52 protein-coding genes (2 of these 52 running past the window's edge) are annotated in these 56,771 nt (G+C 67.1%); 32 read left to right on the top strand and 20 right to left on the bottom strand.

Translation table 11 applies throughout. The features are described 5' to 3' along the window. Positions 1-269, bottom strand: the start of a protein-coding gene (hemB, locus tag PIJ50_RS07150) for a porphobilinogen synthase (protein WP_271973964.1). It extends 736 nt beyond the left edge of the window; the window shows 269 of its 1,005 coding nt (coding positions 1-269); the start codon lies at positions 267-269; the stop codon falls past the left edge of the window. Positions 270-393: 124 nt separating this feature from the next. Between hemB and PIJ50_RS07145 the strand changes: the two genes are divergently transcribed. Then, the gene (locus tag PIJ50_RS07145) at positions 394-906 is read left to right on the top strand and encodes a hypothetical protein (protein WP_271973962.1); all 513 of its coding nucleotides are present in this window, start codon (positions 394-396) and stop codon (positions 904-906) included. A gap of 9 nt (positions 907-915) precedes the next feature. After that, a complete protein-coding gene (mfd, locus tag PIJ50_RS07140; protein WP_271973960.1) occupies positions 916-4,371 on the top strand; it encodes a transcription-repair coupling factor in 3,456 nt (1,151 codons plus the stop codon). Here the strand turns inward: mfd and PIJ50_RS07135 are convergent. From PIJ50_RS07135 to PIJ50_RS07110, 6 genes are all read right to left on the bottom strand, one after another. Beyond that, entirely contained in the window at positions 4,365-5,567 is a 1,203-nt protein-coding gene (locus tag PIJ50_RS07135) for a multidrug effflux MFS transporter (protein WP_271973958.1), read from the bottom strand. The two genes, mfd and PIJ50_RS07135, sit on opposite strands and share 7 nt — an antisense overlap. Further along, complete coding sequence (locus tag PIJ50_RS07130) at positions 5,564-6,217, bottom strand: DsbA family oxidoreductase (protein WP_271973956.1); 654 nt, start codon at positions 6,215-6,217, stop codon at positions 5,564-5,566. The genes PIJ50_RS07135 and PIJ50_RS07130 overlap by 4 nt, the downstream gene beginning before the upstream one ends. A gap of 110 nt (positions 6,218-6,327) precedes the next feature. Continuing rightward, positions 6,328-6,672, bottom strand: a complete 345-nt coding sequence (locus PIJ50_RS07125; RefSeq protein WP_271973954.1) for a CsbD family protein — start codon at positions 6,670-6,672, stop codon at positions 6,328-6,330. 40 nt (positions 6,673-6,712) lie between these two features. Next, positions 6,713-8,425, bottom strand: coding sequence for an extracellular solute-binding protein (locus PIJ50_RS07120; RefSeq protein ID WP_442900713.1), 1,713 nt, complete (start codon positions 8,423-8,425; stop codon positions 6,713-6,715). A 332-nt stretch (positions 8,426-8,757) separates the two neighbouring features. After that, positions 8,758-9,672, bottom strand: a complete 915-nt coding sequence (locus PIJ50_RS07115; RefSeq protein ID WP_271973951.1) for a pseudouridine-5'-phosphate glycosidase — start codon at positions 9,670-9,672, stop codon at positions 8,758-8,760. Beyond that, on the bottom strand, positions 9,669-10,538 hold the full coding sequence (locus PIJ50_RS07110; protein WP_271973950.1) for a PfkB family carbohydrate kinase: 870 nt from the start codon (positions 10,536-10,538) through the stop codon (positions 9,669-9,671). The genes PIJ50_RS07115 and PIJ50_RS07110 overlap by 4 nt, the downstream gene beginning before the upstream one ends. A gap of 177 nt (positions 10,539-10,715) precedes the next feature. Here PIJ50_RS07110 and rpsB point away from each other — a divergent pair, with 177 nt between their 5' ends. The 4 genes from rpsB (at position 10,716) to PIJ50_RS07090 (ending at position 13,694) form a co-directional block, all read left to right on the top strand. Beyond that, a complete protein-coding gene (gene rpsB / locus PIJ50_RS07105; protein ID WP_271973949.1) occupies positions 10,716-11,480 on the top strand; it encodes a 30S ribosomal protein S2 in 765 nt (254 codons plus the stop codon). Positions 11,481-11,553: 73 nt separating this feature from the next. Further along, entirely contained in the window at positions 11,554-12,429 is an 876-nt protein-coding gene (gene tsf / locus PIJ50_RS07100) for a translation elongation factor Ts (protein WP_271973947.1), read from the top strand. Between the two features lie 117 nt (positions 12,430-12,546). After that, a complete protein-coding gene (locus PIJ50_RS07095; RefSeq protein WP_271973945.1) occupies positions 12,547-13,146 on the top strand; it encodes a superoxide dismutase in 600 nt (199 codons plus the stop codon). Positions 13,147-13,241: 95 nt separating this feature from the next. Next, positions 13,242-13,694 carry a host attachment family protein gene (locus PIJ50_RS07090; protein WP_271973943.1) on the top strand — a complete coding sequence of 151 codons (453 nt, stop codon included), beginning with the start codon at positions 13,242-13,244 and terminating at the stop codon, positions 13,692-13,694. On the opposite strand, the gene PIJ50_RS07085 is transcribed toward PIJ50_RS07090, so the two are convergent. Beyond that, positions 13,691-14,230: an LOG family protein gene (locus PIJ50_RS07085; protein WP_271973942.1), complete on the bottom strand. Its 540-nt coding sequence runs from the start codon at positions 14,228-14,230 to the stop codon at positions 13,691-13,693. The two genes, PIJ50_RS07090 and PIJ50_RS07085, sit on opposite strands and share 4 nt — an antisense overlap. 98 nt (positions 14,231-14,328) lie before the next feature. On the opposite strand from PIJ50_RS07085, the gene PIJ50_RS07080 reads away from it, so the two are divergent. The 4 genes from PIJ50_RS07080 to der are packed head-to-tail and all read left to right on the top strand — an operon-like array spanning position 14,329 to position 19,661. Continuing rightward, the gene (locus PIJ50_RS07080) at positions 14,329-16,128 is read left to right on the top strand and encodes an ABCB family ABC transporter ATP-binding protein/permease (RefSeq protein WP_271973940.1); all 1,800 of its coding nucleotides are present in this window, start codon (positions 14,329-14,331) and stop codon (positions 16,126-16,128) included. A 40-nt stretch (positions 16,129-16,168) separates the two neighbouring features. After that, the gene (locus PIJ50_RS07075; RefSeq protein ID WP_271973938.1) at positions 16,169-16,816 is read left to right on the top strand and encodes a tetratricopeptide repeat protein; all 648 of its coding nucleotides are present in this window, start codon (positions 16,169-16,171) and stop codon (positions 16,814-16,816) included. 12 nt (positions 16,817-16,828) lie between these two features. Further along, positions 16,829-18,151, top strand: coding sequence for an outer membrane protein assembly factor BamB family protein (locus tag PIJ50_RS07070; RefSeq protein WP_271973936.1), 1,323 nt, complete (start codon positions 16,829-16,831; stop codon positions 18,149-18,151). A gap of 43 nt (positions 18,152-18,194) precedes the next feature. Beyond that, positions 18,195-19,661: a ribosome biogenesis GTPase Der gene (gene der, locus PIJ50_RS07065; RefSeq protein ID WP_271973934.1), complete on the top strand. Its 1,467-nt coding sequence runs from the start codon at positions 18,195-18,197 to the stop codon at positions 19,659-19,661. Here the strand turns inward: der and PIJ50_RS07060 are convergent. Beyond that, positions 19,658-21,241 carry an ABC transporter substrate-binding protein gene (locus tag PIJ50_RS07060; protein WP_271973932.1) on the bottom strand — a complete coding sequence of 528 codons (1,584 nt, stop codon included), beginning with the start codon at positions 21,239-21,241 and terminating at the stop codon, positions 19,658-19,660. The genes der and PIJ50_RS07060 overlap by 4 nt on opposite strands. A gap of 9 nt (positions 21,242-21,250) precedes the next feature. Next, a complete protein-coding gene (gene miaA, locus PIJ50_RS07055; protein ID WP_271973930.1) occupies positions 21,251-22,120 on the bottom strand; it encodes a tRNA (adenosine(37)-N6)-dimethylallyltransferase MiaA in 870 nt (289 codons plus the stop codon). 67 nt (positions 22,121-22,187) lie between these two features. Between miaA and pyrH the strand changes: the two genes are divergently transcribed. From pyrH to lpxB, 12 genes are all read left to right on the top strand, one after another. Then, positions 22,188-22,919, top strand: coding sequence for a UMP kinase (gene pyrH, locus PIJ50_RS07050; RefSeq protein ID WP_271973929.1), 732 nt, complete (start codon positions 22,188-22,190; stop codon positions 22,917-22,919). A 59-nt stretch (positions 22,920-22,978) separates the two neighbouring features. Beyond that, positions 22,979-23,542, top strand: a complete 564-nt coding sequence (gene frr / locus PIJ50_RS07045; protein ID WP_271973927.1) for a ribosome recycling factor — start codon at positions 22,979-22,981, stop codon at positions 23,540-23,542. A gap of 70 nt (positions 23,543-23,612) precedes the next feature. After that, entirely contained in the window at positions 23,613-24,290 is a 678-nt protein-coding gene (gene uppS, locus PIJ50_RS07040) for a polyprenyl diphosphate synthase (RefSeq protein WP_442900715.1), read from the top strand. Further along, the gene (locus PIJ50_RS07035) at positions 24,287-25,087 is read left to right on the top strand and encodes a phosphatidate cytidylyltransferase (protein ID WP_271973924.1); all 801 of its coding nucleotides are present in this window, start codon (positions 24,287-24,289) and stop codon (positions 25,085-25,087) included. Before uppS ends, PIJ50_RS07035 begins: the two co-directional genes overlap by 4 nt. Beyond that, positions 25,087-26,256 carry a 1-deoxy-D-xylulose-5-phosphate reductoisomerase gene (dxr, locus tag PIJ50_RS07030; protein WP_271973922.1) on the top strand — a complete coding sequence of 390 codons (1,170 nt, stop codon included), beginning with the start codon at positions 25,087-25,089 and terminating at the stop codon, positions 26,254-26,256. Before PIJ50_RS07035 ends, dxr begins: the two co-directional genes overlap by 1 nt. Position 26,257: 1 nt before the next feature. After that, the gene (gene rseP, locus PIJ50_RS07025) at positions 26,258-27,592 is read left to right on the top strand and encodes an RIP metalloprotease RseP (RefSeq protein WP_271973920.1); all 1,335 of its coding nucleotides are present in this window, start codon (positions 26,258-26,260) and stop codon (positions 27,590-27,592) included. A 76-nt stretch (positions 27,593-27,668) separates the two neighbouring features. Then, the gene (bamA, locus tag PIJ50_RS07020; RefSeq protein ID WP_271973918.1) at positions 27,669-30,017 is read left to right on the top strand and encodes an outer membrane protein assembly factor BamA; all 2,349 of its coding nucleotides are present in this window, start codon (positions 27,669-27,671) and stop codon (positions 30,015-30,017) included. After that, entirely contained in the window at positions 30,017-30,571 is a 555-nt protein-coding gene (locus tag PIJ50_RS07015; RefSeq protein WP_271973916.1) for an OmpH/Skp family outer membrane protein, read from the top strand. The genes bamA and PIJ50_RS07015 overlap by 1 nt, the downstream gene beginning before the upstream one ends. Positions 30,572-30,632: 61 nt before the next feature. Next, positions 30,633-31,106, top strand: coding sequence for a 3-hydroxyacyl-ACP dehydratase FabZ (fabZ, locus tag PIJ50_RS07010; protein WP_271973915.1), 474 nt, complete (start codon positions 30,633-30,635; stop codon positions 31,104-31,106). After that, complete coding sequence (lpxA, locus tag PIJ50_RS07005; RefSeq protein ID WP_271973913.1) at positions 31,103-31,879, top strand: acyl-ACP--UDP-N-acetylglucosamine O-acyltransferase; 777 nt, start codon at positions 31,103-31,105, stop codon at positions 31,877-31,879. The genes fabZ and lpxA overlap by 4 nt, the downstream gene beginning before the upstream one ends. After that, on the top strand, positions 31,876-32,664 hold the full coding sequence (locus tag PIJ50_RS07000; protein WP_271973912.1) for an LpxI family protein: 789 nt from the start codon (positions 31,876-31,878) through the stop codon (positions 32,662-32,664). Before lpxA ends, PIJ50_RS07000 begins: the two co-directional genes overlap by 4 nt. Beyond that, positions 32,661-33,794: a lipid-A-disaccharide synthase gene (lpxB, locus tag PIJ50_RS06995; protein WP_271974186.1), complete on the top strand. Its 1,134-nt coding sequence runs from the start codon at positions 32,661-32,663 to the stop codon at positions 33,792-33,794. Before PIJ50_RS07000 ends, lpxB begins: the two co-directional genes overlap by 4 nt. On the opposite strand, the gene mnmA is transcribed toward lpxB, so the two are convergent. Further along, positions 33,791-34,927, bottom strand: coding sequence for a tRNA 2-thiouridine(34) synthase MnmA (gene mnmA / locus PIJ50_RS06990; protein ID WP_271973911.1), 1,137 nt, complete (start codon positions 34,925-34,927; stop codon positions 33,791-33,793). The genes lpxB and mnmA overlap by 4 nt on opposite strands. Before the next feature lie 116 nt (positions 34,928-35,043). Here mnmA and sciP point away from each other — a divergent pair, with 116 nt between their 5' ends. From sciP to recG, 4 genes are all read left to right on the top strand, one after another. Beyond that, the gene (sciP, locus tag PIJ50_RS06985; protein ID WP_271973910.1) at positions 35,044-35,316 is read left to right on the top strand and encodes a CtrA inhibitor SciP; all 273 of its coding nucleotides are present in this window, start codon (positions 35,044-35,046) and stop codon (positions 35,314-35,316) included. 92 nt (positions 35,317-35,408) lie between these two features. Then, positions 35,409-36,110 (top strand): response regulator transcription factor CtrA, encoded by a 702-nt coding sequence (ctrA, locus tag PIJ50_RS06980; protein WP_271973909.1) that lies wholly within the window; start codon positions 35,409-35,411, stop codon positions 36,108-36,110. Between the two features lie 60 nt (positions 36,111-36,170). Next, the gene (gene ligA / locus PIJ50_RS06975) at positions 36,171-38,276 is read left to right on the top strand and encodes an NAD-dependent DNA ligase LigA (protein ID WP_271973908.1); all 2,106 of its coding nucleotides are present in this window, start codon (positions 36,171-36,173) and stop codon (positions 38,274-38,276) included. Beyond that, on the top strand, positions 38,273-40,354 hold the full coding sequence (gene recG, locus PIJ50_RS06970; protein WP_271973907.1) for an ATP-dependent DNA helicase RecG: 2,082 nt from the start codon (positions 38,273-38,275) through the stop codon (positions 40,352-40,354). The genes ligA and recG overlap by 4 nt, the downstream gene beginning before the upstream one ends. A gap of 230 nt (positions 40,355-40,584) precedes the next feature. Here the strand turns inward: recG and PIJ50_RS06965 are convergent, their stop codons facing one another. Continuing rightward, positions 40,585-40,983 (bottom strand): iron-sulfur cluster assembly scaffold protein, encoded by a 399-nt coding sequence (locus PIJ50_RS06965; RefSeq protein WP_271973906.1) that lies wholly within the window; start codon positions 40,981-40,983, stop codon positions 40,585-40,587. 57 nt (positions 40,984-41,040) lie between these two features. Here PIJ50_RS06965 and hisI point away from each other — a divergent pair, with 57 nt between their 5' ends. The 5 genes from hisI (at position 41,041) to PIJ50_RS06940 (ending at position 46,129) form a co-directional block, all read left to right on the top strand. Next, positions 41,041-41,400 (top strand): phosphoribosyl-AMP cyclohydrolase, encoded by a 360-nt coding sequence (hisI, locus tag PIJ50_RS06960; RefSeq protein ID WP_271973905.1) that lies wholly within the window; start codon positions 41,041-41,043, stop codon positions 41,398-41,400. A 1-nt stretch (position 41,401) separates the two neighbouring features. Then, complete coding sequence (locus PIJ50_RS06955) at positions 41,402-43,213, top strand: ABC-F family ATP-binding cassette domain-containing protein (protein WP_271973904.1); 1,812 nt, start codon at positions 41,402-41,404, stop codon at positions 43,211-43,213. A gap of 117 nt (positions 43,214-43,330) precedes the next feature. Beyond that, positions 43,331-43,933, top strand: a complete 603-nt coding sequence (locus PIJ50_RS06950; RefSeq protein WP_271973903.1) for an outer membrane protein — start codon at positions 43,331-43,333, stop codon at positions 43,931-43,933. A 100-nt stretch (positions 43,934-44,033) separates the two neighbouring features. Further along, positions 44,034-45,392 carry a cysteine--tRNA ligase gene (cysS, locus tag PIJ50_RS06945; protein ID WP_271973902.1) on the top strand — a complete coding sequence of 453 codons (1,359 nt, stop codon included), beginning with the start codon at positions 44,034-44,036 and terminating at the stop codon, positions 45,390-45,392. Beyond that, a complete protein-coding gene (locus PIJ50_RS06940) occupies positions 45,389-46,129 on the top strand; it encodes a squalene/phytoene synthase family protein (protein WP_271973901.1) in 741 nt (246 codons plus the stop codon). Before cysS ends, PIJ50_RS06940 begins: the two co-directional genes overlap by 4 nt. A 52-nt stretch (positions 46,130-46,181) precedes the next feature. On the opposite strand, the gene PIJ50_RS06935 is transcribed toward PIJ50_RS06940, so the two are convergent. From PIJ50_RS06935 to cyoE, 6 genes are all read right to left on the bottom strand, one after another. Next, positions 46,182-47,606, bottom strand: a complete 1,425-nt coding sequence (locus PIJ50_RS06935; protein WP_271973900.1) for an FAD-binding oxidoreductase — start codon at positions 47,604-47,606, stop codon at positions 46,182-46,184. After that, positions 47,606-48,196, bottom strand: a complete 591-nt coding sequence (locus PIJ50_RS06930; RefSeq protein WP_271973899.1) for a GNAT family N-acetyltransferase — start codon at positions 48,194-48,196, stop codon at positions 47,606-47,608. Before PIJ50_RS06930 ends, PIJ50_RS06935 begins: the two co-directional genes overlap by 1 nt. Beyond that, the gene (locus tag PIJ50_RS06925) at positions 48,196-49,455 is read right to left on the bottom strand and encodes a M16 family metallopeptidase (protein ID WP_271973898.1); all 1,260 of its coding nucleotides are present in this window, start codon (positions 49,453-49,455) and stop codon (positions 48,196-48,198) included. Before PIJ50_RS06925 ends, PIJ50_RS06930 begins: the two co-directional genes overlap by 1 nt. Beyond that, complete coding sequence (gene thrC / locus PIJ50_RS06920; RefSeq protein WP_271973897.1) at positions 49,452-50,837, bottom strand: threonine synthase; 1,386 nt, start codon at positions 50,835-50,837, stop codon at positions 49,452-49,454. Before thrC ends, PIJ50_RS06925 begins: the two co-directional genes overlap by 4 nt. Further along, the gene (locus tag PIJ50_RS06915) at positions 50,834-51,493 is read right to left on the bottom strand and encodes an SURF1 family cytochrome oxidase biogenesis protein (RefSeq protein WP_271973896.1); all 660 of its coding nucleotides are present in this window, start codon (positions 51,491-51,493) and stop codon (positions 50,834-50,836) included. Before PIJ50_RS06915 ends, thrC begins: the two co-directional genes overlap by 4 nt. A 112-nt stretch (positions 51,494-51,605) precedes the next feature. Continuing rightward, the gene (gene cyoE, locus PIJ50_RS06910) at positions 51,606-52,532 is read right to left on the bottom strand and encodes a heme o synthase (RefSeq protein ID WP_271973895.1); all 927 of its coding nucleotides are present in this window, start codon (positions 52,530-52,532) and stop codon (positions 51,606-51,608) included. 138 nt (positions 52,533-52,670) lie between these two features. On the opposite strand from cyoE, the gene tldD reads away from it, so the two are divergent. Beyond that, positions 52,671-54,092: a metalloprotease TldD gene (gene tldD, locus PIJ50_RS06905; protein WP_271974184.1), complete on the top strand. Its 1,422-nt coding sequence runs from the start codon at positions 52,671-52,673 to the stop codon at positions 54,090-54,092. A 452-nt stretch (positions 54,093-54,544) separates the two neighbouring features. Here tldD and PIJ50_RS06900 read toward each other — a convergent pair whose 3' ends face one another. Together PIJ50_RS06900 and PIJ50_RS06895 are read right to left on the bottom strand one after the other, a co-directional pair. Further along, complete coding sequence (locus PIJ50_RS06900; RefSeq protein ID WP_271973894.1) at positions 54,545-56,302, bottom strand: acyl-CoA synthetase; 1,758 nt, start codon at positions 56,300-56,302, stop codon at positions 54,545-54,547. A gap of 18 nt (positions 56,303-56,320) precedes the next feature. Then, positions 56,321-56,771: the final stretch of an ABC transporter transmembrane domain-containing protein gene (locus tag PIJ50_RS06895; RefSeq protein WP_271973893.1), read on the bottom strand. The gene runs 1,322 nt beyond the window's last position; 451 of the gene's 1,773 nt are visible here — the last part of the coding sequence; the start codon falls outside the window, past its right edge; the stop codon is at positions 56,321-56,323.

Here is a 56,771-nt window from a genome sequence, read left to right as displayed (position 1 = left end):
GAGGGGTCGGTGTAGGGGAACAGGCAGACGGCGGGGATGCCCATCTCGGCGGCCTCGGCCACGGCGCGGACCAGCCCGTCGACCGACCGGCGGAAGACGCCGGGCATGGAGGCCACTTCCGTTTCCTGCCCCGTGCCGTCCTGGATGAAGACGGGCCAGATCAGGTCGTTCACCGTCAGGACATTTTCCTGTGTCAACCGGCGGAGCGCGTCGGAACTGCGGTTGCGGCGGAAGCGGGTGGCGGGATATGTGGCCTGGATCGGGCGCATGGCGGTCCTTTCGGGGGCAAAAGCCGGCCAGCCGAAGCGGTCGGAACGGTTTTTTCTTGTCCTGCCATGGAAAAGCCGCCCTCTCAAGGCTAGGACCGGAACAAAGGTTGGGGAACACGCCAAGTTGCAGTGGTACGAACTCGTTTTTTCCGCGATCAGCCTGCGATCGTTTTCGGTGCTGTGGTTCTGGATCGCGCTGGCGGGATTCTGGACGGTGGTGACGCGGCAGGTCATGGGCGTGCCGCAGGATCTGATCCTGAACGCCCGTCACGATCCCCGCGCGGCCGAGGACATGCTGTGGCTGGCCCGCTTTCACGTCCGGCGCAGGCTGGCCATGCCGTCCGCGCTGCGGGTGGCGCTTGTGGCGCTGGTGGCCTTCGCGCTGTCGGGCCTTCTGGCGCTGGCGCTGGCGGGTCTGGATTCGGCGCAGGCGCTGTTCCTGATGGGCGCCCCTTGGGCCGCGATCGAGGGGTTGCGCCTGCGGCTCGCCCATCGCCTTGCCGCCGAGGCGCCGGACGCCGAGACACTTGCCAGCCGGCTGACTTGGCACAGGATCGCCGTGCAAGCCATTGCGACGGCGGCCGTTTTCGTAACACTGATCTGGGGCGTGTGGCGCGTTCTCAGCCTGTCGATCTAGGGGAAGACCATGGCGGACCGTATCATCCTGGGCGGAGCGCCCGAAGGTTTCGACGCCCGCCTTCTGGCAAAGGAGGCGACGCGCGGGGTGCCCGTCATCCACGTGGCGCGCGACGACAAGCGGCTGGAGGCGATGCGGACCGCGCTGTCCGTCCTGGCCCCGGATCTGCCGGTGCTGGAGTTTCCGGCCTGGGATTGCCTGCCCTATGACCGCGTGTCGCCGAACCCGCTGATCGCCGCGCGGCGGATGGCCACGCTGGCGGCGCTGGCGCAGGGGCTGCCGGGGACGTTCGTGCTGCTGACCACGCTGAACGCCGCCACCCAGAAGGTGCCGACGCGCGCGACGCTGGTCGGGGCCAGCTTCTCGGCCCGTGTGGGGGACCGGATCAACGAGGCGCGTTTGCGCGAATATCTCGGCCGCATGGGCTATTCCCCCGTGACCACGGTGGCGGAACCGGGCGACTTCGCAATTCGCGGCGGCATCATCGACATCTATCCGCCGGAAAGCGAACCGGTGCGGCTGGACCTGTTCGGCGACACGCTGGACGGTTTGCGGCATTTCGACCCCGAAACCCAGCGGTCGACGGAAAAGCTGTCGGTGCTGGATCTGGCCCCCGTGTCCGAGGTGATGCTGGACGAAAGCGCGATCACCCGCTTCCGCCAGAACTACCGGGTGGAGTTCGGGGCGGGCGGTGCCAACGACCCTCTGTACGAGGCGGTCAGCGCAGGCCGCAAGCATCAGGGGATGGAGCATTGGCTGCCCTTCTTCCACGACCGGCTGGAAACGCTGTTCGACTACATCCCCACGGCGGCCGTGATGCTGGACGACCAGATCACCGCCGCGCGCCTGTCCCGCTGGGAAGGCATCGCCGACCAGTATGATGCGCGTCGCGAGGCGCTGAACCAGAAGAACCGCGTCGACACCGTCTACAAGCCCGTCGCGCCGGACGCCCTCTATCTGGACGACGCGGCGTGGGAGGGGGCGCTGTCCACCCACCGCGTGGTGCAGCTGTCGCCGCTGGCGCAGGCCCCGGGGCCGGGCGTTCTGGACGCAGGCGGGCGTATTGGCCGCACCTTCGCGCCGGAACGGCAACAGGAAAACATCAGCCTGTTCGCGGCCCTAGCCGATCACATCGAGACCCTGCGCAAGGACCATCAGGTGGTGGTCGCCAGCTGGTCGGAAGGCGCGCGCGAACGACTGAAGGGGTTGCTAGAAGATCAGGACGCAACCGCCGCCAACATAACGGATTTCCGGCAGGTGAAGGAGGGAAAGGGTGGCCTTTTCCTGATGGTCTGGCCGCTGGAGGCGGGCTTCGTGGCCCCGGGTCTTGCCGTCCTCTCGGAACAGGACGTGTTGGGCGACCGGCTGGTTGGCAAGCCGCGCAAGAAGCGGAAAGCCGACAACTTCCTGCGCGAGGTGGACACCCTGTCGCCGGGCGATCTGGTGGTGCATGTGGAACACGGCGTCGGCCGCTACATGGGGCTGGAGACGCTGCGCGTGCCCCAGCCGCCGCGCAATCAGCCGGGCCCGCCGCACGACTACCTCCACCTCGTCTATGCCGAGGATGCGAAGCTTTACCTGCCGGTGGAGAACATCGAGCTTCTGTCCCGCTACGGGCATGAGGAAGGCCTTCTGGACAAGCTGGGCGGCGGCGCGTGGCAGGCGAAGAAAGCTCGCCTGAAGGAACGCATCCGCGAGATCGCGGACCGCCTGATGCGGATCGCGGCCGAACGCCACCTCCGCCACGCCCCGATCCTGGAAGCCCCGCATCAGATGTGGGAAGCCTTTTCGGCCCGCTTCCCGTATCAGGAAACCGACGACCAGCTGGCGGCCATTGCCGACGTGGTGTCGGATCTTGAGGCGGGCCGCCCGATGGACCGGCTGGTGGTGGGCGACGTGGGCTTCGGCAAGACCGAGGTCGCGATGCGCGCGGCCTTTGTCGCCGCCATGGCCGGGATGCAGGTCGCGGTGATCTGCCCGACGACGCTGCTGGCCCGCCAGCACTTCCGCAGCTTTGCCGAACGCTTCCGCGGTTTCCCGTTCAAGGTGCGCCAGCTGTCCCGTTTTGTCCCTGCGAAGGAGGCGTCGGAAACGCGTGTGGGGCTGGCCGACGGCACGGTGGACATCTGCATCGGCACCCACGCGCTTCTGGCCAAGGGGGTGCGGATCAAGAACCTCGGCCTTCTGGTCATTGACGAGGAGCAGCATTTCGGCGTGTCCCACAAGGAGCGGCTGAAGGAGATGCGGTCCGAGGTGCACGTCCTGACGCTGACCGCGACCCCGATCCCGCGCACGCTGCAACTGTCGCTGACAGGGGTGCGCGACCTGTCGATCATCGCGACCCCGCCGGTGGACCGTCTGGCCATCCGCACCTACGTGTCCGAATTCGATACCGTGACGGTGCGCGAGGCGCTGCTGCGCGAACGCTATCGCGGGGGGCAGAGCTTCTTCGTCGTGCCCCGCATCTCCGACCTGCCGGAGATCGAGGAGTTCCTGCGCGAGCATGTGCCCGAGGTCACCTTTATCGTCGCGAACGGCCAGCTGGCCGCCGGCGACCTGGACGAGCGGATGAACAACTTCTACGACGGCAAGTACGATGTGCTGCTGGCCACCACGATTGTGGAGTCCGGTCTGGACATCCCCACGGCCAACACGATGATCGTGCACCGCGCGGACATGTTCGGCCTGTCGCAGTTGTATCAGATCCGCGGGCGGGTGGGCCGGTCAAAGACGCGGGCCTATTGCTACCTGATGACAAAGCCGCGCAGCCCGCTGACGCCGCAGGCGCAGAAACGGCTGCGGCTTCTCGGCAGCCTCGACAACCTCGGCGCGGGCTTCAACCTCGCTTCGCACGATCTGGACCTGCGCGGGGCGGGCAACCTTCTGGGCGACGAGCAGTCGGGCCACATCAAGGAGGTCGGCTACGAGCTGTACCAGAACATGCTGGAGGAGACGATCCAGAAGATCCGTTCGGGCGAGATCGGCGGATTGACCGAGATGGACGACCAGTGGGCGCCGCAGATCAACATCGGCGTTCCGGTGCTGATCCCCGAGGACTACATCCCCGACCTTGACATCCGCCTTGGCCTTTATCGTCGCCTGTCCGGCCTGACGACGAAGGTGGAGATGGAGGGCTTCGCGGCCGAGCTGATCGACCGGTTCGGGGAACTGCCGCGTGAGGTGAACACGCTGATGCTCGTCGTGCGGATCAAGGCGATGTGCAAGCGGGCCGGGATTTCCCGTCTGGATGCCGGGCCGCGCGGGGCGACGATCCAGTTCCACAACGACAAGTTCGCCAACCCGGCGGGCCTTGTAGACTTCGTGAAGGCGCAGCCGGAAGCGAAGGTCGTGGGCAACAAGATCGCCGTGGCCGCCGAGTGGAAGACCGAGGGCGACCGGATCCGGGGCGCCTTTGGCCTTGCCCGGGATCTGGCCGAGAAGGTGGTGAAACCGAAGCGTCAGTGACGCTTCGGCAAGCTCAGCATCAGAAGAAGCGACGCGGAGGAGTAGATCGCAATGCCGGTGGCCAGCGGCACGTTGGTGCCGTCGAACGCCTGACCGACCGGCGTGGCCAACGCGACGCCCATGACGGTGGACAAACAGCCGATCACCGACGCACCAAGCCCCGCCAGATGGCCCAGCGGTTCCAGCGCCAGCGCGTTCAGGTTCCCCATGCTGAGGCCGAGCATCCCGAACATCGTCATCGTCCACAGGATCTGGGCCGGGAAGGCCAGCGCCTCGGGCATGAGGCCGGTGCCGTTCAGCACCGCCATCAGGGTGGAAAACACGACCTGCGCGCCGATCACCGTGGTGATCAGCGTCCGCATCCCCACCGTCATCACCAGCCGCGCGTTCACGAAGCTGGATACGCCCGCCACCAGCGCGATCGCGGCGAACCACATCGGGAAGGTGTCGGCCGCGTCGAACCGCGTTTCGAAGATCGGCTGGATCGAGGAGATCGTGGCGAACATGCAGCCCACGATAAATCCCTGCACGATCACCGAGGTGAGGACGAGGCGGTTGCTCAGGATCTCTCTCATCCCCTTTGTCAGGGTCCCGACGCGCAGGGGGCGGCGGCGTTCGACAGGAAGCGTTTCGGGCTGGCGCAGATACATCCAGCCGCCCGACAGGATGGCGAAGATCACGAAGGCGATGAACAGGGCGCGCCAGTCGAACAGCGCGATGATGCCGCTGCCGACCATGGGGGCCACCGCTGGCACCAGGGTGAAGACCATCATGATGAAGCTGACGACGCGCGCCATCTCGCGCCCGACATGCAGGTCGCGCACCATCGCGATGGACACCACCCGCGGCCCGGCGGCGCCCAGGCCTTGGATGACCCGGCCCACCAGCATCCATTCCAGCGACTGGGCCTGCCAGCAGATCAGCGCGCCAAGGCAGTAGACGCCCCCGCAGGCCGCCATCACGGGAATGCGGCCGAAGGCGTCCGACAGCGGCCCCACGATCAGCGTGCCAAAGCCCATGCCCAGCACGAACATCGTCACGATCAGCTGGACGTGGTTCGGGGCGTCCGGCGTCAGCGCCTCGGTCATGATGGGGAAGGCGGGCAGCATGGAGTCGATGGAGAAGGCGATCGTGGCCATCATCGCCGCGATCAGCGCGATGAATTCAAGGGGCCCGGTGGAGCGAACGCGGCTCATGTCGTTTCCAATTGTCTGAGGATGTCGTCGATGATCTGCTGCCACGTGTCCGTGGACTGCGCGCCCGCCAGAACGAACTGGCGGTCGACCAGGAAGGTCGGCACGGCCGTGACGCCCTTTTCCCGGGCGTCCAGATCGCGGGCCATCAGGTCGTCCCGGTCGGCGTCGGTGGACAGAAGCCGCCCCACCAGCGCGCCGTCCATCCCGCAGGCGGCGGCGATGTCGGATAGAACGCTCGCCTGACCTATATCGGCGCCGTCCTGGAAATAGGCGCGGAACAGGGCGTCGACGACACGGTTCTGCGCGCCTTCGATCCCCGCCCAGTGGATCAGCCGATGGGCGTCCAGCGTGTCGGGGATGCGGTTGGCGCGGCCGAGATCCATCCGGACGCCGGCCTTGTCGGCCACCTCCTGGATGCGGGCCATCGCCTCGGCGACGCTGCGGCGGTCGCCGAACTTCGCCTCAAGATAAGGGGCGCGTTCCACTCCTTCGGGCGGCAGGTCGGTGTTCAAGCGGAAGGGATGCCAATCCACGCGGAAGGGGTGAAGCGGACGGCTTTCCAAGGCGCGATCCAGAAAAGTCTTGCCGATGAAGCACCACGGGCAGACCGGATCGGAAAACACGTCCAGCGGGATGGTTGCCGGAGTCATGGGGGTTCCTGATGTGGAAGCACGTCCCGTCGAAAATGACACGGACGCGACACCTTTATGCGCCGCGTCCCGCCGATTGGCCAGAGGCCCGCCATGAATTTTTGACGACGTCAGCCGCCGCGGACCGGATCGTCCGTCACGTTGTCATCGCCGAACTTGCGGTCGTCGTCCGACGCGTCCTCGCCCGGAGATACGTAGAGCTCGCTGTCGCGGATGGATTCGTTGTCGTGCTGTTCGTCCATGTGCACGTCCGATGGGACAGCGCCTTCCAGCCATTCCTCGATCTGCTGGGCCACGTCGTCCGGCTCCTCGCCCGTCAGTTCGACAAGGCGGTCCTGAAAGGTCTGGCGGTCGCCCTCGACGTCGATCAGGTCGTCCTCGGTCAGCGCCGGCCAAGTGTCCAGAAGCGATTCATGAAAGGCTTCCCAGTTCTGTTCCACAGTGCGCCAGCGCATCCGACATTCCTTCCGTTCTGCGATCCGGTGGAAAACGCCGTCAGTGCGACGCGGTTCCGTCATCCCACCACCACGCGTCCGGCTGGAAGCCGGGCCAGTCGCCGTAAAGAGGCAGGCGAGCCGGATGATGGAAGCCGCGGCGATAGGCGACGCGCGACACCTTGGCGTACCAGAACGGGATGACGTAGCGCCCGGTCATCAGCAGGCGGTCCAGCGCGCGGGTGGCGTTGCGGAAATCCCCCGGTGTTTCCGACCGAACCAGCGCCGTCACCATTGCGTCGATGGCGGGCGAATCCGCCCCCATCAGGTTGCGCGATCCGGGCTGCATTGCCCCAGCCGACCCCCAATACAGCATCTGCTCGTTCCCTGGCGAGAGCGAGAAGCTGCGCAGGAGGCTGGTCATGTCGAAGTCGAAATTCGTCACGCGTTCGTTGTATTGCGCCGGATCGGCCGTGGTGACGCGGGCCTGAATGCCAAGGCTGCGCAGCGACTGGACGTAGATGTCGGCCACGGTCGCGGTTTCCCCGGCGCCCTGTGGCAAAAGGATCTCGAACCGGAAGGGCTGGCCGCCGCGCATCAGGGTGCCGTTCTCCACCTGCCAGCCCGCTTGGTTCAGCAGGTCCATCGCGCGGCGCAGCCGGTCGCGGCGGGGCGTTCCGGAAGCGGGCAGGGCATAGGCGTCCAGCGCATCGGGCGGAATGCTGTCGGCATAAGGGGCCAGCAGGTTCGCGACGGGGCCGGGGGCGGGGCCATGTTCCATCCCCAGTTCGGAGTTGTCGAAATAGCTGCCAATCCGCGGCTCCACCCCGCCGGTGACGATGCGGTTGATCTTGTCGAAGTCGAAGGCGAGGATCATCGCCTCGCGCACATGCAGGTTGTCGAAGATCGGCCCGCGCGTGTTCATCACCAGCCCGTTCATCCCCGAAGGGCGGCGATGGGGGATCTCCTCCAGCACCACGTCGCCGGAGAGGACCGCGGGGAAGTTGAAGTTCGTCAGCCAGCGCGCGGGGTTCGGCTCGCGCCAGATCGACAGGCCGCCCGCCTTGAACGTCTCGAACACGACGCCAGTGTCGGCATAAAATTCCGTCCGCAGCCGGTCGAAGTTGTAAAGACCGCGGTTGAAGGGCAGGTCCTTGCCCCACCAGTCGGGGTTCCGGCTGTAGGCGACAAAGCGGTTGGGGCTGAAGCTTTCCACGACATACGGCCCCGAACCGATTGGCGCGTCGGACGATTCGGCAAAGTCCTTGCCGACATACTGCGCCTTTTCCAGAACCGGGCGCAGACCCAGGATCAGCGGCATCTCGCGGTCCGGTTCGGTGAAGGTGAAACGCACCGATCGGGGGCCCGTCTGCACCGCCGACTGCACCTTGTGCCACGCTCCGATGTACCGCGGCTGACCCTTTTCGGCGAGCGTCTGGAAGGACCAGATCACGTCATCCACTGTGACCGGATTGCCATCCGAAAACCGCGCTTCGGGCCGCAAGGTGAACTCCACCCATGTGCGCTCCGGGTCGGTCTCGACGCTCTCGGCCAAGAGGCCGTAGAGCGTGAACGGCTCGTCGATGGAACGGGCCATCAACGTCTCCACCGTCCACGCCCCCAAGGAAAATGGCGCACGGCCCTTCAGGATATAGGGGTTGAGCGAATCGAACCCGCCCGATTCCCCCATGACCATCGTGCCGCCCTTGGGGGCCTCGGGGTCAGCGTAGGGCAGATGAGAAAAGTCGGCGGGCAGTGCGGGTTTACCATACATCGCAATGCCATGTGACTTTTCGGCCACAACCTGTGTCGGCAGAAAAGCGAGGGCCGCTAGCAGCAAAACCTTAACAAACTGTTGTTTCATGCCCCGTCTGCCCGATCAGCGTTTGCGGATGGCCGCCACCTTAGGTGCTGGTTGTGCCATTTCAAACTTTTAACTTGGCCAAGTGAGTGCAGGGGGGTATAAAGACCTCACTGCTCGATAGGTTTCTTGCCTGTATGAAACCTGCCTCACCTGAACGCCGGCCCTTGTGCCGGCGTCTTTTTTTGCCGTTGCGCCGGGCAGTAGAGAATTGGGCGAAGCGGGGCAACCCCGCTTCTGGCCCTTCAGCGCAGGCGGGCGATTTCCCCCGCGATTTCCGCAGCAAGCCGCGCATTGTTCAGAACAAGCTCGATATTCGACCGGAGGGAGCGGCCTTCGGTCAGGGTGAAGATGCGGTCCAGAAGGAACGGCGTGACCTCTTTGGCCGCGATGCCCTGGTCCTCGGCGTCGCGCAGGGCGGCCTCGATGGCGGGACCGATCTCGGTCTGCGCAATCTCGTGCTCCTCGGGGATCGGGTTCGCGACCAGCTGGCCGCCGGGCAGGCCCAGCAGGCCGCGCATCACGTGGGCGTTGGCGATCTGGGCCGCCGTGTCCATCCGCAGCGGCGCCTTCAGGCCGGACTGGCGCGACCAGAAGGCCGGAAGCTCGTCCTGGCCATAGGCGATGACGGGGACGCCCATGGTTTCCAGCACCTCGAACGTCTTGGGCAGATCGAGGATGGCCTTGGCACCCGCCGCGACCACGGTCACCGCCGTCTGCCCCAGTTCGGGGAGGTCGGCCGAGATGTCGAAGCTGGTTTCCGCCCCGCGGTGCACGCCGCCGATGCCGCCCGTGGCGAAGACGTCGATGCCCGCCAGCTGGGCGCAGATCATGGTGGCGGCCACGGTGGTGGCGCCCACGCGGCCGCTGGTGATGCCCACGGCCAGATCGGCGCGCGACAGCTTCATGGCATCGGGGGTCTGGCCCAGGATCTCCAGATCCTCGTCATCCAAGCCGATGTGGATGGCACCGTTCATGATGGCGATGGTGGCGGGCACGGCGCCGCCGGCGCGGATCGTGTCCTCCACGGCGCGCGCCATCTCCACGTTTTGGGGATAGGGCATGCCATGGGTGATGATGGTGCTTTCCAGCGCGACCACGGGCGTGCCGTTGGCCAGCGCTTCCTCGACCGAGGCTTGGAGGATGAGGGGCAGGGTCATGCGATGTCTCCGGAAACATGATCGGCGGCGGCGCGAAGGGCCGCGCGCAGGGCGTTCGGACGGCTGGCGCCGCCGCGTTCGGCCACAAGATGCGCGGCCATGAAGGTATCGCCCGCACCTGTCACCCGCGTGACAAGAACGGGCGGCGGAAGATCGGTGATGACGCCGGCCCCGGCGCGCCCTTCGGCGCAGGCCCGTCCGCCATCGGTCACCAGCACGCGGGCCGCACCCCGGGCCAGCAGCGCCGCGGCCGCGTCGGCGGCGGTGGCGGACGCGGCCTTGGACAGGATGTTCGCCTCCTCCAGGTTCACATAGATCGTGGCGTTGGGGCAGCGCAGCAGCGGCAGCAGCCGCTCGGCCTTGCCGGGGCTGGCGGGGGCCACGCGCAGGTCGGCCTTGGCAAACAAGGGCGAGGATGCGATCTCGGCCAGCAGCTGTTCCGTCAGGTTGCCGTCCAGCGCAATGGGTCCGTCCCAGCCCGACAGCGCGCCCGTCAGGGGCCGCAGGATCTTGTCGCCCGCCGCTTCCAGCGAATGGGCGTCGGCGATGGCCGCAATCAGGCCGTTCGCCCCCTCCACTGCCATGTAGCGGTCCGTCGGCAGATCGTCCGAGCGGTAGATGTGGTCCGTCACCATCCCCAGCCGCGCGCAGTCGGCGACCAGCTCGTCCCCCTCGGCGTCGCGGCCCACGGCGGTCAGGAGAGCGGGCGTCAGGCCGAAGCGGCGCAGGGTGATGGCGATGTTCATCGCGACCCCGCCGGGGATGCGCGTGATCCGGCCCGGCACGTCGGAGCCGAGCCGCATGGCCGAAGGCGAACGCCCGATGATGTCCCACAGGACGGAGCCGATGCAAAGAATGTCTGTCATGTCCTGCTTTTCGTCCAGCGGCACGCGCCGCGCAAGGGGTTGCGGACCGCCCGGGGCCGGGTTATACGCGCGGCACTTCACAGACGAAGCTTGGGCCGATCGGAAAGACATCCCGAAAGGTCCGCCGGTTGGGAGAGATCCCTCAAGGCTTCGTCGAGGCGCAAACCGGAAAAGGACATGGACATGGCGCTCCCCGATTTCTCGATGCGTCAGCTGCTTGAAGCTGGCGTTCACTATGGTCACCAGACTGCCCGTTGGAACCCCAAGATGGGCGAGTTCATCTACGGCGACCGCAACGGCATCCACATCATCGACCTGACGCAGACCGTCCCGATGCTGGACAAGGCGCTGCAAGTCGTCCGCGACACCGTTGCCAAGGGCGGCCGCGTGCTGTTCGTGGGCACGAAGCGCCAGGCGCAGAAGCCCGTCGCCGACGCGGCCGAGCGTTGCGCGCAGCACTACATGAACCACCGCTGGCTGGGCGGCACGCTCACCAACTGGAAAACCGTGTCGAACTCCATCCAGCGCCTGAAGCAGCTGGACGAGCTGATGGCGAACGGCGCCGAGGGCCTCACCAAGAAAGAGCGCCTGAACATGGAGCGCGAGCAGTCCAAGCTGCAAGCCTCGCTGGGCGGCATCCGCGACATGGGCGGCGTTCCGGACCTGCTGTTCGTGATCGACGTGAACAAGGAAGACCTCGCCATCCTGGAAGCCAAGAAACTGGGCATCCCGGTTGTCGCGATCGTCGACACCAACGCGTCCCCCAAGGGCGTGGACTACGTCATCCCGGGCAACGATGACGCGGCCCGCGCGATCGGCCTCTATTGCGATCTGGTCGCCCGTGCGGCGCTGGACGGCATGACCGCCCAGATGGGCGCAGCCGGCATCGACCTGGGCGAGCTGGAAACCGCTCCCGAGGAAGAGGCCGTCGAAGAGGCGTAAGCCTGTCGTCTGACCGTTACCCGGCGGGATTACACCCGTCGGGATTTCCAATCGAATATCGAGGAGAGCCACGATGGCAATCACCGCACAGATGGTGAAGGAACTGCGCGAGTCCACCGGCGCAGGCATGATGGACGCCAAGAAGGCGCTGACGGAAAACAACGGCGACATGGAAGCCTCCGTTGACTGGCTGCGCACCAAGGGTCTGGCCAAGGCTGCCAAGAAATCCGGTCGCGTGGCGGCCGAAGGTCTGGTGGGCGTCGCCGTGTCCGGCGGCAAGGGCGTCGCGGTCGAGGTGAACTCCGAAACCGACTTCGTGGCCAAGAACGCCGACTTCCAGAAGCTGGTGTCGGGCATCACCGCCACCGCGCTGTCCGTGTCCGACGTGGACGCGCTGAAATCGGCCGACCTGAACGGCAAGCCGGTTGAAACGGTGCTGAACGAAGCCATCGCCGTGATCGGCGAGAACATGACCCTGCGCCGGATGGCCGTCGTGGAAGGTGACACCGTCGCTTCCTACGTCCACACCGCCGCCGCCGACGGCATGGGCCGCATCGGCGTGCTGGTGGCCGTGAAGGGCGCTGACAACGGGATCGCCAAGCAGATCGCGATGCACATCGCCGCGACCAACCCGGCCTCGCTGTCCGAAGCGGACCTGGACCCCGCGCTGGTGGAGCGTGAGAAGAACGTCCTGACCGAGCAGGCGCGCGAGTCGGGCAAGCCCGAAGCCGTGATCGAGAAGATGATCGTCGGCCGCATGGCGAAATACTTCGAGGAAGTCACGCTGCTGGGCCAGAAGTTCGTGCTGAACCCCGACATCACCGTGGCCCAGGCCGCAAAGGATGCGGGCGTCGAGGTCGTGGCCTTTGTGCGCATGGCCGTCGGTGAAGGCATCGAAAAGGAAAAAGAAGATTTCGCCGCCGAAGTCGCCAAGACGCTGGCCGGCTGATTTCTTCCGTAAACCTCGTGAAACGCCGCCCCCCGGGCGGCGTTTTGCTTTGGCGCGCCCCTTGACCTTCCCGGCCCGTGGTCTCTTATTGACGCGAACCGACTGAAGGAGGCCAAGATGGCATTCACGCTCCCCGATCTTCCCTATGCCCACGACGCGCTTGCCGATCTGGGCATGTCAAAGGAAACGCTCGAATTCCACCACGACATCCACCACAAGGCCTATGTCGACAACGGCAACAAGCTGATCGCCGGCACCGAGTGGGAGAACGCGTCGCTGGAGGATGTCGTACGCGGCACCTACAAGCCGGACGCCGTGGCGCAGTCGGGCATCTTCAACAACGCCTCGCAGCACTGGAACCACAACCTGTTCTGGGAGATCATGGGCCCGGGCCAGAAGGCGATCCCGTCCGAGCTGGAAAAGGCCCTGACCGAAAGCTTCGGTTCGGTCGAGAAGTTCAAGGAAGAGTTCGCCGCCGCCGGCGCCGGCCAGTTCGGCTCGGGCTGGGCCTGGCTCGTGAAGGACGCTTCGGGCGCGCTGAAGGTCACGAAGACCGAGAATGGTGTGAACCCGCTCTGCTTCAACCAGACGGCGCTTCTGGGCTGCGACGTGTGGGAGCACAGCTACTACATCGACTTCCGTAACAAGCGTCCGGCCTACATCACCAACTTCCTGGAGAAGCTGGTAAATTGGGACGCCGTGGCGGCCCGCCTCTAAGCGTCAAATGGCCCGCGGATCCCGCGGGCCATTTCCATTTGGAACATGCGTTCCGCGCCTTCGTTGCATTCCTGAACGGCAACAAGGAGAGTGAGATGCAACGGCTGACCAACGGCACCTGGGTTGTGGTGGCAGATGGCGAAAAGGCCCTGTTCCTGGAAAATGAGGGTGACGCCCAGTACCCGATCCTGCGTGTGCGCGTGGTGGAAACCCATGACAACCCGCCCGACCGCGAACAGGGCACCGACAAGCCCGGCCAGTTGGGCAACCGCGCCAGCGGCACCGGGTCCGCGATCGAGGAGACGGACTTCCACCGTCTGGAGCGTGACCGCTTCGCACAGGATCTGGCCGGGCGTCTTCTGAAGATGTCGCAGCAGGGCCGCTTCGACCGCCTCGTGATCGTGGCCGCACCCCAGACACTGGGCGCGCTTCGGCCCGAACTTCACAAGGACGTTCAGGCCAAGATCGTGCAGGAGATCCCGAAATCTCTGACCTCCATGCCGATCGACAAGATCGAGCAGGCGGTCCTGGCCGAGATGCAGGCCTAGCCCTTCAGGGCCTCCTCCAGCTCCGGAACCGAGCCAGCCAGACGAACGAAGTCAAGCAAGCCGGGTTCCGCAAACCCTTCACGAACCGTGTGGTTCAGAACCTGCATGAGCGGATCCCAGTAACCTTCGGTGTTCAGAAGGAAAATCGGCTTGCTGTGCAGGCCGATCTGCCGCCAGGTCAGCACCTCGAAGAACTCGTCCAGCGATCCCGCGCCCCCCGGCAGCACCACGATCTTGTCAGAGTTCATGTACATCACCGTCTTGCGGACGTGCATGTTGTCCGTGACCACGAAATGCGTCACATCCCGGCGGCCCTGTTCGCGCGCCATCAGATGCTCGGGGATGACGCCCAGCGTTTCGCCCGAGGCGGCACCGCGCGCGACCTCTCCCATCAGGCCCACGTCGCCCGCGCCGTAGACCAGCCGCCAGCCGTTGCGGGCGATCATCTGGCCGGTTTCGGACGCGGCGGTCATGTAGGCGGGGCGGTTGCCGGGGCGCGATCCGCAGAACACGCAGACAGACATCGAATAGCTCATGCTTCACCTTCTTTTTGGATGACAACCTACATCCGACGGGCCAGTGACGGCAAGGTGACCATCTGGCCATTTCCCCGCGCCAGTCTTATGAGAGGGGCATGAGCACCGAGACCCCAAGCACCGGCTGGCAGACCATCGCCCGCGTTCTTCCCTATCTGTGGCCCAAGGATCAGCCCTGGGTGCGCCGCCGCGTGGTGGGCGCCTTGCTGCTGCTGGTTCTGGCCAAGGTCATCTCCGTCTCCACCCCCGCCGTTTACAAGGCGGCCGTGGACGCCCTAGGGGGCGAGGCGTCACCCATGGTCCTTGGCGCGGTCGGCCTGACGCTGGCCTATGGTCTGGCGCGCTTCGGGGCGCAGGCCTTTGGCGAGTTGCGCGATCTTGTCTTCGTGCGGGTCGGGCAGCGCGCCCTGCGGGCCCTGGCGCTGGAGACGTTCACCCATCTCCACCGCCTCAGCCTGCGCTATCACATCATGCGCCGCACCGGCACCCTGTCGCGGGTGATGGAGCGGGGGGTGAAGGGCGTCGACTTCCTGCTGCGCTTCCTCCTCTTCTCCATCGGGCCGCTGATTCTGGAACTGGCGCTGGTGGCGATCATCTTCTGGGTCGTGTTCGGATTCGCCTACATGGCGGTCGTGATCCTGACGGTCGGCCTCTACATCGCCTTCACGCTGAAGGTGACGGAAATCCGCGTCCGCATCCGGCAGGAGATGAACGATTCCGACAACGACGCGAACCAGAAGGCGGTGGACAGCCTCCTGAACTTCGAGACGGTGAAGTATTTCGGCGCCGAAAGCCGCGAGGCCGGCCGCTACGACACCGCCATGTCGGGCTATGAACGGGCCGCGATCCGCACGGGGCAAAGCCTGTCGCTGCTGAACATGGGGCAGGGCGCGATCATCACGGCGGGTCTTGTGGCCGTCATGGTCATGGCCGCGAGGGGGGTGACGGCGGGGACGCTCACCGTGGGCGATTTCGTCATGGTCAACGCCTACATGATCCAGATCACCATGCCGCTTGGCTTCCTTGGCACCGTGTACCGCGAGATCCGGCAGGCGCTGGTGGACATGGGCCAGATGTTCGGCCTTCTGGGCCAACCGGCCGAGATCGAGGATCGCCCCAACGCCCACCTGCTGAAGGTGACCGGCGGCGCGGTGGAGTTCGACGGGGTCGAGTTCGGCTACGACCCCGCGCGTCCCATCCTGCAGGGCCTGTCCTTCCGGGCCGAACCGGGGCAGACGATCGCGCTGGTCGGGCCCTCGGGCGCGGGCAAGTCGACGGTGGGGCGCCTTCTGTTTCGCTTCTATGACGTGACGGGCGGGGCCGTGCGGATCGACGGGCAGGACCTGCGTGACGTGACGCAGGACAGCCTGCACGACCAGATCGGCGTGGTGCCGCAGGACACCGTCCTCTTCAACGACACCATCCGCTACAACATCGCCTATGGCCGTCCGGACGCCGGAGAGGAGGCGATCTTCGCCGCCGCCCGCGCCGCCAAGATCCACGACTTCATCCTGTCCCTGCCGGACGGCTACGAGACGACGGTGGGCGAACGCGGGTTGAAGCTGTCGGGTGGGGAAAAGCAGCGCGTGGGCATCGCCCGCACGATCCTGAAGAACCCGCCGATCCTGCTTCTGGACGAGGCGACCTCGGCCCTGGACACCCAGACGGAACGCGACATCCAGGACAGCCTGCGCGAGATGTCGCAGGGCCGCACCGTGGTCACGATCGCGCACCGGCTGTCGACCATCGCCGACGCCGACCGTATCCTCGTGATGGACGCGGGGCGCGTGGCCGAACAGGGTCGGCACGAAGAGCTTCTGGCCCTTGGCGGCCGCTACGCGCGCCTTTGGGCGCACCAGTCCGCGGAAGAGGCGGACGCTCTTGGCAATCCGCGTTGAAACTGTGTAAGACGATGACAAAGGCAAGGGAGCGGTTTTCGTGAGCAACTCCGACAACTTCATGAGCGAGGTCGCCGACGAGTTGCGTCGCGACCGGCTGTTCGGCGCGCTGAAGCGCTATGGCTGGGTGGCCGGCGTTGTCGTGCTGGCGATCGCGGGGGGCGTGGCGTGGACCGGATGGCAGCGCCAGGCCGACCAGACCTCCTCGCGCGCGCTTGGCGATGCGTTGCTGGCGGCGCTGCAGGCCGACACGCCCGAAGCGCGTCGCATGGCGCTGGACGGCGTGACCGCCGAAGGCCCGCGCGAGGCGCTGGTCGGGCTGATCAAGGCCTCGGACCCCGATCAGGATCGGGCCGCCACCGTGGCCGCACTGGATACCGTGATCGCGGACATGACGCTTCCGGCCGCGTTCCACGATCTGGCCGTCCTGCGCAAGGCCGTGGTGGCGGGCGAAAGCCTGGCGGTGGACGACCGCCGCGCCCTGCTGCAACCGCTGACCGGGCCGGGCCAGCCCTATCGCCCGCTGGCGCGCGAACAGCTGGCCTATCTGGACATCGAGGCGGGCGACAAACAGGCCGCCATCGACAAGCTGCAGGCGCTGCTGACCGATCAGCAGAGCCCGGCCGGTCTTCGCCAGCGCGCGTCGCAGGTCATCACCGCCCTGGGCGGTTCCATCGCCGCCGGCTAGGAGGGTTTCCCCATGATGAAGACAACCACGGCCCTTGTCACCCTGGCCGCACTGGCCGTGGCGGGTTGCCAGCGGGAAGCCACCTTGCCCGGCCAACGCTATGACGTGCGCGCGCCGCTGGAGGCGAGCCTGTCCGGCGCGCCCGACACCACGGGCCTGACGGCGAACCGCGCGGCGCCCATCGCGCTGCCGCCGCAGCGCGCGGGAAGCTGGACGCATCGCGGCGGCAACGCCCAGCATCTGGCCGGCAACGGCGCCCTGTCGCCCACGCCGACCGAGGTGTGGTCCGTGCGCTTCGGCGACGGCAACTCGAAGCGTCAGCGCATCGCGGCCGCGCCCGTCGTGGCGGGCAATCAGGTCTTCGCCATGGACGCGGACACGCGCGTGGCCTCGGTTTCCACGTCCGGCCAGCTGCAATGGACGACTCAGCTGCGTCCGTCCGGCGAACGCTCCCAGATCTCGGGCGGCGGGCTGGCTTTCGGGGACGGGCGCTTGTTCGCGACCACGGGCTATGGCGAACTGGTGGCGCTTGATCCGTCGACCGGGGCGGTGCTTTGGCGTCAGGATCTGGGTGCGGCCGCCATCGGCGCGCCGACGGTGGAAGGCGGCACGGTCTATGCCGTGGCCCGCGACGGCACCGCTTGGGCCGTGGACGCGGGCACGGGCCGGGTGGACTGGACGGTTCTAGGCACCTCGGAAATCGGCGGGATGCTGGGCACCGGATCCCCGGCGGTCGCGGGGGGCGAGGTGATCCTTCCCTTCGCCACGGGCGAGGTGGTGGCCGTCCTGCGCCAGTCCGGATCGCGCAGCTGGACGACCGCTGTGGCCGGGCAGCGCCGTGGGCGCACCTATGCCCTGATCTCGGACATCACGGGGGATCCGGTCGTGGACGGTCAGCGCGTCTATGTCGGGAACCAGGGCGGGCAGACCGTGGCCGTGGAACGCGGCACGGGGGAGCGTATCTGGGCGGCGAAGGAAGGGGCCTACGGCCCCGTCGCCGTGGGCGGGAACTCGGTCTTCCTCGTCTCGGACGAGGCGCATCTGGTTCGTCTGGACGCCGCCACCGGTCAGACCATCTGGTCCGTGCCCATGCCCTACTACCAGGCGAAGAAGATCCGCAAGCGCGCCGCGATCGTGGCGCATTACGGCCCGGTCATCGCGGGCGGGCGCGTCATCGTCGCGTCGGCCGACGGGCTGTTGCGGATGTTCGATCCCACCAACGGCAACCTTGTCGGCACGGTCGAACTGGACGGCGGGGCGGCGGCGCAGCCGGCGGTCGCGGGCGGTGCGGTCTATGTGGTATCGACGGACGGTCGGATTCACGCTTTCCGCTGACGCAAGGACAGTGTAAGCGTCCGACCTTCGTAAGGAGAGCGGCATGAGTTTCACCCTCGCCATCGTCGGGCGGCCCAACGTGGGCAAATCGACCCTGTTCAACCGGCTGGTCGGCAAGCGGCTGGCGCTGGTCGACGACCAGCCTGGCGTCACGCGCGACCTGCGCGAGGGCGATGCCAAGCTGATCGACCTCCGCTTCACCGTGATCGACACGGCAGGGCTGGAGGAGGTGACCGATGACAGCCTTCAGGGCCGCATGCGCCGCCTGACCGAACGCGCGGTGGACATGGCCGATGTCTGCCTGTTCCTGATTGACGGTCGCGTGGGCGTGACCCCGTCGGACGAGGTCTTCGCCGACATCCTGCGCCGCAAGAACGCCAACGTCATCCTAGGCGTGAACAAGGCTGAGGGCAAGGCGGGCGACAGCGGCGCGATCGAGGCGTGGAGCCTTGGTCTGGGCGAGCCGATCCGCCTGTCGGCCGAACATGGCGAGGGGATGGACGACCTTTACCGCATCCTCGTGCCCATCGCCGACGGCTTTGCCGAACGGGCCGAGCAGGACGCCCCCATCGTGGACGTGGACGTTCCCGAGGATTCGGAGGACGAGGCCGATCCCGAGGCCCACAAGCCCACCGACAAGCATCCCCTGCAGATCGCGGTCATCGGGCGCCCAAACGCCGGCAAATCCACGCTGATCAACAAGATCCTGGGCCACGACCGTCTTCTGACGGGGCCGGAGGCGGGGATCACGCGCGACGCCATCTCCATCCGGACGGACTGGAACGGCACGCCGATCCGGATCTTCGACACCGCAGGAATGCGCAAGAAGGCCAAGATCACGGACAAGGTCGAAAAGCTGTCGGTGTCCGACGGCCTGCGCGCCGTCCGCTTCGCCGAGGTGGTGGTGGTGCTTCTGGACGTGGAGATCCCGTTCGAGCAGCAGGACCTTCGCATCGCCGACTATGCCGAGACGGAGGGGCGCGCCGTCGTCATCGCCGTCAACAAGTGGGATCTGGAAGACGACAAGCAGGACAAGCTAGCCGAGGTGAAGGAGATGTTCGACCGTCTTCTGCCGCAGCTGCGCGGCGCGCCCCTGATCACCGTGTCGGCCAAGACCGGCCGTGGGCTGGAGCGTCTGCGCGACGCCATCCTGCGCGCCCATGACACCTGGAACCAGCGCATCCCCACCGCGCGCCTGAACTCGTGGCTGGGCGCCATGACCGAGGCGCACCCGCCGCCGGCACCCGGCGGCCGCCGGATCAAGATGCGCTACATGACGCAGGTGAAGACCCGTCCGCCGGGATTCATCGTGATGTGCAGCCATCAGGACATGGTGCCTGACAGCTACAAACGCTATCTTGTCAACGGCTTGCGCGATCACTTTGACATGCCGGGCACGCCGATCCGACTGACGTTGCGCGGGCAGGGCGACAAGAACCCCTACAAGGACAAGAAGAACTTCGGCACGCCGTCGCGTCTTCGCAAGCACATGGACAAGAAGAAGCCCTAAGGCGCCAGCCACCATTCGTGGTGGCGGTGCGCCAGCGTGGGCAGGATCGCCGCGCCCCGCAGCCGGGGCGTGGCGTGGCGCGTCAGCGTCCGCCAGAAGGGCTGGATCAGGACGGCCTCCTCGCGCAAGATCGTTTCCAGCTCCTGCATCGCGGCCTGACGTTCGGTCGCGTCGGCGATGCCCAAGGCCCGATCCAGCGTCGTGTCGAAGGCGGGGTTGAAAAATCCCGTCTCGTTCCACTCCGACCCGCTGCGATAGGCCAGCCGCAGCACCTGCACCCCAAGGGGGCGCATGTTCCAGTAGGTGCCGGAAAACGGATAGGTCCGCCAATTCGCCCAATACTCCGCGCCCGGCAGGATCTGACGCTGCGTGGGAATGCCTGCATCGTTCAATTGCGCCGCCACAGCATCGCAGCTGAGCGCTTGCCACGCGTCGTCCAGCGAGGTGAGGGTGAAGGTGTGGCCCGTGAGCCCTGCCTCGGCCAGAAGCGCCTGCGCGGCGGGGATGTCGGTGATGGGGGGATCCACCCGCGCATAGTCGGGATGCAGCGGGCAGACGTGGTGGTTTTCCCCGCGCATGCCCAGCCCGTTCACCCCGATGTCCAGCACCACGGCGTTTTCCACGGCCAGTTGCAGCGCCCGGCGGACGCGCGGGTCAACAAAGGTCCGGTCCTTTTGCTGGAAGCGCACGGCCAGCGTCGCCGCCGAGTCGGTTTGTGAAGAGATCCAGCCAAGGTCTTGGAATCCGCGGATGTTGTCGGCGATCGTCTGGTCCACGGCGTCGATCTGACCGGCCCGCGCCGCCTCCAGCGCGCGCATGGGGGCGGTGCCAAGATCGACGTAGTCGATCCGGTCCAGCCATGGCCCGCCGAAGACTGGCGTACCCCACCAAGACACCTTTTCCAAGGACTGCATCTTGCCGACTTCGTTGAGGATAGGTAGGTAAGGACCTGAACCTAAAGGAGAAACGGACGGATCGGCGCCATCATAGGACGGATGCACGATCAGGGCGTTGTAGTCGGACATGGAGGCGATCAGGGTCGCGTCGGCAAAACCCAGTGTTACGTCCAAGGTCAGGTCGTCCACCACCTTTACCTCGCCTCGGGCGACGGCGTCCATGACGGCGGCAAGGCCGTTGCGCGGCGTGGGTTCGCACCAGCGGCGCAGGTTGTGGGCGACGTGTTCGGCCACCATCGCCTCGCCGTTCTGCCACCGGATGCCGGGGCGCAGGTGAAGGCGCAGGTTCAGGCCGTCCTCGGACGTCTCCCACCGCTCCAGCAGGTGGCCGGTGAAGGTGCCGTCGGCGTGATAGGTCACAAGGGGTTCAAGCCAGCCGCGCAGCATGTTCCCGATCTCGGGCCAGTCGGCCAGCCGCGGATCGCACAGCGCGAGGGTCGGCATCTGCATCCGCAGGATGCCGCCCGCCACCGGCTGGGCCTGCGCAGCCACCGTGCCGGTGCCCAGCATGCCATAGGCTAACGGCGCCGCCACGCCCAGCGCCGTGACGCGCGTCAGGAACTCCCGCCGGGACAGGCGGCCGTTCTGGTGGTCCCGAAGATGGCGGCGCGCGATGCTGTGCATGACGGGGATCTAGCCCGTGTTTTCCGGCGTCAATTCCGTCCAGTCGCGCATGCGGTTGCGGAACCATGTCCGTTGCCGCTTTGCGTATTGGCGGGTCGCGAGCTTGCCAGCGGCCACCGCGTCCTTCAGCGTCATTTCGCCGCGCAGGTGGGCGATCAGTTCCGGCGCCCCGATCGCGCGGGAGGAGGGGCGCGTTGGTTGCCAGTGGGGCAGTTCGGTTCGCGCCTCCTCCAGTGCGCCTTCGGCCATCATCAGGTCGAAGCGGCGGTCGATGCGGGCGTCGAGCCAGGCAGTGCTGGGCCGCAGGACCAGCGCCTCCACATCCCCAAGCGGCAGCAGCGGGGGCGGCGTGTCCGCCTGCCAGGAGGCCAGCCCTTGCCCAGTGGCGCGCAGCACCTCCCATGCGCGCTGAACGCGGGCGCGGTTGTTCAGGTCGATTCCCCGCGCCGTGTCCACATCCAGTTCGTGGATCAGGTCGGGCAGGGCCAGACCATCCCCTTCGGCCCGGATCTGCGGCGGGGTGGCGGGGATCGGGGCCAGACCTTCCGTCAGCGCGGTGAAGTAAAGGCCGGTGCCGCCGACGATGACAGGTCGCAGGGGGCCGTTCAGAATTCCCGTTACCCCGCGCAGCCAGTGACCGACCGAATATTCGGCATCACGGGCCACATGGCCGTAAAGCGCGTGGGGAAGCGCCTGTTCCTCGGGCACGGAAGGGCGCGCCGTCAGGATCCGCCAGTTGGCATAGACCTGTAAGGCATCGGCGTTCACCACGATGCCCCCGCCGTCGCGGACGATGCGCGCCGCCAGCGCCGACTTGCCGCTTGCGGTCGGGCCAGCGATCAGGACGGGCCGGTCGGGCGGAATGTCGATCATGCGCATGGCTCCGGTTGAAATCGGTGCCGTTTTCGGACATTTTCGCGCGAAGGAAAACCGACGAAAGCGCCCCATGAACACGATCGCCCCCACACCCGTTGCCTACAAGCGCGTCATGCTGAAGATTTCGGGGGAGGCGTTGATGGGTGACCAAGGCTACGGCCTGCATCCCCCGACCGTCGACCGCATCGCGCGCGAGGTCAAATCCGTGCACGATCTGGGGGTGGAGATTTGCATGGTCATCGGCGGCGGCAACATCTTCCGCGGGCTGCAAGGTTCCGCGCAGGGGATGGAACGCACGACAGCCGACTACATGGGGATGCTGGCCACCGTCATGAACGCGCTGGCCATGCAGGCCGCGCTGGAGGCGCTGCAGATCCACACCCGCGTGATCTCCGCCATTCCGATGGATCAGGTGTGCGAGCCCTACATCCGCCGCCGCGCGGTGCGCCATCTGGAAAAGAAGCGCGTCTGCATCTTCGCCGCCGGCACGGGCAACCCGTATTTCACCACCGACACCGCCGCGACCCTGCGCGCGAACGAGATGGCGTGCCAGGCGATCTTCAAGGGCACCAAGGTGGACGGCGTCTATGACAAGGACCCCGCCAAGCACGCCGACGCCAAGCGCTACGAAGACGTGAGCTATGACGAGGTGCTGGCCAAGCATCTGGGCGTCATGGACGCCTCGGCCATCGCGCTGGCGCGGGACAACGACCTGCCGATCATCGTCTTCTCGCTGGACGAGCCCGGCGGTTTCCGCGGCATCCTGCGCGGCGAAGGCACCTATACGCGGGTGCGCGGCTAAGGCTATACCCCCGCGCGACAGGCTGTTATGAAGCGCGGAACTATCAGGAAGGAAAACCGATGTCTGACGATCTGGAGATCGATCTCGACGCGATCGAGCGTCGCATGGACGGCGCGATCGCGGCCTTGCGGGTGGAATTCGGCTCTCTGCGGACGGGGCGCGCCTCGGGCGCAATCCTGGATCCGATTCAGGTGGAGGCCTATGGTTCCATGACCCCGATCAACCAGCTGGGTACCGTCAACGTGCCGGAGCCGCGGATGGTCGTGATCAACGTCTGGGACAAGGGCATGATCTCCAAGGTGGAGAAGGCGATCCGCGAGAGCGGCATCGGCATCAACCCTGTCGTCGACGGCCCGCTGATCCGCCTGCCGATCCCCGAACTGAACGAGGAACGCCGCCGCGAGCTGACCAAGGTCGCCGCCGGCTATGCCGAGAACACCCGCGTGGCGATCCGCAACGTGCGCCGCGACGGCATGGACCAGATCAAGAAAGCCAAGGCCGCTGGCATGGCCGAGGACGACCAGAAGATGTGGTCGGACGAGGTTCAGGCCCTGACGGACAAGGCCATCGCCAACGTGGACAAGACGCTGGAGACGAAACAGCAGGAGATCATGCAGGTCTGAGCCTGCATGATCGGAGGAACCCCCCGTGTCCGGCATCAAACAGGACGGCGCGCGTCACGTGGCCATCATCATGGATGGCAACGGCCGCTGGGCCACGAATCGAAGCTGGCCACGGCTGGTCGGCCACCGCAAGGGGGCCGAAAGGGTGAAGCAGATCGTACGCTGCGCCCCCGATCTGGGGATTGAGTGGCTGACGATCTACGCCTTTTCCACCGAGAACTGGAAACGCTCCACCGAGGAGGTTCTGGGCCTGATGGGCATCTTCGCCCGCTATATCGAGCGGGAGGCCGACCGGCTGGCGATCGAAGGCGTCCGGATGCGCTTCATCGGCGACCGGACGCGGCTGGACGCCAAGCTTCAGGCTCTGATGGCGGGGATCGAGGCGCGGACCGCGCATCTGACGCGCCTGAACCTGACGGTGGCCATCAACTACGGCGGCCGTGACGAGCTGACGCGGACACTGCGCAAGATGGCGGTCGAAGTGGCGGCTGGCCGGCTGGCGCCGGAGGCGATCACCTCGGACACCATCTCGCAGGCGCTGGACACGGGCGACCTGCCGGATCCGGACCTTGTGATCCGCACCTCGGGCGAGACGCGGACCTCCAACTTCCTGCCGTGGCAGGCGTCTTACGCGGAATATGAATTCACGCCGACGCTGTGGCCCGACTTTTCGCCCGACGAACTGGCGCGGATCGTGGCGCGCTTTGGCAACCGCGACCGGCGTTTCGGCGGCGTCCGCCAGGCATGAGGGCGGGGCGCAAGCAGGGCCGCTGGGGGGATCTGCCCAAGCGCATGGCCTCGGCCGCGATCATGCTGGGTGTCGGAGTGGTGGAGATCTGGCTGGGCGGGACCACATTCTCGTTGCTGGTGGTGCTTCTGACGGGGCTGATGACGTGGGAACTGGCGCGGATGCAGAACCCGCGCGCCCTGTGGGTGCCGATCGGGTTGGGGGTCATGGCCTCCGCCTGCCTTCTGGCGATCCTGTATGCGCCGGCGCTGTGGCGTCCCGTGCTGATGGCCCTTCCGCCGCTGGCCTGCCTTGCCAGCCTGCATCACCGTAAGGTGGCGGCGGTCTACGCGCTGGCGATCATGCTGACGGGCTACACCCTGATCGACCTTCGCAACATGGAGGGAACGCTTGTCATCGTCTGGCTGATCACCATCGTGGTGGCGTCGGACGTGATGGGCTATTTCGTCGGGCGCAGCCTGGGCGGGCCGAAGTTCTGGCCGCGCGTCAGCCCGAACAAGACGTGGTCGGGCACCATCGCGGGCTGGGTGGGCGCCGCCATGGTCGGCCTGGCCACCGTGATCCTTGCGGATGAGCCTTGGCAGGTCATCCTGCTGTCGCCGGTCGTTGCCTTCGCGGGCCAGCTGGGCGACATCGCCGAAAGCTGGATCAAGCGACGGGCCGGGATCAAGGACAGTTCCAGCCTGATCCCCGGGCATGGCGGCCTGCTGGACCGGTTCGACGCCGTCATCGGGGCCGTGGTCGCGATCATGCTGCTGAGCCTTCTGTTTCCCCTTCCCGTACCGGACAGCATCTGATGCGCAGCCTTTCCATTTTCGGTGCCACCGGTTCCATCGGTGAAAGCACTTACGACCTTGTTCGCCGGGCCGAGGAAGGCGCCTACCGCACGGTGGCCCTGACTGGCGGCCGCAACATCGACCGGCTGGCCGAGATGGCGCGCGCGCTGCGGGCCGAATTGGCCGTCACCGCCTACGAAGACTGCCTGCCTGCGCTGCGTGAGGCCTTGGCCGGAAGCGGGGTCGAGGTGGCCGCCGGGGCGCAGGCCATCGCCGAGGCGGCGGACCGTCCGGCGGACTGGACCATGTCGGCCATCGTCGGCGCGGCCGGCCTCGTGCCCGGACTGCGGGCGTTGCAGAACGGCGCGACGCTGGCGTTGGCCAACAAGGAAAGCCTTGTCACCGCCGGCCCGCTTCTGATGGGCACGGCGCGCGCGAACAGTGCCACGGTATTGCCCGTGGACAGCGAACATTCCGCCATCTTCCAGGCCCTGACCGGCGAGGATCCGTCCTGCGTGGAGCGGATCATCATCACGGCCTCGGGCGGGCCCTTCCGCGACTGGAGCGTGGAGCGCATGGCCGGGGCCACGCTGGCCGAGGCGGTGGCGCATCCGAACTGGGCCATGGGGCAGCGCATCTCCATCGACAGCGCGTCCATGTTCAACAAGGCGCTGGAAATCATCGAAACGCGCGAGTTCTTTGACATCGACCCTTCGCGGATCGAGGTGCTGGTCCATCCGCAATCCATCGTGCACGCACTGGTCGGCTTCTGCGACGGCGGCATCATGGCGCATCTTGGCCCGGCCGACATGCGCCACGCCATCGGCTATGCCTTGCACTGGCCGGATCGCGGCGCCGTGCCGGTGGAACGTCTGGACCTAGCCAAGATCTCGACCTTGTCCTTCCAGGCCCCGGACGAGGAGCGCTTTCCCGCCCTGCGTCTCGCGCGGGAGGTGATGGAGGCCCGCGGGATGCACGGCGCAGCCTTCAACGCCGCGAAGGAGATCGCGCTGGACCATTTCATCGACGGGCGCATCCCGTTCCCCCGCATGGCCGCGCTGGTGGAGGAGACGTTGACCCGGATGTCCGCGCGCCCGGACATGGCGCGCGCGCCGTCCTCCCTCGACCATGTGCTGGAGGTGGACGCCGAGGCGCGCCGTCTGGCCGCCGCCATTGCCGAAGGGGCCTGACATGGACATCGCGCAGCTGATCCCGCAATTCGGCGGCCTGATCTGGACGTTGCTGGCCTTCGTGGTCGCGCTGTCCGTCATCGTCACGATCCACGAATACGGCCATTACATCGTCGGACGCTGGTCCGGTATTCATGCCGAAGTGTTCTCGCTGGGCTTCGGCCCCGTGATTTTCGCGCGCACCGACCGGCGGGGCACGCGCTGGCAGTTGGCGCTGCTGCCGCTGGGCGGCTATGTGCGGTTCAAGGGCGACGCCGACGCGGCGTCGGCCCAGGCCGACGCCTCCATCGCCCATCTGCCGCCCGAAGAGCGTCGCCGCACGCTGCCCGGCGCCCCGCTGTGGGCGCGGGCGGCGACCGTGGCGGCGGGGCCGGCCTTCAACTTCCTGTTCGCCATCCTCGTCTTCGCGGGCGTGACCTTCACGACCGGCATCGCGGTGGAGGACGCCGTAGTGGGGCAGGTGCGGGCGACGCCGGGGCAGGTGGACCCCCTGCGGCCGGGCGACCGGATCCTGTCGATGGACGGCCGCCCCGTGAACACGCTGGGCGACGCCTTCACCATCGCCGCGGACCTGCCGCCGTCGGATACGACGCGCTACGAGGTCGAACGCGACGGCCAGCGGCTGACGCTGCAGGGGCCGTTCCCGTTCCCGCCCATCGCCTCTTCGGTCGCGCCCACCTCGGCCGCGCAGGAGGCGGGGCTGCAGATCGGCGACGTCATCACCGCGGTGAACGGCCAGCCCGTCCGCAGCTTCACCGAGCTGCGGGAGCGGATCGGCGCCACGGACGGCCAGCCCGTGACCCTGTCCGTCTGGAACGGCACGTCGCGCGAGGTGTCGCTGACGCCCAAGCGTCAGGACATTCCCACGGCCGATGGCGGGTTCGAGACGCGGTGGCTGATCGGCGTCACCGGCGGGCTGATCTTTGATCCCGAAACCCGCCGCGCCGGACCGCTGGAGGCGCTGGAACTGGGGGCGCGCCAAAGCTGGACCATCGTCACGACCAGCCTGTCGGGCATGTGGCACATGGTGACGGGGGCCATCTCCACCTGCAACCTGCAGGGGCCGATCGGCATCGCCGAAACCTCGGGCGCCGCGGCATCGGGCGGGGCGCAAAGCTTCGTGTGGTTCCTTGCGGTGCTGTCGGTGGCGGTGGGGCTGATGAACCTCTTTCCCATTCCCGTGCTGGATGGCGGCCACCTTGTCTTCTATGCCGCCGAGGCCGTGCTGCGCCGCCCGCCGAACCCGCGTGTCGTGCAGGCTTTCATGACGGTGGGGCTGGCGCTGATCCTCGGCCTCATGGTCTTCGCGCTGAGCAACGATATTCTGTGCCCGTGAGGTTTCAGGCTTTTGACAAGCCCCGGCATTGCGGCTAGTCAGGTCGCAACAAAGTTCAAAGAACGGGGCAGTGAAAATGGCACGCATGAAGGGTCGCTCAGCGAAGGTCGGGCTGCGACCCGCTGTCGTATCGGTTTTCCTCGGCTCGGCGGTGATCGGCGGCGCGGTGATCCCGGCGCTGGCGCAAAGCTACAGCTTCTCCAACGTGGTGGTCCGCGGGAACGAACGCGTGGACGTCCCGACCGTCCTGTCCTTTGCCGGCATCTCCCCCGGGCAGTCGCTGTCGGCGGGTGAACTGAACTCAGCCTATCAGCGCATCTCGGACACCGGGCTGTTCCAGACCGTGTCGCTGCAGCCGCAGGGCAGCACGCTTGTGATCGAGGTGCAGGAATATCCCGTGATCGCCCAGATCGCGTTCGAGGGGAACTCCATCCTCAAGGACGAGAACCTGGCCACGATCGTGAAGTCGCAGGTGCTGCGCGCCTATTCGCCCTCGCAGGCCGAGGCGGACGCCGCCGCGATCACGCTGGCCTATTCGCAAAGCGGCCGCACGGCCGTGACCGTGACGCCGCAGATCATCCGCCGTTCCGAAAACCGCGTCGACCTGGTGTTCGCCATCACCGAAGGCCGGATCACGGAAGTGGAACGCATCGCCTTTGCCGGCAACCGCACCTTCTCGGACCGCCGTCTGCGGCAGGTTCTGGAAACCCGTCAGGCGGGCCTTCTGCGCCGCCTGATCTCGGCCGACACGTTCATTCCGGAACGCGTGCAGGTGGACCGCCAGCTGCTGCTGGACTTCTACCGTTCGCGCGGCTTCGCCGACGTCCAGATCGCGGAGCCTTCGGCCGAACTGACGCGGGACCGCAAGTCGTATTTCCTGACCTTCAACATCCGTGAAGGCCAGCGCTATCGCATGGGGAACGTGACCCTCGCGTCCGAGGTGCCGGGGATCGACCTTGCGCCGTTCCAGGACCAGCTGTGGATCAAGTCGGGCAGCTACTACTCGCCGGCCTCGATCGACAACGTGACCACGCGGATGGAGAATGTGGGCGTTCAGGAAGGCCTGAACTTCGTCCGGGTGGAGCCGCGCATTACCCGGAACGAGGCGGCGGGCACGCTGAACGTGGCCTTCACGCTGGTGCGCGGCCCGCGCATCTTCGTCGAACGCATCGACATCGAGGGCAACACGACCACGCAGGACAAGGTGATCCGTCGCCAGTTCCGCACGGTCGAAGGCGACCCCTTCAACCCGCGCGAGATCCGTCAGGCCGCCGAGCGCATCCGCGCCCTGGGCTTCTTCTCGGACGCGCAGGTGGAAAGCCAGCAGGGATCCAGCCCCGACCAGGTCGTCGTGAACGTGGACGTGGACGAACAGCCGACGGGCTCGCTGTCCTTCGGCGTGGCCTATGGCGCCGTGTCGGGCGTGGGCTTCAACGTCGGCTTCTCGGAATCGAACTTCCTGGGCCGCGGCCAGTATCTGGGCATCGACATCGGAACGGGCAGCGACAGCGTGAACTCCACGCTGACCTTCGCCGAGCCGGGCTTCCTGGGCCGCGACTTGCGGTTCGCGTTCAGCGCAAACTACACCGAGACGGACAACGAGAACGCGGATTACAACACCAAGCGCATCGGCCTTGGCCCGTCGCTGACCTTCCCGGTCAGCGAGAACGGCCGGCTGGAACTGCGCTACCGCGTCTCGCAGGACGAGATTTCGGGCGTGGAGCAGGGTGAGGGCACGGCGGACGACAACGGCTCCTCCGTCATCCTGCAGCGGGAAGAGGATCTGGGCGCGCTGATCACCAGTTCCGTCGGATACACCTACAGCTATGACACCCGCACCAGCGGCATCAACCCGCTGGGCGGCGTGCTGCTGCGCTTCGGGCAGGACTTCGCGGGCGTGGGCGGCGATGTGAACTACATCAAGACCAGCGTCACCGCGCTGGCCGAACGTCGGGTCTGGAACGAGGAACTGACGCTGCGGACCGTGTTCGAAGGCGGCGCCCTGACGATGCTGGACGACCAGGTGTCGACCGTGCCGAACCGTTACTTCGGTAACTCTATCCGCGGTTTCGATCCGAACGGGATCGGCCCGCGCGACCTGCAGGCCTCGAACGAGGATGCGCTTGGCGGCAACTACTTTGCCGTGGCGCGTCTGGAAAGCGAGTTCCCGCTGGGCCTGCCGGCCGAATACGGCATCACGGGCGGTCTGTTCGCCGATGCGGGTTCGGTTTGGGGGCTGGACGACAACATCGGGACCAACGACGTGGCCGTGGACGATGATTTCAACCTGCGATCGTCGGTCGGCTTCTCGATCTTCTGGACCACGCCGATCGGGCCGCTGCGCCTGAACTTTACCAAGGCGCTGACCAAGGAAGATTATGATGAGGAGCGCAACTTCGACCTGACCATCAACACGCGCTTCTGATGCTGCGGGCGCTGCTTCTGGTTCTGGCGCTGCTGCCCGTGGCGGCGCCGGCACAGACGCCCGAAGCGGCGGCCGAAAGCCCCATCCTGACCGTTGTGCCGGACCGCCTGTTCGACGAGTCGAAGGCCGGCAAGGCGGCGCAGACCCGTCTGGACGACGCCACCCGCGCCCTGATGGTGGAAAACCGCCGGATGGAGGCGGAGCTGGAGGCCGAGGAGCGCGACCTCACGGCCAAGCGCGACACAATGCCCCCGGCCGACTTCCGCAAGCTGGCCGACGCCTTCGACGCCAAGGCTGAACGCACCCGGACCGAACAGGACGCGAAGTCACGCCGCCTTGTCCGTCAGCGCGAGGAGGACCGACAGGCCTTCTTCAAGGCGGCGCTTCCGGTGCTGGCGCAGCTGATGCAAGACGAAGGCGCGCTGGCCATTCTGGATCGCGGCAGCGTCTTCGTGTCCTTCGACCTGATCGACGTGACGAGCCAGGCCATCGAGAGGCTGGACACGGCTTTGGGCGACGGGGCCGACCTCTTCAAGGAACAGCCGGCGCCGTGACGCCTTGTCGTGGCAGGCCGGCCTTGTTAACTGGTTCGGCGAAGCACATGCAGGAGCTGGAATGACCGACGCCACGACCATCCCCCAAGAGGCCGACATCCAGATGATCCAGCGGATTATCCCGCATCGGTATCCGTTCCTTCTGGTTGACAAGGTGCGCGACATCGTTCCGATGAAATCGGCCGTCGGCATCAAGAACGTCACCTTCAACGAACCGCAGTTCATGGGCCACTTCCCCGGCGCGCCGATCTTCCCCGGCGTGCAGATCGTGGAAGCGATGGCGCAGACGGCAGCGGTGATGGTGGGCGTGTCCATGGGCCTCGCCGACAAGAACATGCTGGTCTATTTCATGGGGATCGAGGGCTGCAAGTTCCGCCGCAAGGTGGTGCCGGGCGACCAGCTGGTCATGACCGTCACCACGAAGCGGGGCGGCGGAAAGGTCTGGAAGTTTTCCGCACGGGCCGAGGTGGACGGTGAACTGGCCGCCGAGGCCGAGTTTAGCGCGATGATGGACTTCCGGAAGGACGCGTCATGATCCATCCCAGCGCCGTCGTCGATCCGGCCGCGACCATCGGCCGGGATTGCGAGATCGGACCCTTCTGCGTCATCGGGCCCGAGGTCACGCTGGGCGACCGTGTGGTGGTGAAAAGCCACGCCGTCATCACCGGCTGGACCGAAGTGGGCGACGAGACGGTCATCTTCCCCTTTGCCGTGGTGGGCGAGGTCCCGCAGGACCTGAAGTTCCGCGGCGAGCGGACACGCCTGATCATCGGCAAGCGCAACCGCATCCGCGAAGGGGCCACGATGAACGTCGGCACCGAAGGCGGTGGCGGAGAGACGCGGGTGGGCGACGATGGTCTTTTCATGACCGGAAGCCATGTCGGGCATGACGCGATCATCGGCGACCGCGTGATCCTCGCAAACCAGGCGGCGGTGGCGGGCCATTGCGTGCTGGGCGACGACGTCATCGTGGGCGGGTTGTCGGGCATCCACCAATGGGTGCGCGTGGGCCGGGGCGCGATCATCGGCGCTGTGACCATGGTGACGAACGACGTTCTGCCGCATGGCCTGGTTCAGGGCCCGCGTGGAGAGCTGGACGGACTGAACCTTGTCGGGCTGAAGCGGCGCGGTGTCGAACGGTCCGAGATCACGGCCCTGCGCGCCGGATACCAGATGCTGGCGCAGGGCGAGGGCACGTTCCTGGACCGCGCGCGCCGGCTGCACGACGAAACCGACAGCGCCCATGTGCGCGAGATGACGGCCTTCATTCTGGCGGCGACCGACCGGTCGTTCCTGACCCCGAAATGAGCCGGATCGCCATCATCGCGGGCAGTGGCGCGCTTCCGGCCGCGCTGGCGGCCGCCGTGGCCGATCCGGTGGTGGCGGCCATGGACGGCTTTTTGCCGGACGGGCTGACCCCCGACCTCGTGTTCCGGCTGGAACGGCTGGCGCCGCTGCTGGCGGAACTGGCGGCGTGCGACGTCGAACGCGTGATCTTTGCGGGGGCCGTGCGGCGTCCGTCACTGGATCCCGCGCTGTTCGATCCGCGCACGGCCGCGATGGTGCCGCGCATCCTCGCCGCCATGCAGAGCGGGGATGACGGGCTTTTGCGCGCCGTGGTTGCGGTGTTCGAGGAGGCGGGCTTTACGGTCATCGGCGTGTCCGACATCGCGCCGCATCTGGTACCGCCCGAAGGCGTGCTCGCTGGCGCGGTGACGGAGCAGGACCGGCGGGACACGGAACGTGCGGTCCAGATCGTCGGCGCGCTTGGCGGTGTGGATGTGGGGCAGGGCACGGTCGTGGCCGAAGGGCAGTGCCTGGCCGTGGAGACGCTTCCCGGCACGGACGCGATGCTGGACTGGGTCGCGGCAACGCGGCAGGGCACGGGCGGTGTGTTCTTCAAGGCGCCGAAGCCCGAACAGGACCGTCGTATCGATCTGCCGACGCTTGGCGTGGCCACCATCCGGCGCGCGGCAGCCGCGGGCCTGTCCTGCGTCGCGTGGGAAGCGAACGGCGTGATCCTTCTGGACCGCGAGGCGTTGGTGGCCGAGGCGGCTGAAAAGGGCATCACCCTGTGGGCCCGCGCCTCATGAAGCTGTTCCTGATCGCCGGAGAGCCTTCGGGCGATCGCCTGGGCGCGGCCTTGATGGCCGGCCTGAAGACGCTTGCGCCGGAGGTGCGGTTTTCCGGCGTGGGCGGCCCGCTGATGCAGGCGCAGGGCCTGCAAAGCCTGTTCCCGATGGAGGAGCTGTCCGTCATGGGCATCGCGGAGGTGCTTCCGCGCTACGCCGCGCTGAAGCGCCGGATCCGCGAATGCGCCACCGCCGTGATCGAGGAGGAGCCGGCGGCCGTCATTACCATTGATTCGCCGGACTTCAACCTGCGCGTGGCGCAGCTGGTTCGCATGCAGCGGCCGGGGCAGAAAACGGTGCATTACGTGGCCCCCTCCGTCTGGGCTTGGCGGCCGAAGCGGGCCGAGAAGATGGCGAAGTGGATCGACCATGTTCTGGCGCTGCTGCCGTTCGAACCGCCTTACATGACGGCTGTGGGCATGACCTGCGATTTCGTGGGCCATCCGGTGGTGACGGAGCCGGTGGCCTCGGACGCCGAGGCCTGGACCTACCGCGAGGGGCTGGGTAAGGCTCCGGTTCTTCTCGCCCTGCCCGGATCCCGGCGCAGCGAAGTGACCCGTCTGGCCCCCGTCATCGGCGAAGTCATGGCCCGCATCCGGCAGGTGCATCCCGACGCGGGCGTGCTGCTGCCGACCATTCCGGCGATCGAGGGGTTGGTGCGGGATCTGACGGCTGGATGGCCAGTGGCGCCTCGCATCATCCTCGACCCCGAAGAAAAACGCGTCGCGTTCAAGGCAGCGGACGTGGCCATCGCGGCCTCGGGCACCGTGTCGCTGGAACTGGCGGCCAACCGGGTGCCGATGGTCATCGCCTATGACATGGCCAAGGTCAGCATGTGGATGATGCGCCGCATGGCGCTAATCGACACGGTGACGCTGGTGAACCTTGTGTCCGACACCCGGCACGTGCCGGAGTTTCTGGGAAAGGACTGCCGCGCCGACCGGATCGCCCCCACCGTGCTGTCTCTGCTGGCCGGCGAGGGCAACGCCATCCACCAGCGTCAGGCGATGGAGATCACGATGCAGCGGTTGGGCGAGGGAGGTGAGCCGCCCGGTCTGCGGGCGGCGCGTTCGGTCCTCGACTTCCTTTAGTAGCCGCGCCAGATCCAGCCGCCGCCGAAGATGCGGCTGCCTTCGCCGGCGTAGAACACGCAGGCCTGTCCCACAGAAACGCCATCCTCGGGCGACAGCAACTCCACCTCGGCCGTGGTGGCCGACAGGGGGCGCAGGATTGCCGGACGCGGTGCGCGGGTGGACCGGACCTTCACGTTCACATGCCATTCCGGCTGCGAATCAAAGGGCGAGTCGCCCAGCCAGTTGATCTCGCGCACCGGGATCACGCGGGTGGACAGCGCCTCTTTCGGGCCGACGATCACGTGGCGCGCGTCGGGGTCCAGGCGCACGACATACAAGGGCTCGCCCAGACCGCCGATGCCAAGGCCGCGGCGCTGGCCCACGGTGTAGTGGATGACGCCGCGATGCTGGCCCAGCACGCGCCCGTCCATGTCCACGATGTCGCCGGGATCGGCGGCGCCCGGGCGAAGCTTCTCGATGACCGAGGCGTAATCGCCGTTCGGCACGAAGCAGATGTCCTGGCTGTCGGGCTTGTCGGCCACCGACAGGCCGTAACGCGCGGCAAGGGCACGTGTTTCCGCCTTTGAAGCCAGATGCCCCAAGGGGAAGCGCAGGTAGTCCAGTTGCTCGGCCGTGGTGGAGAACAGGAAATAGCTTTGATCGCGGTTGGCGTCGGTGGCGCTGTGCAGTTCCGCGCCCGCGTCGCCCATCTTGCGCTGGATGTAGTGGCCGGTGGCCATGCAGTCCGCGTCCAAGTCGCGCGCCGTCTGTAGCAGGTCCTTGAACTTCACCCGTTCGTTGCAGCGGATGCAGGGCACGGGCGTGGCGCCCGCCAGATAGGCGTCGGCGAATTCGTCGATCACCGCCTCGCGGAACGTGTTCTCGTAATCGAGGACGTAATGGGGAAAGCCCATCGCCTCGGCCACGCGGCGGGCGTCGTGGATGTCGCGGCCGGCGCAGCAGGCGCCCTTCTTGGCCAGCGCTGCCCCGTGATCATACAGCTGAAGGGTGACGCCGACGACGTCGTAGCCTTCTTCCTTCAGCTGGGCCGCGACCACCGAACTGTCCACGCCGCCGGACATGGCGACGACCACGCGCGTGGCGGCGGGGGGCTTGGCGAAGCCAAGGGAGTTGAGCGGATGGTCCAGCATGGCAGCCTCATCAGGAAGGCCGCCAAGATAAGGAAAATCCTAGGCAATCTCAAGGGTCATGCTTACACTTGCTTAAGCCTCATCGGCGCAATGTCCCCCGACAGGAGGGCAAGATCATGTATTTGAAGAAAGTTTCGGGGCCGCGCCAGGTGACACTGCCGGATGGCACGATCCTGACGCGCGCCGATCTGCCGCCCAGCGACACGCGGCGGTGGGTGGCCAGCCGGAAGGCGATCGTGGTCCGCGCCGTGATGCACGACCTGATCACGGAAAGCGAGGCGTTGAGTCGCTACGACCTGTCCGAGGAGGAGTTCGCGTTGTGGCGGATGGCGGTGGAACGGCACGGGGAGAATGCCCTGAAAGTCACAGCCCTGCAGAAATATCGCTGAGGGTATGTCTTTAACCAGATTCACGTGAAAGTAACTGGTCATTAACCATTTGATTCCATGGTGTCTCCAGAACTGGTCACGGAATTTTCCTCATGCGTATCTTACTGGTCGAAGACGATCCCGCCACGTCGCGCAGCATCGAGCTGATGCTGACGCATGCAAACCTGAACGTGTACTGCACCGACATGGGCGAAGACGGCATCGATCTTGCCAAGGTCTACGACTATGACCTGATCCTTCTGGATCTGAACCTTCCGGACATGAGCGGGCATGACGTGCTTCGCCAGCTGCGGCTGGCGCGCATCAACACGCCCATCCTGATCCTGTCGGGGTCCGACGACACGGACAGCAAGATCAAGGGCTTCGGCTTCGGTGCCGACGACTACATGACGAAGCCCTTCCACCGGGACGAACTGATCGCGCGCATTCACGCGATCATCCGGCGGTCCAAGGGCCACGCGCAGTCCCTGATCCGGACAGGGGCCGTGACGGTCAACCTCGACGCCAAGACGGTGGAGGCGGAGGGCCGCATCGTCAACCTGACGGCCAAGGAATACCAGATCTTCGAACTCCTCAGCCTGCGCAAGGGCACGACGCTGACGAAGGAGATGTTCCTGAACCACCTGTATGGCGGCATGGACGAGCCGGAACTGAAGATCATCGACGTCTTCATCTGCAAGCTGCGCAAAAAACTTGCCCAGGCGACAGAGGGCGACAACTATATCGAGACGGTCTGGGGCCGCGGTTACGTCCTGCGCGATCCGCAGGAAAATCAGAAGGTCGGCGCGGCCTGACGCTGGACTGTTCCCCGGCGTCTTTCTAGACAGCACCGGGAAACGGAACCGGAGGATGACGTGAAGGCGGTCGACGATCTGACACTGGACGAGGCGCAGGCCGAACTGTCGCGGCTGGCCGGGGAGATCGCAGCCGCGAACACGGCCTATCACCGCGACGACGCGCCTCTGATGGACGACGCCGCGTTCGACGCGCTGAAGGCCCGCAATCTGGCGCTGGAGGTGCGGTTCCCCGAGTTGAAGCGGGCCGACAGCCCGACCGAGACCGTAGGCGCGACGCCTTCGGACGCGTTTGGCAAGGTGCGCCACAGCGTCCGGATGCTGAGCCTCGGCAACGCCTTTGCCAACGAGGACATCACCGAGTTCGAGGCGCGCATCCGCAAGTATCTGGGGCATGCCGGCGATCTGGCCTTCACGGCCGAGCCCAAGATCGACGGGCTGTCGCTGTCCTTGCGCTATGAGAACGGCGAGCTGGTCCGTGCCGCGACCCGCGGCGACGGGGAGGTGGGCGAGGACGTGACCGCCAACGCCCGCACCATCGGGGACATTCCCCACCGGCTGCCCGACGCCCCTGACGTGCTGGAGGTGCGGGGCGAGGTCTACATGTCCCATGCCGACTTCGAGGCGCTGAACGCGCGGCAGGCCGAACAGCGCGGCAAGACCTTTGCCAACCCCCGCAACGCGGCCGCCGGAAGCCTGCGCCAGCTGGACGCCACCATCACGGCCAGCCGCCCCTTGCGCTTCTTCGCCTATGCGTGGGGGGAGGTGTCGGTGCCGCTGGCGGACACCCAGTCGGGCGTGATGGAGCGGTTCCGCGCCATGGGCTTCCAGGTGAACCCCTTCACGGTGCTATGCCGCAGCGTCGAGGAGATGATCGCCCAGTATCGCACCATCGAGCAGCAACGCGCGACGCTCGGCTATGACATCGACGGCGTCGTCTACAAGGTGGACGATCTGGCGCTTCAGCGCCGTCTGGGCTTCCGTGCCGCGACGCCCCGCTGGGCCATCGCGCACAAGTTTCCCGCGCAGTTGGCCTGGACACGGCTGGAGGGGATCGACATCCAGGTGGGCCGGACGGGCGCCTTGTCGCCCGTCGCGCGGCTGCATCCGGTGACGGTGGGCGGCGTGGTCGTGCAAAACGCCACCCTTCACAACGAGGATTACATCGCCGGCCGTGATTCCAAGGGCGGCGTCATCCGCGGCGGCAAGGACATCCGCGTGGGCGATTGGGTGCAGGTCTACCGGGCCGGCGACGTGATCCCGAAGATCGCGGACGTGGATCTGTCGAAGCGGCCGGAGGGCGCCGAACCCTTCCGTTTCCCCGACCATTGCCCGCAATGCGGATCGCCCGCCCTGCGGGAAGAGGGCGACGCCGTGCGCCGCTGTTCGGGCGGGCTGATCTGCCCGGCGCAGGCGGTGGAGCGATTGAAGCATTTCGTCGCCCGCGACGCCTTTGACATTGAGGGTCTGGGCGCCAAGCAGGTGGAGGCGTTCTATTCCGACGGCTGGATCGTGCATCCCGCCGACATTTTCGAGTTGCCGAAGCGCTATGGCTCGGGCCTGCAGCAGGTGAAGAACCGCGAAGGCTGGGGCGCGAAATCGGCCGAAAAACTGTTCGCCGCGATCGAGGCGCGCCGAACGATTGAGCTGAACCGGCTGATCTTCGCGCTTGGCATCCGGCATGTGGGCGAAACCTCGGCCCAGCTTCTGGCCCGCCATTACGGCACGTGGGCTGCGTTCGAGCGGGCGATGACGGCGGCGGAGATCGGCAGCGGTCCCGAATGGTCCGAACTGACGGCCATCGACGGGGTGGGCGACGTTCTGGCCGCCTCGGTCGTGGCGACCTTCGCGAACGAGGCGGAGCGCCGGGCCATCGACGCCCTGGCCGCCCATCTGGACGTGCAGGAGGTGCGCCCGCGCGCCGCCGTGGACAGCCCCGTGGCGGGCAAGACGGTCGTCTTCACCGGCACGCTGGAAAAGATGTCGCGGGCCGAGGCCAAGGCGCGGGCGGAATCGCTGGGGGCCAAGGTGGCGGGATCGGTCTCCGCCAAGACGGATCTGGTGATCGCCGGGCCGGGCGCCGGCAGCAAGGCCAAGCAGGCCGAGGCGCTTGGCGTCGAGATGATCGACGAGGATGGCTGGCTTGCCCTGATCGGCGACGCATGAGTCGTTCCGACCGGTTGAACCCCATGTTCGCGGGGCTGGAAACGCTGGAAGGTGTCGGCCCCAAGACGGCGAAGATCATGGAAAGCGCCGGGCTGCGACGCCCGGCCGACCTTCTGTTCCTGCTGCCCCACAGCGCCATCGACCGCACCCGCCGCGCCAGCGTCCGCGATGTCGTGCCCCCCGCCGTCGCCACGGTGGAGGTGGCGGTCGGTCAGCACCACCCCCCCCGCAACAAGGGCGGCCGTTACCGTGTCGACCTGTTCGACGGGACGGAGGACGTGCAGGCCGTGTGGTTCCACGCCCGGGGCGACTACCTGACGCGGCTGATGCCGCAGGGGTCGCGGCGGCTTGTCTCGGGGAAGGTGGAGCTGTTCGACGGCCTCTACCAGATGGTGCATCCCGACTACGTCCTGCTGCCGGACGAGGCGGACAGCCTGCCGCTGTGCGAGCCCGTCTATCCGTTGGTGGCGGGGCTGACGCAGAAGGGCATGGCCAAGGCGGTCCGCTGCACGCTGGACCGCGCGCCGCAGGTGGTGGAGTGGATCGAGCCGTCGGTCGTCAGCCGCGAGGATTGGCCCGACTGGGCCACCGCGTTGCATCTTCTGCACCATCCCGCGACGCCCGAGGCGCTGGCGCCCTTCAGCCCGGCGCGTCAGCGTCTGGCCTATGACGAGCTGTTCGCCCATCAGCTGACGCTGGCCTTGGCCCGTGCAGACCGGCGCCGCGTGGCGGGGCAGGCGACGGTGGGCACGGGGCGGCTGGTGCGGCGCGTGCTCGATTCACTGCCCTACCAGCCCACCGGGGCGCAGACCCGCGCCGTGGCCGAGATTTCGGCCGACATGGCGGAACCGCACCGGATGAACCGCCTGCTTCAGGGCGACGTGGGGGCGGGCAAGACCCTGGTCGGGTTCCTTGCGCTGCTGACGGCGGTGGAGGCGGGCGGGCAGGGCGTCCTGATGACCCCGACCGAGATCCTGGCGCGCCAGCATCTGGAAAGCCTCGCCCCCTTGGCCGAGGCGGCGGGCGTGCGGATCGAGGTGCTGACGGGGCGCGACAAGGGCGGCGACCGGCGCGCCAAGCTGGCGGCGCTGGCCGACGGGTCCTTGCACCTTCTGGTCGGCACCCACGCCGTGTTCCAGCCGGACGTGATCTTCCACGACCTGCGTCTGGCCATCGTGGACGAACAGCACCGTTTCGGCGTCGCCCAGCGCATGCAGCTGGCCGCGAAGGGGGTGGCGGATGTTCTGGTGATGACCGCGACGCCGATCCCGCGCAGCCTGTCGCTGGCAAGCTATGGCGACATGGACGTGTCGGTGCTGGACGAAAAGCCGCCGGGCCGGAAGCCGATCACCACGGCCCTGATGGCGACGGAACGGCTGGAGGAGGTGATCGCCACCCTGGCCGCGCGCGTGGCCGAAGGGCGGCAGGCCTATTGGGTCTGCCCGCTGGTGGAGGACAGCGAGGTCGTCGACTACGCCTCGGCCGAAAGCCGGTTCGCGTCGTTGCGCGCGGTGATGGGGGACGACGTGGGACTGGTCCACGCCCGGATGCCGCCGGCCGAAAAGGACGCGGTGATGGCGCGCTTCGCCTCGGGCGCGGTGCGGGTGCTCGTAGCGACGACGGTGATCGAGGTGGGGGTGAACGTGCCCAACGCCTCCATCATGGTGATCGAGCGGGCGGAAAGTTTCGGGCTGGCCCAGCTGCACCAGCTGCGCGGCCGCGTGGGGCGGGGGGCGGAACAGTCGACCTGCCTTCTGCTGTATCAGGCGCCCTTGTCCGAAACCGCGAAGCGCCGCCTTATGATCCTGCGCGAGACGGAGGACGGCTTCCGCATCGCCGAGGAGGATCTCTCCATACGGGGGGCAGGCGACCTGATCGGAACGGCGCAGTCCGGCCTGCCGCGATTCCGCATCGCGGATCTGGAACGGCAGGCGGGGCTGATGGCGCTGGCGCAGTCCGACGCGCGGACCTTGCTGACGCGCGATCCGGACCTGACCAGCCCGCGGGGGCAGGCGGCGCGGGACCTGTTGTGGCTTCTGGGCCGCGACGAGGCGATCAAGCTGTTAAGAGTTGGCTAAAGGTTCTTAAAAAGTTCTTTACGCGTTCCGGATTATATGAGAACAATCGGGCAACACCAAAGGAGGTTGCCAGATGCTGAACCAGACGCGCCACATGCTGAACCATCCCAACGCCACCTTGGTCGCCGACGCCGTGGGCGTCGTCGCCTTGTTCGCGGGCCTTTTCGTCGGCCTGCACATCGTTTCCTGAACAGCGCGGTCCTGCCTGACGCGCCACCTGCCGCCGGCCCTCAGCGCTGGCGGCTTTTTTCCATTGCGGCGATGGCCGTGTCGAGGGGGAGGAGGATCGCCGCATGGCGGGCCGGAACCTCCCGCGCCGGGGCAAGGGCCTCGTATCCCGGAACGATCGCGCCGCCGGCCAGCATCGCGGCCACGGCGTCGCGCAGGGCAACCAGATCCTCGTGGTGCCGCTCGCCCATCAACGCGGCCGAGGCCTGACCCATCAGGCAGGCGTTCACCTGCTGGGCAAAGGCCGTCACGCGCCCGTCCGTCATCCGCACATCCACCGTCACCGTGGACCCGCAGACCGGGGAACGGAGCGTGGCGCTGCCGTCCGCCTCCTCCAGCCGGCCCGCATGGGGGATGTTGGCGGCCAGCGCCAGAAGTTCGGTGGAATAAAGCGCGGACATCGTTTCCTTCCTGCGTGCCATCCCATAGATAGGCGGCACTCCCCATTAGGAAAAGCCATGTCTTTCGATCCAAGCACGCTGACATACGACGCGAACGGACTGATTCCGGTGATCGCGCAGGACCACGCCTCGGGCGAGGTGCTGATGATGGCGTGGATGAACCACGACGCGCTGGTGCGCACGATGGACAGCGGGCGGATGACCTACTGGTCCCGGTCGCGCCAAAGCTTCTGGGCCAAGGGCGAAAGCTCGGGCCACGTGCAGCGACTGGTGGAGATGCGGGTGGATTGCGACCGCGACTGCCTTCTGGCGCTGGTGGAACAGACGGGTCCCGCCTGCCATACCAACCGCCGGTCCTGCTTCTACACCGCGATCCGAGACGGGAACCAAGTGACGATCATGGAGCCGGAGGCATAAGATGGCGCGCACACCGCTTCTGCAACTGAATGAAATTTCGCTGACCTGGGGCGGCGATCCGATCTTCGACGGGCTGTCGCTGGTCGTGCAGCCGGGCGACCGCGTGGCGCTGGTGGGCCGCAACGGGTCCGGCAAGTCCACGCTGATGAAGGTCATGGCCGGGCTGGTGGAGGTCGACAAGGGCGAGCGCACGCTCGCCCCCGGCGTGACCACCGGCTACATGGAACAGGACCCCGACCTGTCGGGCTACGAGACGCTGGGTGATTTCGCCGCCGCCGGCCTGCCGGAGGGCGAGGAATACCGCGTCGCCATGGTGGCCGAGGGGTTGAAGCTGAACCCCGAGACGCGCATCGACGCCGCTTCGGGCGGGGAAAAGCGGCGTGCGGCGCTGGCCCGGCTGCTGGCGGCCGAGCCGGAGCTGATGCTGCTGGACGAACCGACCAACCACCTGGACATCCAGGCGATCGAGTGGCTGGAGGACCATCTGAAGTCCACACGCGCCGGCTACATCCTGATCAGCCACGACCGTGCCTTCCTGAAGGCGCTGACAAAGGCGACCCTGTGGATCGACCGGGGCGCCGTGCGGCGGAGGGAGCAGGGCTTTGACGGCTTCGAGGAGTGGCGCGAGGCCACCTGGGCCGAGGAGGACGAGGCCCGTCACAAGCTGGACCGCAAGATCAAGGCCGAAGCCCGCTGGGCCGTGGAGGGCATCAGCGCCCGCCGCAAGCGCAACCAGGGCCGTCTGCGAGCGCTGGCCGACATGAAGGCCGACCGCGCCAGCCAGATCCGCCGCCAGGGCACGGCGGCGCTGGAACTGGAGAGTGGCCCCACATCGGGCAAGCGGGTGATCGAGGCGAAGGAGATCACCAAGACCTTCGGTCACCGCGTGATCCTGCAGCCCTTTGACATCCGTGTGCAGCGGGGCGACCGCGTGGCCTTTGTCGGCCCCAACGGGGCGGGAAAGACGACCCTGCTGAAGATGCTGACCGGAGAGATCGCGCCCGACAGCGGCACCGTCACCCTGGGGTCGAACCTGCAGATGGCGGTGTTCGACCAGACCCGCGCCCAGTTGGACGGCAACGCTACCCTGTGGGAAAACCTGACGGGCGATCCGCTTCTGGGCGTGTCGGGCCGGGCCGATCAGGTCATGGTGCGGGGCACACCGCGCCATGTGGTCGGCTATCTGAAGGACTTCCTGTTCGACGACGCGCAGATGCGCGCGCCCGTCCGGTCGCTGTCGGGCGGGGAGAAGGCACGTCTTCTTCTGGCCCGGATCATGGCGCGCGAGTCCAATCTGCTGGTTCTGGACGAACCGACCAACGATCTGGACGTCGAAACGCTGGACCTTCTGCAGGACGTTCTGGGCGAATATGATGGGACAGTGTTGCTTGTAAGCCACGATCGGGACTTCATCGACCGGGTCGCAAACACCACGATCGCGCTGGAAGGTGAAGGGAAAGCCACCGCCTATGCCGGCGGGTGGAGCGATTATCAGGCCCAGAAGCAGGCGGTCGAGACCCCCGCCGAACTGGCCTCCGCGACTCGATCTTCCGCCTCTGCGAAGCCCGCGGCGAAGGCCGCCGCGAACGGCCTGACCTTCACCGAACGCAAGCGTCTGGAGGCCTTGCCGGCCTTGATTTTAAAGCTGGAGGGCGAGATTGGTAAACTGGAAGAGCTGCTGGCCACGCCCGACATGTTCAGCCGCGAACCCGTCAAATTCGGCAAGGCCAGCGACATGCTGAAGGAGCGTCAGACGGCCTTGGCGGCCGCCGAGGAGGAATGGCTTGCGCTGGAAGACAAGGCGTCCGCCTGACACGGCTGTGTAAAAAATTCGTGACGCCGAACGCTCTGGCGTTTGGCGTCAGAAAGCACAATTTCCGTCCTGTCCCGACCGGCCATGCCCGTCGGACGGAAGAAACGGAGAATAAGAATGAAACGTATCGCAGCACTCGCCCTTGGCACCGCAGCCGTCCTTGCAGCCCCGACCGCCTTCGCTGGTGGCCCGGTTGTTCCGGTTGCTGAGCCTGTTGTCGCCGCTCCCGCTCCTGTTGCTGTCGTGGCCCCGGCCACGGGTGACTGGAACGGCGGCTACCTGGGTGCGCAACTCGGCTACGCCGATGGTGGCGACGTTGACGGCGACGGCGCCCTCGGCGGCATCCACGGCGGCTACCGCTGGGATCTGGGCCGCACGGTCCTCGGCGTCGAAGGCGCCTACAACTCGGCCGACGTGTCGAGCGATGACGACGCCATCAAGCTGGACAACCTGGCCACGCTGACGGGCCAAGTCGGCTACGACTTGGGCCGCACGCTGGTCTACGCCAAAGGCGGCGTGGCTTACGGCGACGGCGACTTCCTGGGCCAGGACAGCGCTTCGGACTACGGCTACACCGCCGGTCTGGGCGTCGACTACCAGCTGAACCAGAACTGGACCGTTGGTGGTGAAGTCTCGACCTATGTCTTCGACGATTTCGACGACACCGGTGTCAGCTACAACCCGACGGCTGTTCAGCTGAAAGCGGCCTACAACTTCTAAGATCCTCCGGATCGGAAGTGCGGGGCGTGGAGGGAAACCTCCGCGCCCTTTTTCATTCGGACGTCGCGTGCTATCTGCGCGGGACAGCCGGAGGGATGCCATGAAGCTTTACAACACCCGCACCCGCGTGAAGGAGAATTTCACGCCGATCGACCCGTCGAACGTGCGGATGTATGTGTGTGGCCCCACCGTCTATGATCGTGCCCATCTGGGCAATGCGCGCCCCGTGGTGGTGTTCGACACGCTGTTCCGGCTGCTGCGGCACCTTTACCCGACGGTCACCTATGTCCGCAACTTCACGGACGTGGACGACAAGATCAACGATCGCGCCGCCGCCACCGGCCGCGACATCCGCGACATCACGGACGAGACGATCGGCTGGTATCACGCCGACACGGACGCCCTAGGCGCCCTGCGCCCGACGCAGGAGCCGCGGGCCACGGACTACATCGCGCAGATGATCTCGATGATCGGCACGCTGGTAGACCGCGGCCACGCCTATGCGGCCGAGGGGAATGTCCTGTTCGACGTGCGAAGCTACCCCGACTACGGCACGCTGTCGGGCCGCTCGGTGGACGACATGATCGCCGGCGCGCGGGTGGAGGTGGCGCCCTTCAAGCGCGATCCGATGGATTTCGTGCTGTGGAAGCCCTCCGACGCCACTCAACCCGGCTGGGACAGCCCGTGGGGCAGGGGGCGGCCGGGCTGGCACATTGAATGCTCCGCCATGGCGTTCGACCTGCTGGGCGCGACGTTCGACATCCACGCCGGCGGCATCGACCTGCAGTTCCCGCATCATGAGAACGAGATCGCGCAAAGCTGCTGCGCCCATCCCGAAGGCGGCTTCGCCCGGTTCTGGCTGCACAACGAGATGCTGCTGGTCGAAGGGCGGAAGATGTCCAAGTCGCTGGGCAACTTCTTCACCGTGCGTGACTTGCTGGATCAAGGCGTCCCGGGCGAGGTGATCCGCTTCGTTTTGCTGTCCACGCACTACGCCCGCCCAATGGACTGGACCGAGGAAAAGGCCCGGCAGGCGGAGACGACCCTGCGCAAGTGGCACGATCTGGTGGAGGGAGTGGCGCCGACCGCGCCCGAAGATGCCGTGGTCGCGGCCCTGTCGGACGACCTGAACACGGCGGGGGCCATTGCCGAACTGCACTGTCTGGCGAATGCAGGGCAGGCGGCGGCCTTGCTCGGTTCAGCGCAACTGCTGGGGTTGCTGTTGCCCGGCATGGGGCAGTGGCGGCAGGTGGCCGGCCCCGGGGACGATGTGGCGGATCTGGTGGAACGGTTGCTGCAGATCCGGGCCGAGGCCCGCAAAGCCCGGGACTTCGCGCGCGCCGATGCGTTGCGCGACGGTTTCGTAGCGGCGGGCGTGGTGGTCAAGGACACTGCCGGCGGCGCGGAATGGACATTGGCCCCGGGCTTCGATGCCAGCCGCCTGAGGGAACTGCTGTGAGCCTTGACGCCTGCGCCGCTCTGGTCGCCAAGGGCGATCCCGACCGGTTCGCCGCGCTGATGGCGGCACCGGTGGCGGCGCGCGCACGGCTTCTGCCGCTGTATGCCTTCAACCTCGAAGTGGCGCGCGCGCCTTGGGCCTCGGCCGAGCCGATGATCGCCGAGATGCGCCTTCAATGGTGGGCGGATGTGGTGGAGGAGATCGCCGCCGGCGTCGCACCCGCGCATGAGGTGGCGGCCCCTCTGGCCACGCTGGTGCGGGAACAGGGCCTGCCGACCGGTCTTCTGGCCGAGATGGTGGAGGCCCGGCGCGCCGACATCTACGACGACCGTCCGGATGACGCCACATTTGCCGCCTATATCGACCAGACCGCCGGTCACCTGATGTGGCTGTCCGCCTTGGCGTTTGGCACGGATCCCAAGGCGGAGGGGGCCATACGCAACGTGGCTTGGGCCCAAGGTCTGGCGACGATGCTGCAGGCCTATCCACAGCTTGCGGCGCGTGGCCGACAACCTTTGCCCACGGACGACCTGAAAACCCTCGTCGGCACAGGGCTGAAGAAGCTGAAGATCGGACGTTCCGCCGCGAAGGGAGCCGCCGTTCTGCCTGCATGGCAGACGAAGGCCTTGCTGCAACTGGCCCAGGAGCATCCGGAATACGTGCCTCAAGGTCGGCTGAAGCTGAGCGAGATCCGGAAGCGTGGGCTGCTTCTGTGGCACGCGTTCCGTTACGCCTAGCAAGGATAAGGTTACATAATACCGATTATATTCATTTCGTACGGGGGCGATTTCATCCTCCCGTTTGGGCCCGATCCCGCAACACTGCACCCGGGTTCAGGATGCCTTCCGGGTCCATGACGCGCTTGATGCCGCGCATCGTGTCCAGCGCGACCGGATCAGCATAGCGCTCCAGGTCCTGCACCTTCAGGCGCCCCACGCCATGTTCCGCGCTGAAGCTGCCGTCATGTTCCGCCACGAGGTCGTGGACCAGCACCGTCATCTCCGCCGCCTCGGCCGCGTATTCCGCGCGTGTCCGGCCTTCCGCCGGGAACAGGTTGAAATGCAGGTTCCCGTCGCCCAAGTGCCCGAAACAATTGATGCGGATGTCGAAGGAATGCAGAAGGATCTTCGCATCCTCGATGAACGCCGGAATGGCCGAGATCGGAAGCGCCACGTCGTGGCTGGCGATGGCCCCGACCCGGCGGTTCCCTTCCGGAATGCTTTCCCGCAAGGTCCAGAAGGCCTGCCGCTGGGCGACCGACTGCGCGATCAGCCCGTCCCAGACCTGCGCGTTGTCGGCCCCTTCGGTGAAGATCGCCTCCAGCGTCCGGTCGGGGTCCATGTCGGGTGGCAGCCCCAGTTCGATCAGCACCATCCACTCCGCATCCTCCACGGGAAGGCGAAGTTCCGGCATCGTGGCGGCCAGAAAGCGCAGGCCCTGCCCCGAGATCAGCTCGAACGCGTCCACCATTCCGGGCGCGCGGCCCTGGGCGATCTGCAGAAGATTCACCGCCGCCTGCGGATCGGCGACGGTGAACAGTCCCGTGGCATACTGCGCCGGCCGCGGGAACAGCTTCAGGCTGGCCGCGGTGATGATGCCCAGCGTGCCTTCCGACCCGATCAGCAGGTGGCGCAGGTCATAGCCCGTGTTGTTCTTGCGCAACCGGCGCAGCCCGTGCAGCACGGCCCCGTCGGCGCGCACCGCCTCCACCCCCAGGCACAGGTCGCGGGCGGTGCCATAGCGCAGGACGTTCAGCCCGCCCGCATTGGTGGCCAGAAGCCCCCCGATCCGCGCCGTCCCTTCGGAGGCGAGGGCCAGCGGAAACAGTCGCCCTGCCCCTTCGGCCGCTGCCTGCACATCGGCAAGGATGGCGCCCGCCTCGGCCACGATCACGTTCTCCGTCGCGTGCACCGCGCGGATCGCCGACATGCGTTCCATCGACAGCAGCAAGGGCATGGGGCCCGTGGTCATCACCTGACCGCTGACCAACCCGGTTCCGCCCCCGATCGGCACCACGCCCACGCGGGCGGCATGGCAGGCGGCAAGGATCATCGACACGTCGTCCACCGTGCGCGGCAGCGCCACGGCGGTGCCGATGCCGGGAAAACGGCCGCGCGGTTCGCTCAGATGGCGCGGCTCGGCTGGGCGCAGCGTGTCGCGGGGAAGCCGCGCCTCCAGATCCGCCAGAAAAGGCGCATCGACCGCGTTCAGCATCAGCCCGCCCCTGCCCCTGTCCGCCCGCGCCGGTCATGGCGCAGCGCCGCATAGAGGACGTGGTTCCGCCAGCGCCCGGCAATCTGCAGATAACTTTGCGCCACGCCCTCATACTTGAACCCGCAGCGTTCCAGCACCCCGCGCGAGGCGGCGTTCTCTGGCAGGCAAGCGGCCTCAAGGCGGCTCAGGTCCAGGTTGTTGAAGGCGAAGTGCGTCAGCCCCAGAAGGCCTTCGCGCATGTAGCCCTGCCGGGCGAAGGGCTGCCCCATCCAGTAGCCCAAGGTTCCGGACTGCGCCGGCCCGCGCCGGATGTTGTCCAGCGTGATAGCGCCCACCAGCGTCTCGTCCTCGCGCCGGATCAGCACCATGGGCATGGCGGACCCGTCCGCGATGGACCGCGCTGACCACGTCACGCGGTTGGAAAAGGCGCGGCGGGTCAGGTGATCGGGCGACCAGATCGGATCCCAGGGCTGAAGGAACTCGGCGCTGCGGGCGCGCAGGCTGGCCCAGGCGGTGTAATCGCTGTGCTGCGGCAGGCGAAGCGTCAGGCGCTCCGTCTCGATCCGGGGGGAACGCCGCAGCCCCAGCATCAGGCGGCCAGCCTTTGGCGGATCGCGTCCAGATCCGGAGCCTTGCCCACCTGCCCGTACAGCGCAAGCGCCGCGGGCGAGGTCAGCAGCTTCGCCCCATACTCGCGAACGTCCGCGGTCGACACGGCGTCGATGCGCTCCACCGCGTCCTCCACCGCCGGCACGTGGCCCCAGATCGCCAGAAGCCGCGCGATCCGTTCGCAACGCGAGGACGGGTTTTCCAGCCCCATCAGCATTCCGGCCTTCATCTGGGCGCGGGCGCGGTTCACCTCGGCGTCCGTCATGTCCTCGGCGGCGCGCTTCAGCTCGTCGATGGTCAGCCCCGTCAGATCGCCCAGATCCGCGGCCGAGGTGCCGGAGTAGATGGTCATCTGCCCCGTATCCTCATACGCCCCCGCCTGCGCGAAGATGGTGTAGCAGAGGCCCCGCTCCTCCCGGATCTTCTGGAACAGGCGCGAGGACATGCCCCCGCCCATCGCCATCGCATAGACCTGCGCGGCATAGACGTCGGGGTCACGATACGCGGGCGCGGCGAAGGACAGGGCGAAATGGGCCTGTTCCAGCGTCTTCACCTCGCGGCGTTCCCCGCCGGTGAAATCGGCGCGGGCCAGCGCGGATTGGTTCAGGCGCGTCATGCCCCCGAACTGTTCGGTCGCCTGCGCCACGATCGCGTCATGGTCCACGGCGCCGGCGGCGGCCAGGATCATCTGGTCGGGGCCGTAATGCTCGGATACGAAGCGGCGCAGGTCCTCGCTCGTGAAGGACGACACCCGCTCCTCGGGGCCCAGGATGGTGCGGCCGAAGGGCTGGTCGGGATAGGACGCCTCGTGCAGCCAGTCGAAGATGATGTCGTCGGGCGTGTCGAGGGACTGGCCGATCTCCTGCAGGATCACGCCCCGCTCCACCTCGATCTCGCGCGTGTCGAAGACCGGGTTCAGAAGGATGTCGCCGATCACGTCCAGCGCCAGCGGCACGTCGTTTTCCAGAACGCGGGCGTAATAGGCCGTCATCTCGCGGCTGGTATAGGCGTTGATGTAGCCGCCCACATCCTCGATCTCCTCGGCGATCTGCAGGGCGCTGCGGCGCTTCGTGCCCTTGAAGGCCATATGCTCAAGAAAATGGGCGATGCCGTTCTGTTCGGCCCGTTCGTGCCGCCCCCCGGCCGTGACCCAGATCCCCGCCGAGGCGGATTTCAGCCCCGGCATGTGTTCGGTGACGATGCGGAAGCCGTTGGGAAGTGTGGTCAGGCGGACGCTCAACGGCCGGTCCTTTCAAGGATGAGGGCTTGCAGCGCCGCAAGATCGTTCGTCACCCGCGTCACCTGTTCGGCGCGGGTGAACAGGTCGGCCATGTGCGGCGGCAGTTCGGGGCGCGCGGCGCCTGCGGCTTCGACGGCGTCGGGGAACTTCGCAGGGTGCGCGGTCGCCAGCGTGATCATGGGCGTGGCGCCCAGATGCTGCTTCGCCACCGCGACGGCCACGGCCGAATGCGGGCACAGAAGCTCTCCGGTTTCGGCCAGAACCTCGCGGATCGTGGCGGTCGTCTCCTCTTCCGACACGCGACCCGAGGCGAAGGTGCCCGACAGCGCCTGAAGCGCGCCCTGGCTGATCGTGAAGCCGCCGGCCTTCAACTCGTCCATCAGCTGGCGCACGGCCGCCCCGTCGCCGTCATAGGCGTAGAAAAGCGCGCGTTCGAAGTTCGACGACACCTGGATGTCCATCGACGGGCTGATCGAGGGCACGACGCCGTCGGGCTTGTATTCGCCCGTGCTCAGCGCGCGGTGCAGGATGTCGTTCTGGTTGGTCGCAACCACCAGCTTCTCGATCGGAAGGCCCATGCGCCGCGCGATGTATCCGGCGAACACGTCGCCGAAGTTGCCCGTCGGCACCGTGAAGCTGACGGCCCGGTGCGGCGCGCCCAGCGAGGTGGCGGACGTGAAGTAGTACACGACCTGCGCCAGCACCCGCGCCCAGTTGATGGAGTTCACGCCCGCCAGCCCCACCGCGTCGCGGAAGGCGAAGTCGTTGAACATGTCCTTCACGCGCGCTTGGCAATCGTCGAAATCCCCGTCCATCGCGAAGGCATGGACGTTGGCCTCGGCCGGTGTGGTCATCTGGCGCCGCTGCACGTCCGACACGCGGCCATGGGGGAACAGGATGACGACATCCACATTTTCCAGCCCCTTGAACGCCTCGATCGCGGCCGATCCGGTGTCGCCCGAGGTGGCGCCCACGATGGTGATCCGCTGCCCCGATTTCGCCAGCGCGGCCTGCATCAGCTGGCCGATCAGCTGCATGGCGAAGTCCTTGAAGGCCAGCGTCGGGCCGTGGAACAGCTCCAGCAGGAAGTGGTTCGGGGCCAGTTGCACCAGCGGCGCGCGCGCGTCATGCGCGAAACCGGCATAGGCCGCGGTGATCAGGTCGCGCAGTTCGGCGTCGGCGAACGTGTCGCCGGTGAAGGGGCGGATGACGCGGAAGACCACCTCCTCGTAAGGAAGGCCGGCCAGGGCCGCGATCTCGTCCGTCGTGAAGGTTGGGATCGTTTCGGGCAGGTACAGGCCGCCGTCCCGGGCCAGACCGGTCATCATCGCCTCGCCAAAGGTCAGAACGGGCGCGGTTCCACGGGTCGAGATATACTTCATTGCGTCACATTTCCTTCGTCACGCCGCTTGATACGCCACTGCGACAGCACTGTCATCCCTGTCAACAGCGCGGCAAGGGCAAAGCCGATCATCGCGTAGCGCCAGTGATGCCCACGCGCCGCACCGGGATCGACGGGAACCGGCACGATCCCGTCCCCCGTGGGGGTGGTGGCCACGATCAGGACGGGCGCCGCCCCGGCGTCGCGTGCAAGGGTCCCCAGTCCGTCCGGCCAATCCAGATTGCCGTTCGCCTCGATCGCCGTCGCGGTCAGGGGCTCGTTCTTCCACGCGTCGTAGATGAAGCCGCGGTCGATCAGCAGGCGACGGCCCCCAACCTCGATCGGCTGGATCACGCGAAAGCCGGGGCCCATCTGCAGATGGTCCATGGCTTGCAGAATGGGATTGCCCGTCAGCGTGCCTTCAATGCGGACGGCACGGAACAGGTCGCGCGCGGGATCGGGCGCATCCGGCAAGGCGTCGGGGATGCCCTTCAGGGCAGGCGCGGCCGCCGCCAGACGCGCCTCGGCCGCCTGATGTTCGCGGATCTGCCAGCCGCCGGCGAACAGGCACGCCAGTGCCAGCCCGCCCAAGGCCGCCGGGGCCCATGTCCATCGTCCGCCTTGCGTCACGTCCACCCTCATCCACAGTCGACCCACATTAAGGATCGTCCGCGGAAACGGCAAGGTCACGCCAGCTTGGCCAGCGTGACCGCGAAGACCAGCAGCGCGAAGCCGGCCAGCACCCAAGCCAGCGCGCGATCGCGCCGCATCACCAGCCCCCCAGCCCGAAGGGCTTCAACGCCGCCTCGGCCAGGAAGGCCCCGAAATGGACGGCAAGGTAGAGGAGCGAGAAGGCGAAGACCTTTTTTTCCAGCTTGTAGCCGTCCGCTTCGGCCGCAGCCTCGTCCCGCCGCCAGATGCGCCAGGCGCCCCCGATGAAGATCGCGTTCGCCAGAACCGCGACCCCCATATAGACAGGCCCGCCGATGGAGGTCAGCCCCGCCCCGATCGCCACCGGCGCCAGCAGCAGCGTGTAGACGAGGATGTGCGCGCGCGTAGACTTGCGCCCGTGCGTCACGGTCAGCATCGGCACGCCCGCATCGCGATAGTCGCTTTTCATGAACAGCGCGAGCGCCCAGAAATGCGGCGGCGTCCACATGAAGACCAGCGCGAACATCAGCACGCTTTCAACCGACACGCCGCCCGTCGCCACGGCCCAGCCGATCATGGGCGGGAAGGCCCCCGCGGCCCCGCCGATCACGATGTTCTGCGGCGTGATCCGCTTCAGCCACATTGAGTAGATGACGACATAGAAGAAGATGGTGAAGGCCAGGAACGCGCCCGCGAACCAGTTCGCCGTCAGCCCCAGCATCACGACCGACAGCACCGACAGCGCCAGCCCGAACCACAGCACGTCCTGCGGCGCGATGCGCCCGGCCGGGATGGGCCGCCCCTGCGTGCGCTTCATGATCGCGTCGATGTCCGCGTCCCACCACATGTTCAGCGCGCCCGACGCGCCGCCGCCCAACGCGATGAACAGGATCGATGCGAAGCCGATCACCGGGTTCACGCCCACCGGCGCCACCAGAAGGCCGACCAGCGCGGTGAAGACGACCAGCGTCATCACGCGCGGCTTCAGCAGCGCGAACCAGTCGCCCGCCTGCCCGTTCGCCTCGAAACTGCGGATGTCGCTCATGCTGGTCCTCCGGGGGATGTGGGGCGTGGCTTACAGGCGCGCACGGGGGCTGGCCATTGGACATATCGCCCAAGGCTTGTTGTGCCCCTGCCCCCGGACACCATATACCTTGGGCAGATGCCGCGACCAGAGGACATGATGACCGACAGCCCCTTCCGCCCCTTCGAAAGTCTTCTGGACGAAACCACCGCCCTGACCATCCTGCGCGAAGCCGTCGCGGGCGCCGACGACGGGGAGCTGTTCCTGGAACGCCGCCGTTCCGAAGGGCTGATCCTGGACGACGGGCGCATCAAGACCGCAAGCTACGACGCCTCCGAAGGGTTCGGTCTGCGCGCCGTGCGCGGCGAAGTGGCGGGATATGCCCATTCCACCAAGATCTCCGAACAGTCGCTGCGGCGCGCGGCGGAAACGGCGCGGCTGGCCGTGGGCGACGGCGGCGGCACCTTGGCTCCGCCTCCGTCCGGCACGAACCGGCACCTTTACGCCGCGCTCGATCCCATCGCCGACGCCGCCTTTGCCGTGAAGATCGACACGCTGCGCGAGATCGACGCCTATGCCCGCAGCCTCGATGCGTCGGTGGTGCAGGTGTCCGCCACCCTTGCCGCCAGCGTGCAGGAGGTGGAGATCCTCCGCCCCGAGGGCCTGCGGCTAAGCGATGTCCGTCCGATGGCGCGGCTCAACATCTCCGTCATCGTGGAGCGGAACGGTCGCCGCGAATCTGGCGGCATGGGCGGCGGTGGGCGGCACGGCCTGTTGCAGCTGATGGACCCCGCCCACTGGAAGCCCGTCGTGGCCGAGGCGGTGCGGATCGCCACCCTGAACCTTGACGCCGTGCCCGCGCCCGCCGGTGTTCTGGACGTGGTGCTGGGCGCGGGCTGGCCCGGCATCCTGCTGCACGAGGCCGTAGGCCACGGGCTGGAGGGCGACTTCAACCGCAAGAAGACCTCCGCCTTCGCGGGCCTTCTGGGCCAGCGCGTCGCGGCCCCGGGTGTCACGGTTCTGGACGACGCCACCCTGCCCGACCGCCGCGGCTCGCTGACCATCGACGACGAGGGCACGCCTTCGGCCCGCAACGTCCTGATCGAGGACGGTATCCTTGTCGGCTACATGCAGGACCGCCAGAACGCCCGACTGATGGGCGTGGCCCCCACCGGGAACGGGCGGCGCGAAAGCTATGCCCACATCCCCATGCCGCGCATGACCAACACCTACATGCTGGGCGGGAATGGCGATCCGAAGGCGATCCTCGCCGATCTGAAGGACGGCATCTATGCCGTGGGCTTCGGCGGCGGTCAGGTGGACATCACGAACGGCAAGTTCGTCTTCTCCTGCACCGAGGCGTATCGTGTTCGCAACGGCGTGGTGCAGGAACCCGTCAAGGGCGCGACGCTGATCGGCGACGGGGCGACCGCGCTCCAGAACATCCGCGCCATCGGCAACGACATGGCGCTGGACCCGGGCATCGGCAATTGCGGCAAGGCGGGCCAGTGGGTGCCCGTGGGCGTGGGCCAGCCGACGCTGATGATCGGCGGGCTGACGATCGGCGGTTCGGCCACGTGATCGACAGGCTGAAGGCCGGCTGCTGACGATCAGCGGTCCGGCCATCTGATCGACATGCTCTGGCTCGACTGCATGGCCGACTTGACGATCGGACCTTCGGCCACCTGAGGAGCCGACTAAAGGTCGGTGATATGGCCGACCTGACGAGGGAGTTCTTCCGCATACTTGGTGAACGAAGAGGACCGAGCCGGAGGGGAGCTACGGCCTTCGTGAAATTTGCGAAGGCACCCTGCCTTACAAGGGCCACGCCCTCCTCTTCAACCCTGATCCCCGCAACGTCTCGTTAGATATTCGGGACGAGATCGAAACCTTCCGCCGAGACACCAGCCTTCGCTGTTTCCTTACCCCCGCAGCAACCTGCTAAGCCGCTTAAGCCGCCCTTCGCTACGTTCCACATGATGGGACGCACAATCGGCACATCCTGCGTGGCAGCGGCGGCGGGCAAGCGTCCCTCAAGGGGACGGAGCGCCGGCCGCCTCCCACGCAACCGTGAACCCGCCAAGGGCCGAGGCATCGCCTTCCACCCGTGCCACCAGACCACGCTCGCGGTCCTCGACCACCTCCACCACGCGGCCCCGGCCTTCCATGGCCGCATCGAAGACGCGGGTGATCGCCCGCCGCCGCAGGTCCGGCTTGAACACCTTGCCGACGGCGGTCTTCGGCATCTCGGGCAGGATCTCCACATGACGGGGCACGGCCGCGCGTTCACTGATGCGGGCGCGCGCGAACTCCCGCAACTCGTCGGGCGTGGCGGTGGCGCCGGCGACCAGTTCCACATAGGCGCAGGGCACCTCGCCCGCATGGGCGTCGGGCTGGCCGATGGCGCCGACCATCGCGACGGCGGGATGCGCCATCAGCGCCTCCTCGATCTCGGCCGGGTCGATGTTGTGGCCGCCGCGGATGATCAGGTCCTTCGCGCGCCCGGTGATGAAGATGTAGCCGTCGGCGTCGATCCGGCCCAGATCACCGGTGCGCAGCCAGCCATCGGTGCCGGGGCTGTTCACGACGATCTCCCCCGCGTCGATGCGCACCTGCGCGTAGGGCATCGCCAGCCCGACGGAGCCGACCTTCTTTTCCCCGTCCGGCGGGTTCGCGGCGATCAGGCAGGTCGCCTCGGTCAGGCCGTAGCCTTCGATCACTTCCACCCCCGTGGCGGTCTTGAAGCGGGTGAACAGTTCTCTTGGCAGCGGAGCAGAGCCGGAGAAGACCACGCGCAGGCTGGAGACGTCCGCATCCACCTTCCGCTGCATCAGCACCGACAGCGCGGTCGGGACGGCCACCAGATAGGTCGCCCCCCAGCGTTCGATCAGCTTCCACAGGTTGTCGAACACGCCCTTGCCGCGATAGCCGGCGGGCGTGGGCAGCACCACATGCGCCCCCGTCATCAGCGACGACATCAGCACCGGATAGGCGGCGAAGACGTGGAACAGCGGCAGCGGGCACAGGATCACGTCCCGGTCCGTGAACAAAAGCCGCCGCCCGACCCATCCGTTGTAGAGCATGCCGCCCACCCGGTGCCGCGCCAGCTTCGGCATGCCGGTCGTGCCGCCGGTGTGGAAGCAGGCGGCCACGCGATCCGCCTCGGGGTCGGGGAAGGTCAAACCGGGCGGTTGCGCGGCGGCGGCCCGGGCGAAATCCGTCACGTCCGCCCGATGCCGCACCGTATGGCGCGGCCGCAGCAGCGGCACGGCCCAGCTTTTGGGCGGGGCCAGATACGGCAGCAAATCCACCTCCAGCACTGTGCGGACGCCCGGTGCGTGGATCAGCGCCTCCGCCACCTTCGCCGCGATGTCGGTGGACGGAAAGGCCTTCAGCGTCACCACCACCCTCGCCCCGGTGTCCCGCAGCAGGCTGGCCATCTGCCCGGCGCCCAGCAGCGGGTTGATCGGGGCCGCGACGCCGGCGATCATGCCGCCCAGCAAGGCCGACGCCATCTCCGGCACGTTGGGCAGTATGATTGCCACCGTATCCTTCGGCCCCACGCCCAGCGACCGGAACAGGTTGGCCGCCTGCACCGCGTGGCGGTGAAGGTCGCCCCATGTCCACGTTATCGCCCGGGACCGGGGCCCGGACAGAAGCTGGAAGGACAGCGCGGGCCGTGCGGGATCGCGCAGGGCCAGCGCCCGGTGGATCGTCGCCGGCACGTCCTGCGCGGACCAAGGGCCCTCGGCCTCGATGGCGTCGCGGTCGGCTTGGGTGGCAAAGGGCATGGGACCCTCCGTCTGGGCTTACTGATCCGTGAATTGCAGCTTTGCCAGCCGCGCGTAAAGCCCCCCGTCGGCAATCAGGCTTTCATGCGTGCCTTCCGCGACAGTTTGCCCGTGATCCAGCACCACGATGCGGTCGGCCTTCTTCACCGTGGCCAGCCGGTGCGCGATGACGATGACGGTGCGGCCTTCGGCCAGACGCTCCATCGCGCGCTGGACCGCCGCCTCGGATTCGGCATCGAGGGCCGAGGTCGCCTCGTCCAGCAGCAGGATGCGGGCGTCGCGCAGGATGGCGCGGGCGATGGCGATGCGTTGCTTCTGGCCGCCCGACAGCATCACGCCGCGTTCGCCCACCTGCGTGTCATAGCCCTGCGGCAGCGCCGTCAGGAAGTCGTGGGCGGCGGCGGCGCGGGCGGCGGCCTCCACCTCGGCGTCCGTCGCCTCGGGGCGGCCGAAGCGGATGTTGTCGCGC

Source organism: Falsirhodobacter sp. 20TX0035, from assembly GCF_028307215.1.
In the GTDB taxonomy this organism is placed as follows: Bacteria; Pseudomonadota; Alphaproteobacteria; order Rhodobacterales; family Rhodobacteraceae; genus Falsirhodobacter.
Note: the sequence above shows the minus strand (reverse complement) of the source record. Positions and strands in the feature narration are given on the sequence as shown.

Excerpts from the sequence above, each read along its gene's own strand:
- PIJ50_RS07110 (WP_271973950.1), bottom strand. The coding sequence starts at position 10,538 with ATGACAGACATTCTTTGCATCGGCTCCGTCCTGTGGGACATCATCGGG.
- miaA (WP_271973930.1), bottom strand. The coding sequence starts at position 22,120 with ATGCGCATGATCGACATTCCGCCCGACCGGCCCGTCCTGATCGCTGGC.
- PIJ50_RS06955 (WP_271973904.1), top strand. The coding sequence starts at position 41,402 with ATGGCGCGCACACCGCTTCTGCAACTGAATGAAATTTCGCTGACCTGG.
- PIJ50_RS07080 (WP_271973940.1), top strand. The coding sequence starts at position 14,329 with ATGAGCACCGAGACCCCAAGCACCGGCTGGCAGACCATCGCCCGCGTT.
- PIJ50_RS07120 (WP_442900713.1), bottom strand. The coding sequence starts at position 8,425 with ATGTATGGTAAACCCGCACTGCCCGCCGACTTTTCTCATCTGCCCTAC.
- PIJ50_RS06900 (WP_271973894.1), bottom strand. The coding sequence starts at position 56,302 with ATGCCCTTTGCCACCCAAGCCGACCGCGACGCCATCGAGGCCGAGGGC.
- frr (WP_271973927.1), top strand. The coding sequence starts at position 22,979 with ATGTCTGACGATCTGGAGATCGATCTCGACGCGATCGAGCGTCGCATG.
- mnmA (WP_271973911.1), bottom strand. The coding sequence starts at position 34,927 with ATGCTGGACCATCCGCTCAACTCCCTTGGCTTCGCCAAGCCCCCCGCC.
- uppS (WP_442900715.1), top strand. The coding sequence starts at position 23,613 with ATGGATGGCAACGGCCGCTGGGCCACGAATCGAAGCTGGCCACGGCTG.
- fabZ (WP_271973915.1), top strand. The coding sequence starts at position 30,633 with ATGACCGACGCCACGACCATCCCCCAAGAGGCCGACATCCAGATGATC.
- thrC (WP_271973897.1), bottom strand. The coding sequence starts at position 50,837 with ATGAAGTATATCTCGACCCGTGGAACCGCGCCCGTTCTGACCTTTGGC.
- PIJ50_RS07125 (WP_271973954.1), bottom strand. The coding sequence starts at position 6,672 with ATGCGCTGGCGCACTGTGGAACAGAACTGGGAAGCCTTTCATGAATCG.
- ctrA (WP_271973909.1), top strand. The coding sequence starts at position 35,409 with ATGCGTATCTTACTGGTCGAAGACGATCCCGCCACGTCGCGCAGCATC.
- PIJ50_RS07085 (WP_271973942.1), bottom strand. The coding sequence starts at position 14,230 with ATGAGCTATTCGATGTCTGTCTGCGTGTTCTGCGGATCGCGCCCCGGC.
- PIJ50_RS07115 (WP_271973951.1), bottom strand. The coding sequence starts at position 9,672 with ATGACCCTGCCCCTCATCCTCCAAGCCTCGGTCGAGGAAGCGCTGGCC.
- PIJ50_RS07095 (WP_271973945.1), top strand. The coding sequence starts at position 12,547 with ATGGCATTCACGCTCCCCGATCTTCCCTATGCCCACGACGCGCTTGCC.
- PIJ50_RS07090 (WP_271973943.1), top strand. The coding sequence starts at position 13,242 with ATGCAACGGCTGACCAACGGCACCTGGGTTGTGGTGGCAGATGGCGAA.
- sciP (WP_271973910.1), top strand. The coding sequence starts at position 35,044 with ATGTATTTGAAGAAAGTTTCGGGGCCGCGCCAGGTGACACTGCCGGAT.
- lpxB (WP_271974186.1), top strand. The coding sequence starts at position 32,661 with ATGAAGCTGTTCCTGATCGCCGGAGAGCCTTCGGGCGATCGCCTGGGC.
- tldD (WP_271974184.1), top strand. The coding sequence starts at position 52,671 with ATGACCGACAGCCCCTTCCGCCCCTTCGAAAGTCTTCTGGACGAAACC.
- dxr (WP_271973922.1), top strand. The coding sequence starts at position 25,087 with ATGCGCAGCCTTTCCATTTTCGGTGCCACCGGTTCCATCGGTGAAAGC.
- PIJ50_RS06935 (WP_271973900.1), bottom strand. The coding sequence starts at position 47,606 with ATGCTGAACGCGGTCGATGCGCCTTTTCTGGCGGATCTGGAGGCGCGG.
- PIJ50_RS07070 (WP_271973936.1), top strand. The coding sequence starts at position 16,829 with ATGATGAAGACAACCACGGCCCTTGTCACCCTGGCCGCACTGGCCGTG.
- PIJ50_RS06930 (WP_271973899.1), bottom strand. The coding sequence starts at position 48,196 with ATGCTGGGGCTGCGGCGTTCCCCCCGGATCGAGACGGAGCGCCTGACG.
- rpsB (WP_271973949.1), top strand. The coding sequence starts at position 10,716 with ATGGACATGGCGCTCCCCGATTTCTCGATGCGTCAGCTGCTTGAAGCT.
- PIJ50_RS07060 (WP_271973932.1), bottom strand. The coding sequence starts at position 21,241 with ATGCACAGCATCGCGCGCCGCCATCTTCGGGACCACCAGAACGGCCGC.
- hisI (WP_271973905.1), top strand. The coding sequence starts at position 41,041 with ATGTCTTTCGATCCAAGCACGCTGACATACGACGCGAACGGACTGATT.
- cysS (WP_271973902.1), top strand. The coding sequence starts at position 44,034 with ATGAAGCTTTACAACACCCGCACCCGCGTGAAGGAGAATTTCACGCCG.
- tsf (WP_271973947.1), top strand. The coding sequence starts at position 11,554 with ATGGCAATCACCGCACAGATGGTGAAGGAACTGCGCGAGTCCACCGGC.
- recG (WP_271973907.1), top strand. The coding sequence starts at position 38,273 with ATGAGTCGTTCCGACCGGTTGAACCCCATGTTCGCGGGGCTGGAAACG.
- lpxA (WP_271973913.1), top strand. The coding sequence starts at position 31,103 with ATGATCCATCCCAGCGCCGTCGTCGATCCGGCCGCGACCATCGGCCGG.
- der (WP_271973934.1), top strand. The coding sequence starts at position 18,195 with ATGAGTTTCACCCTCGCCATCGTCGGGCGGCCCAACGTGGGCAAATCG.
- PIJ50_RS07035 (WP_271973924.1), top strand. The coding sequence starts at position 24,287 with ATGAGGGCGGGGCGCAAGCAGGGCCGCTGGGGGGATCTGCCCAAGCGC.
- cyoE (WP_271973895.1), bottom strand. The coding sequence starts at position 52,532 with ATGAGCGACATCCGCAGTTTCGAGGCGAACGGGCAGGCGGGCGACTGG.
- mfd (WP_271973960.1), top strand. The coding sequence starts at position 916 with ATGGCGGACCGTATCATCCTGGGCGGAGCGCCCGAAGGTTTCGACGCC.
- pyrH (WP_271973929.1), top strand. The coding sequence starts at position 22,188 with ATGAACACGATCGCCCCCACACCCGTTGCCTACAAGCGCGTCATGCTG.
- rseP (WP_271973920.1), top strand. The coding sequence starts at position 26,258 with ATGGACATCGCGCAGCTGATCCCGCAATTCGGCGGCCTGATCTGGACG.
- PIJ50_RS07000 (WP_271973912.1), top strand. The coding sequence starts at position 31,876 with ATGAGCCGGATCGCCATCATCGCGGGCAGTGGCGCGCTTCCGGCCGCG.
- bamA (WP_271973918.1), top strand. The coding sequence starts at position 27,669 with ATGGCACGCATGAAGGGTCGCTCAGCGAAGGTCGGGCTGCGACCCGCT.
- PIJ50_RS07135 (WP_271973958.1), bottom strand. The coding sequence starts at position 5,567 with ATGAGCCGCGTTCGCTCCACCGGGCCCCTTGAATTCATCGCGCTGATC.
- PIJ50_RS07130 (WP_271973956.1), bottom strand. The coding sequence starts at position 6,217 with ATGACTCCGGCAACCATCCCGCTGGACGTGTTTTCCGATCCGGTCTGC.
- PIJ50_RS06965 (WP_271973906.1), bottom strand. The coding sequence starts at position 40,983 with ATGTCCGCGCTTTATTCCACCGAACTTCTGGCGCTGGCCGCCAACATC.
- PIJ50_RS07015 (WP_271973916.1), top strand. The coding sequence starts at position 30,017 with ATGCTGCGGGCGCTGCTTCTGGTTCTGGCGCTGCTGCCCGTGGCGGCG.
- PIJ50_RS06950 (WP_271973903.1), top strand. The coding sequence starts at position 43,331 with ATGAAACGTATCGCAGCACTCGCCCTTGGCACCGCAGCCGTCCTTGCA.